Below are 57,671 nucleotides of genomic sequence, written 5' to 3'. Positions count from 1 at the left end.
GCGCTTTATCAAATGAGTAACGACGAGTTGCTGGCCTTTGCCCTGCCCCACCTACGTCGCATGTTTCCAAAATTTGAAGAGAGCTGGATCACGCAACACCATGTTTGGCATGCCCGCTGGGCCCAACCCGTGGTTGAAAAACACTATAGCCAACTCATCCCCGCCTGCGAATCACCGCAGCACGGCTTATTTTTAGCCTCAATGGCACAAATCTACCCAGAGGACCGAGGTACCAACTATGCCATCCGCGAGGGACGCAGAATGGGGCGGCATTTAAGCGATTTAATTAATAGCTAAGAAAAAAGCCCCTCGCAAGGGGCTTTCCTAATCGCTTTATCCGCAAATCTCAACCAAACAACTTGCCTTTCAGCATATCTAGCCCAGCTGAAAGCAAATTCCCGCTTCCTTCTGGCACTTCACCATTTGGAGTGAGTTGATTAATAATTTGCGGTAAGTATTCAGAAATTTTGGCTGCGGCATCGCTAGGATTAACACCCAGTTTTTCTGCCACAGAACCAATAGCATCGCCACCTAAAACAGCTTCAATTTGCTCGCTGCTAACCGGTAAGTTATCACCAGTCCCCACCCAAGACTGCACGATATCGGCTAGCCCACCGTTTTGAAATTTTTCAACCAAGCCCGAAATACCGCCTTGTTGCTCCAATAAGCCAGATAAAGACTGAACTAAACCATCTGGTAATTCTTTTCCGCCCAACAACTGCCCAGCTAATTGATCAATAAGTCCCATACGGTGTACTCCAAGCAAAGATGAAGGAAAGACCATTCTGCCCTAAAAGGGCGCTACTGACTTAGACTAGACCAAGATAATTGTTAACCTGAACTACCGCAGGCCCCCAGCTATCGCCCATTATTCTGGCCCATTACATCGATTTTATTTAACAAAAATCAGACAGACACACTACGCCTCGTCAGCTTTTTAACAGTAGCGTTGTCGCGGCATAGCAGAACATGGGACAATTTGCCTATCTGTTTAATTGCACTGGATTTTGCGTCATGGCTCTAATCATTACTGATGAATGTATCAATTGCGACGTTTGCGAACCTGAGTGCCCGAATAGTGCTATCAGCCAAGGCGACGAGATCTATGTAATTGATCCAAACCTCTGCACCGAATGCGTAGGGCACTACGATGAACCACAATGCCAGCAAGTATGCCCTGTTGACTGTATTCCACTTGATCCTGAACACAAGGAAACCAAAGAAGAGCTACATAAAAAGTACCTCATCATCAGTGCTTAAACATCTGTAAGTAGAGAGGCAAAACTGCTCCAGCAAAGCGCTCCCACCATGGTGTAGCATGCTGAAAAACCTTTGTCTCATTACTCGCGAAGCGAGTTACGCTGGCTTTTAATCAACGCTACTTATACTGCGCTACTGACTGGTTTTACCCTGCAAAGCGCTTTTCCTTCGTAACAAATCCAATCCACGAGAATAATAATGAACCATCGCATTCTTTTTGTTGAAGATGATGCAGAACTGGCGGAGCTGGTTGGAAGTTTTTTACGCTCGTTTGAATTTACTGTTGAAGTATTACCCGATGGCAGCGGCCTCATTGAAGCGGTGCGTAATAATCCACCATCGCTGGTCTTGCTCGATATTATGTTGCCAGGCAAAGATGGCCTAACGCTATGCCGTGAAATCCGCGAATTTTGGACTGGCCCAGTGATTTTACTCACTTCGCTTAATAGCGATATGAATCAGATTCTAGGCTTTGAAATCGGCGCGACCGACTACGTGGTTAAAACCACACCGCCCTCGGTGTTGCTGGCCCGAATTCGTGCCCATCTACGCAAAACGGCCAGCGGCACGCCGCTTGTATCCAGCCCAGCACCTGCGGCCGATCGCTCTACGCTAAATTTTGGCCAGCTTTTGGTTGATTTACGCAACCGCACCGCCAGTTATCGCGGCGAAGCGCTAGGCTTATCCACGGGTGATTTTGATTTACTGTGGGCATTAGCCAGCCAAGCCGGCGATATTTTATCGCGCGATCACTTATTAAAAGTATTACGCGGCATTGAGTACGACGGAATGGATCGCAGCATCGATGTGGCGATCTCACGCCTGCGCAAAAAGCTGGATGATGATCCACATGAGCCACGCAAAATAAAAACCATCCGCCATAAAGGTTATTTATTTGCCACGGACATCTGGTGGCAAGAGTAAGCGAGCGTCGGGAATCAAAATTACTGCATAGCTCACAAAAAATCACGAATAGGCCTAGCCAAAAAGCTAAGCTCGCTCTACAAAAACTATAAGTTATCGCGTCTTTAAAGTCTGTTGGCGCTGAATTCACGGCTCAGCGTAATTGTGAATACAGCGTCAACAAACCGTAGTGATTTTTACGGGCAAAAAATAGTTTTACCTCATATCTACCTACTAACAAATAACAGTCTCCCGATCCCCATCCCCAACAAGCGGTCCCCTATGCGCCAACTCTTTCTACGCTTTTATCTTACCGTGGTGGTCTGTTTTTTGGCGTCATCCTTTGTGATTGATGAGCTCTATCAAAATCTATTTGAAAGCAGTAATCAACATTATCTATCGGATATTTTCAAAACCACCATCAGCGTGATCGAGTCCACCCTTGGCGATTTACCCCCTTCAATTTGGCATGATGAAGTTAAGCGCCTTAAAAACAAACTGCCTCTACCAGTAGAAATTGAAACACTCAACGCCTACACGCTCAGCAAAAGTAATCAGCAGGCACTGATCAATGGCGACATTATTTTCCTAGAAAATCAGGACGTTTATTTACACCGCATCCCCCATACCGAGCTGATGGTGGTACTGGGGCCGGTGCCTTATTTGCAGCGGCTGGACAATTTTTCTTGGCCTGACATGGTGGCGCTGTTACTCATGTGTGCAGCGCTTGGATTGCCTACTTGGCTGTGGATGCGCCCGCTTTGGCGAGATTTACAACATATGGCACGGCAAAGCCGCCAACTGGGCGAAGGGGATTTCAGTGTTCGGGTAACCCTTAATGAAAGCTCAACGCTGAATTCGCTCGGCGTCACCTTTAATCGCATGGCCCACGATGTAGAAGAACTCACGGCCAGCCGCAAGGCGCTGATTGATGCGGTGTCACATGATTTGCGCACCCCCTTAGCTAGGCTGCGTTATCGTTTAGAAGCCATAAAAAGCGGAGCGTCTACCAGCGAGCAAATTATTGCCATTGAGCGCGATCTAGGCCAAATCGACGAGTTAATCGAAGAATGGCTCACCATGTCGACTTTAGATAAGCCCCAACTCAATTTAGAAACCCAGCCCATAGAAATTCTGCCGTGGCTACGGCGACAAATCAGCGAGTTTAGTAGCCAAAGCTCCATTACCCCCGAGCTTATCAATCTACTACCAGGCCAAACACCTTATTTGGAAGCAGATAGTCATTACCTAACCCGTGCCTTAGCTAATTTAATGAGCAACTCTCGGCGCTATGGCGGCACTCAAATTGCACTAACGGTGCAATGGGAAAACGGCAGGGCGCAAATACATATTGATGATAATGGCCAAGGGATTCCAGAATCTGAGCGCCAACGCCTGCTGCAACCCTTTGAGCGTTTAGAAGTCAGCCGTAATCGCCAAACCGGCGGCTTTGGGCTTGGCCTCGCCATCGTTTCAATGATTATGCGCGGGCACGGGGGATCGGCAGCAATTAGCGATGCACCATTAGGCGGCGCACGCGTTACCCTGAGTTGGCCAACGCCATTAAAAGATGCGGGTCGCTCCGTGCTATAGGCAACCGTGGTAACTACGCTCATCGCCTACCTTTATCGTAGCCAACGTACATAGCGTTACAGACTGCTACCAAGTGCTTATCGAACTTCGGCAAGGAAGTGTTGATAATCCATCCCATAGCATGACCAACCCAATAAATCATTCAGGATCTAAATCAAATGAACAAGCTTCTTGCCGTATTGCTCGCTACAGTTTTCGTTTCAGCTACTTCATTCGCTGCTGACGCATCGACAGCTTCTACTGTTAAAACAGTTAAAGTTGAAAAGCACGCTAAGAAAGCTGCTCCAGCAGCTTCTACAGTACAAAAAGCTCAATCTAAGAAAGCTGCTGCTTCTGCTGCTTCTACAGTACAAAAAGCTCAATCTAAAAAAGTAGCTGCTTCTGCTGCTTCTACAGTACAAAAAGCTCAAGCTAAAAAAGTAGCTGCTTCTGCTGCTTCTACAGTACAAAAAGCTCAAGCTAAGAAAGCTGCTGCTTCTGCTGCTTCTACAGTACAAAAAGCTCAATCTAAAAAAGTAGCTGCTTCTACTGCTTCTACAGTACAAAAAGCTCAAGCTAAAAAAGTAGCTGCTTCTGCTGCTTCTACAGTACAAAAAGCTCAAGCTAAAAAAGTAGCTGCTTCTGCTGCTTCTACAGTACAAAAAGCTCAAGCTAAGAAAGTAGCTGCTTCTGCTGCTTCTACAGTACAAAAAGCTCAAGCTAAGAAAGCTGCTGCTTCTGCTGCTTCTACAGTACAAAAAGCTCAAGCTAAGAAAGCTGCTGCTTCTGCTGCTTCTACAGTACAAAAAGCTCAAGCTAAAAAGCACGCATCTGCTGCTTCTGCCGCTTCTGCTGCTAAGTAATATCAAACGCTGTATCAAAAACGGGGACCTCGCGGTCCCCGTTTTTGTTGTTTTAAAAGAACGATTTGCATAAGTGAATGAACTAAACGTCATCAACTTATCCTAATCATTCTTCACCCTCTTTTTGTGCATACATTTTGCAGCCCAAAGCCGCAATATTTAGCACGATCAAAACTTATAAATAAGATATGAAATACGCCATCCTTCTTCTTGCCCTCAGCTCCAGCGTTTTTGCCCAAACCAGTAAAGAAAACAAAATTTTGTTTTTTGGCCAGGATGATAGGGTATTTATTGCCGCCCCTTATGCTCCGCCATTTGCAGCGATTGGCCAGCTAGAAACGGTGGCAGCAAGTACCTGTACCGCCACGCTAGTCGCGCCTGATTTAGCCATTACTGCCGCACATTGTTTCTTAATGGATGCAAAAAAGCTGGATGCAGGACGCTGGTTTAAAGCGGGCTTTCATAAAGGTGAGTATCAGGCGCGCTATCAAGTAGTCGGGCAATATTTTCACCCTAGCTTTAAAAAGGGCTTGGTTTATAAAGGGGATGACGTTTACATCCAAGACTCCGCTGCCGCCTACGATATCGCTTGGTTGAAGCTAAAATTAGTTGATGGCAAAGCGCCAGAGCCGCTACCGCTATTTAACGGCAAAAAAGACCAATTAAAAGCTGTTATTGCCAGCGCAAAATCACGAGCAACACAGGCGGGCTTTGCCGAAGACCACGATACAGAGCTAACAGCGCATAAAGACTGCAAAATTACCCGCTTACGCCCAAACAATACGATTTATCATCGCTGCGATACGCTTGCTGGTGACTCAGGCTCGCCAATCTGGCTAAATACGAGCAGCGGCCCGCAGATTATTGCGGTACAAAGCTCTGCACCAGACTGGTTTAATCGTAAAAAAGCCGATAATGTCGGTGTAACAGTCTTGCAACTACCGCCTAAACCCTGATAATTGCAGCTTAAGAGGCCCAAAGGTAGAAAAATGGATATCAAAGCTTATATGCAGCAAGTGGGCCGCCAAGCCCGTGCAGCCAGCAGACTGATGGCAAAAGCGGACACGCAGACCAAAAATCAGGCATTAAATGCAATTGCCGATGCCCTGCTGCGCGACGCGGATACGCTGCTCGCCGCAAATAAGCGCGATATGGATCAAGCACATGAGCTAGAGCCAGCCATGCTGGATCGCCTACTGATCACATCCCAAACAATTGAAAGCATGGCCGATGGCCTGCGTCAGATAGCCAGCCTGCCAGACCCAGTAGGTGAGATGGGTGATTTCAAATTTCGCCCATCCGGCATTCAGCTCGGCAAAATGCGTGTGCCTTTAGGTGTGATTGGCATTATTTACGAAGCCCGCCCCAATGTCACCGCAGACGCAGCTGGCCTTTGTATTAAATCTGGCAACGCCACCATTTTACGTGGCGGCCGCGAAGCCTTTTATTGCAACCAAGCCATTGCACTCTGTGTAAGCGAAGGGCTAAAAATTGCAGGCCTACCCGCCACCGCCGTACAAATTATTGAAACACCCGATCGCGCCGCCGTGGGCGAGCTGATTACCATGAGCGAGTTTGTGGATGTGATTGTGCCGCGTGGCGGCAAAAGCCTGACCGCCAGAATTGCCGCAGACGCCAGAGTACCGGTCATCAAGCACTTGGATGGCATTTGCCACGTTTATATCGACGATGAAGCAGATCCAGTAAAAGCGATTGCCATTAGCGATAACGCAAAAACGCATCGTTACGGTACGTGCAACACCATGGAAACACTGCTAGTGCACGAAACGGTTGCCGAGCTGATATTGCCACCGCTGGCCGATATCTACGCCGCCAAAGGCGTGGAGCTGCGTGGCTGCACCAAAACCCTAGCCGTGCTGCCGCATATTAATGCCGCCACAGAAGAAGACTGGGCCACTGAATACTTGGCCCCAATTCTGGCAATCAAAATTGTCAGCGATTTAGATGAAGCGATTGAGCATATCAATAGCTGGGGCAGCCATCATACCGATGCAATTGTCACCGAAAACTACACAAAATCACGGCAGTTTTTGCGTGAAGTAGATTCGTCCAGCGTGATGATTAATGCCTCTACCCGCTTTGCTGATGGCTTTGAATATGGTTTAGGTGCAGAAATTGGCATCTCTACCGATAAAATCCATGCCCGTGGCCCCGTTGGGCTTAATGGTTTAACCAGCGAAAAATGGATTGTATTTGGCAACGGCGAAATCCGTAGCTAATGCAGGCACTAGGGATTTATGGTGGCACATTTAACCCTGTGCATTTTGGGCATCTGGCACTCGCCCGCTCTCTGCGAGATACCTTTGCCTTAAGCGAAGTACGCTTGATTCCAACTGGCGTACCACCACACCGAACCTCCCCCCAAGCCACGCCCACCCAGCGTTTGGAATGGCTCAACCTTGCTTTAGCCACTGAGCAAAACCTGCTGAGTGACGATAGGGAAGTAAGGGGGAAGGGTGTCAGCTATACCTTTGATACCCTGACAGAGATACAACAGGAACAACCGCATAGCCTATTAGTCTGGCTGATAGGTGGCGATTCATTTGCCCATCTGCCAAGCTGGTATCGATGGCAAGAACTGTTAGAACTAGGGCATATGGTCGTGGCCAACCGCCCCGGATTTAGTCAATTTCCTGAAGTCATAAGCAGTGAATTGGCCAAACGATATGAACCAGCGTCCCCAGAGACCTTGGCTCGGGGTAAAATCAGCGTTTTACCTCTCCCGCTGATGTCGGTCTCTTCCACGCAACTGCGTGAGAAACTTGCACGCGGTGAAGATATAAGCGAACTTAGCCCAATTGCAGCAACCTTGCAGCAGTCGGGCGTTTATTCTAGAAACATCTAGAACTGCCTTACAGTTTTAAATCTATTACTTTGGAAACAGATAACAATGGCAATGAACGAATACACAATGCAGATGCGTGCAATAGCAATGACTGCACTAGAAGACATCAAGGGTAAAGATATTGTTGACCTTGATACCACTGAGCTCACCGATCTATTTGACTGCATGATTGTTTGTACGGGCGACTCAAACCGCCAAGTTCGAGCGCTTGCTAACAATGTTGCCGTTGATTTGAAATCAAAAGGCTATGACATCATGAGCACTGAAGGCCATGAATCAGGCGAATGGGTATTAGTTGATGCAGGCTCATTAGTGGTACACGTGATGTTACCGCCAGTGCGTGATTACTACGACCTAGAACAACTTTGGGGTGGCCAAAAACCAACATTCAGCCCATTGGGTAAGCCTTGGAGTGCAGTGTAATCGCATTTTTCTTGCGGCTGCGATAAGAAAGGGAGGCTCTAACCACCGTTAGAGCGCCTCCTACCATCAAAGCAAGGACTCGCCCTAATGAGTATTTTATTGCTCTGGCGTTACTACCGTGTTGCTCTGCGAACATTCGCAATTGGGCTTGGGATTACGGTTGGCTTGCAAATTTGGCTCAATATTCAGCACAAGCATTACGCACAAACCCAGCTCAATCAGCTCGCTCTCAGCTACGCAGAACGCGTTCAATATCAGTTAGAAGAAGAAAACCACATTCTACAAGGCTTACAAAGCGCCTTCATTGCCAATACCAATCTTACGAATCAAGCCTTCACACAAATTTTAAAGCAACAAAATATTCAAGGGCACTTCCCTAATTTTGTTTCTATTCAGTTTATTCGCGAAATTCAATCTATAAATTTAGAAAGCTATACCCGCTCCCGCCAATTAGAAAATCCTAGTTTTACGGTAAAAACCACCAGCCCTCGCCCTGTATATCAAATTATTGACTTTCTTTATCCAGATGGCCCAAATACGCATGAACAAATTGGCTTGGATATCAGCGACCAAACGCTCAATCTAATTGCAATTGAATATTCTCGTGATCAGGGTAGAGCCGTCACTTCGGCGATTGCCCCCCTAAAAAATGCTGAAAAATCACCGCTAGGCTTTATTATAAATCTACCAATTTATATGCCCAATAAAGGCGCTACAAATCAAATAGAGCGGCGGGCGGCATTTATAGGCTCAATTAATGCAGTTTTATCCATAGAAAATATCATTAATTGGCTAGGCAAAGATCTTAATAAAAATGTTCGAATACAGCTACAAGACACAGGATCGACCTCTGGCCTAATTGAAGCAAAAAAAATATCTATTTTTTATCCCAAGCCAGGTCAATTACAGCCCCAAGCATTTAATGAGCTCAGTGCTCACGCGCTTATTCAATTTCCTGGCCGCCAATGGAGCGTTCGCCTATTTGCTCACCAAAGCGCATTTCCACAACAAAATATATTTAAATATTTAATTTGGGTCTTAGGCCTTATTTTATCTACCGCTTTTGCCGTTTTACTGCAACGCCAGCGTAATAGTCATGAATCTGCATTAGATTTAGCCGAGCAGATCACCCAAGATTTACGTAAACACGAACAACACTTCCAACAAATGGCACAATTAGCGGAGCAATCACGGGATCTCATTATTAGCCGTGATCTGCAAGGTAATATCGTCTATGCCAATCAAGCAGCGCGGATTTATTTTTCTGATCACTCCCCTATTTTATTAGGCCAAAACAAGCCACTTTTACTTTCTGCGGAACTAGCAATCAATTCAATCCCAATTCGGCAAGAATGTCAGCATCGTAATGCGGATGGCGAATTACACTATTTCGAACTCACCCTATTCCCACTTTATAATCAAGAAGGGCTGCATGAAGGCTCGGCCATGTTTGCGCATGATATTAGCCAGCATAAAGAGCTATTAGTCGAGTTGCAAAATAGCCGTGAGCGTTTTACTAGCTTGCTAGAGCTGGCAACAGATTGGTATTGGGAACAGGATACACACTTTCGTTTTACACAAATTTCTGCTGGTTTTTTTAAAACTCACCCCATAGATCGATCATTACTACTTGGCCGCTGCCGCTGGGAAATGGGTGATGATCAATTATCTACAGAAAATTGGCGAGCACACAAAGCTCAATTAGATGCACAGCAAAATTTTTATAATTTTATTTATACCCTAAACGTCAATGAGCACCGGATTATTATCTGCAGCTCGGGGCAAGCCTATTTTAATGAGAAAAATGAATTTTTAGGCTATCGAGGCATAAGCAAGGAGATCGCTAGCAATAATGAGCATGCCGCGCTGCAAGAGCAAATTGCCTCAATATTAAACAGCATGGCCGATGGCGTAATTGCAGTGGCTTTAAATGGAGAGGTGGAATATATGAATCCAGCCGCAATTCATTTACTTAATTGCCGTACTACGGCCGTCCTTGGCAAGCATATTGACCGTATTTATCGTGTGATTTCTTTAGAAGAACACAGCCCATTAGTTTCACTCATCCACCTTACACTCAGTGCCATAGAAACATCCCCTCCTCCAAGAGAGGTCTTACTATTAAGCACACACCGACAATCCATGCCCATTAAAGAATCGGTGATTCATTTAAAAAACAGCAAGGGCACGCTGGTTGGCCTAGCCTTAATCTTTAGGCATTTAAAAACTTAAATAACGCACCACGCCTTAGGCTGGTAAGGTCACACTGACAAGCAGGCCCCCATCGGGATGATTAAATAGCTCCAACACACCACCGTGTGCCTGCACAATATTCTGTGCAATCCCCAAGCCCAGCCCCATGCCCTGCTGATTACTGCTTCTGCCGTGCTCTAAACGCACATAGGGCTGAAACAGGGTAGCGAGTGCCTCAGCAGGCACACCCGGGCCATCATCATGAATACTGATACACACGCCACCTTCTACTTGCCTTGCCGCAATCCTAGCCACCTTGCCATAAAACAAAGCGTTATCTAGTAAATTAACTAAGGCTCGGCGTAAGGCCAAGGGCTTGCCCATCACTTTCAGCCCACAGGCCTGATATTCCACATAGTGGCCAGCCAAAGAGGCATCTCTGACCATGCGCCCAAGCAATTGATCCAAGGCCAGCTCAGTGTGATTTTCATGAATATCCGTGTCTTTAACGCTTTGCAAAGCGCCTTTAACCATCATATCCAGCTCATCCAAATCCTCATGAAAGGCTTGGCTAAGCTCCTCATCGTCGAGTAATTCGGCACGTAATTTAAGCCGAGTAATAGGGGTGCGTAAATCGTGAGAGATAGAGGCAAATAGCCGCTCTCTATCCTCTAAATAACGGGCAATCCGCTCTCGCATAGCGGTAAAAGCCCTTGCTGTACGAATAAACTCTCGGCTGCCCGACTCAGGCAGCGGCGGCGATTCCCCCTTACCAAACGCCACGGCCGCATCGGATAAAGCCGCCAGTGGTAAAGTAATCCAGCGCACCACCAAGATGGACATCAGCAGCACGGTGGCCAGCGTTAAGCCTTGTAGCAGTAATCGATCTAAAGGAAGTGGATTGCCATTATCTAAGAAATAAGGATCGGGCATTAAAGTGGCCAAATACAGCCAGCCACCTGGCTCAATCTCGGCCTGAATCACCAAGATAGGCGCGGGACGAGGCTTAATTAATAAGGTGTGTTGCACCCATTCTTCCGGCAAATCTGCCACCGTGATGCCTTCATCCGATACCACTAGCCCATCCGGCATGGCAAAGCCGATGCGAGTATCGGATAGCCGAGGCAAATCATCGCTCAAGGTTTGGCGCACTTTTTCTAGCACGGTTTTAGACAGTAGCGATTCGGGGATTTCTTGGATGGCAACAGGGGCGCGGTTCACGCCCACAAAAAACCGCGTGCCGCCCATATCGCGTAATTGCTCGATCAAAATAGGGCGGTAATTAGGCGGCAAGCTCTGAAAAAACCGCACCGCACTGGCCGCCGCCGAGCCAATATGCTGCGCCGCCACACTCACCTCCCGCGCGGTCTTGGTTTTAAGCTGATTCGCCCAAAGCCAATTGCCAATCAGCATGGTAGTCAGCACCCCAAGCACCATCACCAAAGACAAACGCCCAAGCAAAGAGGGAGGTAAGAATCTAAAACGCATGCTGTTCCTATGGAGAGAGCCAAACCAAAACCTTGAAACACGCAGTAAAAGGAGAGCTCAGAGCACCACGGAGAAAAACAAAAGAGTCACACTAAAGGAGCTCTCCGTGTAAGTCCGTGTTTCAAGATTTGGGTGGTATTACTGTGCTGCTAGCTGTCACTTCTGCCGAAAACACATAGCCCGCACCTCTCACGGTTTTGATCAGCTCTGGCTGCTTGCCATCGTCGTGCAGTCTTTGCCGCAGTCGGCTAATTTGCACATCCAGCGATCTATCCAAGGGCCCCACATCGCGGCCACGGGTTTGCTCGGCTAAGATATTACGATCCAAAATTTGCCCCGAATGCTCGGCAAAGTATTTAAGCAACTGAAAATCTAAGCCGGTCAGCACCACTAAAGCCCCACTAGGATCAATCAAATTGCGCTCTACGGTATCTAGGCAAAAGCCTAAAAAGTGGTAATAGCGCGGCGTTACCGAGCTATCAATGCCACTACGCCGATGAATCGCCTTAATCCGCGCCAGCAATTCTCTGGGGTTATAGGGCTTGGCAATATAATCATCAGCGCCCAGCTCTAGGCCAACGATCCGATCCGTTTCATCCGAATTAGCGGTCAGCATAATAATCGCCACATTCGATTGCCGCCGCACCGCTTGGCAAAGCGCAAAACCATCGGTATCCGGCAGCATCACATCTAGAATCACCAAGCTCAGCTCGCTCTGATAGCGCTCAAATTCAGCCAGAAAGCTTGCCCCGTCATGCGCCAGATACACTTCGTACTGGTTTTTTTCTAGGTAAGCTTTTAATAAAGTACGGGTTTTTTGATCGTCATCGACCACTAAAATTTTACGGCTCATAGCTGGCCTTTATGGTTGTAATTGACTACTTATGCATTTATTTTCGTGTCTTTAGTGGATAAAAAATCGTGTTATTCTCAGCATTCCTTTTCAGCCTATGGCTCTTTTTCTTCTGCACCTAGGGCTCGTACGATGCCGGCCATGCGGCGCTGGGCTTCGCTGACTGGCATTTGGCTATCGCTAAAAAAACGGTGTACTTGCGCTACAATCGCGTCTTTTAAAGCTTCATCTGATGCCATTCGATGTGTCAGGCTAGGCGCTTGCACCGTGCTGCCTTTAGCAAAGGTTTGCCAAGAGGATCGGGCGCAGCTATCCATTAAGCGAACATTAGCATCGCGCCGCACCGGCACCGACCCTTTGATTCGGTTGTAATTGGCCTGCACCGCTGGGGTAAGCAATAATTGGGCGAGCTTTTCTTGGCCCGCTTGCTTCATATAATTACCCGCAAACATCACCAGCGTATCGATGCTATAGAGGTGCATCTCATTGGTACCGGGTACGGGCACACAGCTAAAGGCCTCATCGGTGAGTTGGCCAGAAGCGTTTAATTCTCCCTTTACCCAATCGCCCATAATCAGCATCGCGGCTTCATCTTTTGCCAGCATCTTTGCCATCTGTGTCCACGTTTTTTCAGTGAGCGGATCAGGCATATAGCGGCGCAAAGCGCGTAGCCGCTCTAAGGCGCGGCCTAAACGCGGGTCAAAAAAAGCATTGGCGCGGCGGCGCACAAATAAATCTCGATAATAAGCAGGGCCGCCCTCGCTTAGCACCAGCGCTTCAAAAAGGGTGGCCACCTGCCAAGGCTCGCTGCTTTGCGCTAATGGAATAAATCCCGCGCGTTTAATTTTTTCTGCGGCGCGCTCAAACTCTGGCCAGCTTTGCGGAGCCGCCAGCCCAAGCTGCTTAAAAATCTTACGATTGTAAAACAAGGTATTAATGCGATGAATACCCAGCGGTGCAGCAATCACATGCCCCCGTAAGCGGATCGAAGCATAGGGAGCAGGCCAGATCGACTTGGCCCAGCCACCTTGCTTTGCCACCTCATCCAGCTCTAATAACAAGCCTAAATCGCCCCACTCGGCAATCGCAGGGCCAATGAGTTGGGCGGCTTGTGGCGCTTTATCTGATAACACACGGCTTTTTAAAACCTTCATGGCCCCAAGACCAGATCCCCCCGGAACGGCGGCGTCTTTCCACTCCCAAGACTCTTTGCTTAATCGCTCCACCAATATATCCGCTGCTCGCCTCTCTGAAACAGAAGTCCACCAATGCAATACCTCTAGGCTTTCTGCATGGGCATTCATAGCCAGCAGTAAGCAGATAGATATCAACATTTTGTAGAATTCAATCACCAGAATCTCTTTCAGGTTAGATGTGCGCAGCGGACTATAACGTAAGCAATCATGCTGATTTGTAAAAAAATGTTGCATGCAATATTGAATTGATCTTACTTAGAAATACAGTAAAGCGAACATCAGGGCGACTTTAATAAGCATGCTCGCAACAAGCTACGTAAAGAAATGTAACGCCCCATCTATCACCAAAAACAAAATATTGTTTTATATCAAATAGTTACAATAAAAACAACAGCCAAAAAATGCCATTTGGTGTCACATTTTCAAGGGTGCTATTGTCATTTCGCCGCGCACAAAGCGTATAAATAACAGCTACTGCGGCCAACCCTGAGGAGAGTCACTACATGAACACATTTGCTCGAAGCGCCATCATGGCCGCATTACTTGCTGCAGGCACTGCCCAAGCAGGCACATTAACCATTGAATCTTGGCGCGTAGATGATAAAGCACTGTGGGAAGAAGTTTTGCTTCCTGCTTTCAATAAAAAATTCCCAGCGATTCAAGTCAAGTTTGCCCCAACCACCCCTACTGAATATGACTCTAGCCTAACAGCGCGTCTGGCCGGTGGCACTGCGGGTGATCTGATTACTTGCCGCCCGTTTGATGTGTCGCTCGCCAATTACAAAAAAGGCAGCTTAGATAAGCTCGACGGCAAGGCAGGCATGGAAAGCTTTCCTGCTTCAGCCAAAGTAGCGTGGCAAACCGATGATGGTAAAGATGCATTTTGCATGCCGATGGCGTCTGTGATTCATGGCTTTTTCTACAATAAAAAGATTTTCAAAGAATTAGGCCTTAACCCACCCAAAACCACCGATGAATTCTTAAAGGTGAACGAAGCTATTAAAAAAGGTGGTAAATACACCCCTATCGCCCTAGGCACGGCAGATCAGTGGGAATCTAATCAAATTGTCTTTACCAGCGTAGGCGCGCCTTACTGGAAGGGCGAAGTAGGCCGCAAGGCACTGATCTCTGGCAAATCTAAATTCACTGATCCGCAATTTGTAGCGGCTTGGGATGCAATGAGCAAATGGGCTCCATACCTATCGAAAGGCGCATCGGCACAAACTTATGCTGACAGCCAAAATCTATTTGCCATGGGTAAAGCCGCCATCTACCCAACCGGCTCATGGGACATCGCTTACTTTAATAAAGAAGCCGGTTTTGAGTTTGGCGCATTCCCACCACCTGTACCTAAGGCTGGCGACAAGTGCGAGATCTCTGACCATACCGATATCGGCATGGGCGTAAACAGCAAGTCTAAGAACAAAGAAGACGCTTATAAATTTTTGTCTTGGCTGGCTTCGCAAGAATTTGCGGATCTTTACACCAATAAAGTAACCGGCTTCTTTAGCCTGTCTAACCACCTGATCACGGTGAAAGACCCAGTGGCTAAGCAAATGCTGGAATGGCGTAAGAGCTGCGGCTCAACCATTCGCCTCAACGCACAAGTACTCAACCGTGGCGAGCCTTCGATGGAAAACCAGCTGTGGAACGTAAACAGCCAAGTATTGAACGGCAAACTCGCACCAAAAGAAGCCGCAGCCCAAGTGCAAGCTGGCTTTGCTAAATGGTACAAACCACAACAGAAATAATGCTGTAGGGGCACGGCATGCCGTGCCCACGCAATACCCGCAGAGCCACAATATTTTTGTTCTTCCTCTTCACACTCGACTGTGAATCTTGGTCGGCGGCGACATCGCTGCCGACATTTTTTTGGAGACACGTCATGCGGCGTCATTTTCCCTGGCATATCGTGGTGTTCCTTACCCCCGCAGTGCTGATCTATTCCGTATTTAGCGCCCTACCCCTGCTCGATACCTTACGCCTCGGCTTTTTCACCACCAGTGAAACCGGCCAGCAAAGCTTTGCTGGCCTAGCCAACTATTACACCATTTTGTTTGATCCAGAATGGTCACACGCGTTTTGGAACGCGATGTGGAATAACTGTAAATTCTTTTTACTGCACCTACTCATCCAAAACCCGATTGGCTTATTGCTGGCCACGCTGCTCAGTCTAAAAAGCTTAAAAGGCGCAAAAACCTACCGCACGCTGATTTTCTTACCCACCCTACTATCTGTAGTGATTATTGGTTTTATCTGGCAACTGATTCTTTCGCCGCTGTGGGGAGTGGGTGAAAAACTGATGGGCTTCGCTGGCTTAGCGGATTACTTTGCGCCATTTTTAGGTAATGAAGGATCGGCGCTAATTACGCTAGCCATGATCTCAGTCTGGCAGTTTGTTGGCATTCCAATGATGCTGATTTATGCCGCGCTGCTTGCCGTGCCTGAAGATATCGTCGAAGCCGCCCACGTTGAAGGCGCAAGCAGCTTACGTATTTTCTGGGAAATCAAGCTGCCGCTCATTCTGCCCACGCTAGGGCTTGTCACCATTCTGACCTTTGTTGGCAACTTTAATGCGTTTGATCTGATTTACTCTGTGAAAGGCGCGATTGCTGGCCCCAACTACAGCACGGATATCTTGGGCACGCTGTTTTACCGCACCTTTTTTGGCTACCAAAGCCAGATTGGCAGCCCCACCATGGGCGCAGCCGTCGCCACCATGATGTTCTTAGTGATTCTGAGCGGCGTAGGCGCTTATTTCTTCTTGGTACAACGCAAACTGCAAAGGTTTGAGTTGTAAGTTTTTATATAAAAAAAATGCCTAAAAATTCTGTGCATACAGAGTCGTAGGGTGGACACGATTTTGTGCCCACGCGTGGGGTAGAAGTCGCTAGCGCTCTGGGTGAATGCTGGCTGCCGCGTGGGCCACGATGAAACTGTGCCCCCCTACGATCTACGATCCTACGATGCTTTGTTAGCTATTAAAGTGAGAACACGATGAAAAAACTCAAAACTGGGGGCCTGGTGGTGCAGCTGACTTTGCTCTGCTACACGCTACTGGCGCTGTTTCCTATCCTACTGATCCTGATTAACTCGGTAAAAAGCCGCTCGGCCATTTTTGATGACCCGCTGGCGCTGCCCAATAGCGACACCTTCTCCCTGATCGGCTTTCAAAAGGTTTTAGCCAAGTCTGATTTCTTGCTTTATTTTGGCAACAGCTTGTCGGTAACGCTGATTTCGCTGGCGCTGATTTTGCTGTTTGGCGCGATGGCCGCATGGGCCTTATCTGAATACAAGTTTCGCGGCAACCGCCTGCTGGCGCTGTTTCTGGCCATCGGCATTATGGTGCCAATCCGCCTTGGCACCGTTTCAATCTTAGAGCTGATCGTAAAGCTAGATCTAATCAACACCCTCACCGCGCTGGTGCTGGTTTACACCGCCCAAGGCCTGCCACTGGCGGTGATGATTCTCAGCGAATTTATTGCTCAAGTACCCAAAGAGCTAAAAGAAGCGGCGCGCTGCGATGGCGTGGGGGAGTTCAAAATTTTCTTCCAGATTATCCTGCCACTGATTCGCCCTGCAGTGGCCACCGTGGCGGTGTTTACCATGATCCCAGTCTGGAATGACCTCTGGTTTCCGCTGATTTTAGCCCCAGGCGATTCCAGCAAAACCGTCACGCTGGGCGTGCAGCAGTTTATTGGACAGTACGTCACCGATTGGAATTCGGTACTAGCAGCACTAAGCCTAGCAGTGATTCCAGTGCTGATTATGTATGTGATTTTCTCAAGACAACTGATCCGCGGCCTGACTTCCGGTGCGGTTAAATAAACTTTGGCTATAAAACCCAAATCTTGAACCACAGAGAACACAGAGGACGCGGAGTTTCACAGAGAAAACCCTCTCTTATTCCGGCCCTTCATGGAGCATGTAATGGCAACTGTAAAACTCAATCACTTAAGCAAATCTTACGACAAAAAAACCCAGATTCTGACCGATATTAATCTGGATATTAAACACGGTGAATTTGTAGTTTTAGTTGGCCCTTCAGGCTGTGGCAAATCCACCCTGCTACGCATGCTCTCCGGCCTAGAAAGCATCAGTGGCGGCGAGATGCTGATCGACGATAAAGTGGTTAATAATCTACCGCCCGCCGAGCGTGGCATTGCCATGGTTTTCCAAAGCTACGCGCTGTATCCACATATGAATGTGTATAAAAACATGGCGTTTGGCCTGCGTGTGGCCGGTGAAGACAAAGCCGCTATTGAAAAGCGCATCCACCACGCCGCCGGTATTTTAAAAATTGACCATCTGCTAGAGCGCCTACCGCGTGAGCTATCCGGCGGGCAGCGCCAGCGCGTGGCAATTGGCCGAGCGATTGTGCGTGAGCCTAAGCTATTTTTATTTGATGAGCCGCTTTCTAATCTGGATGCGTCACTCAGGGTACAAACCCGTTTAGAAATCGCCAAACTGCATCGCAGCCTAAATGCCACTATTGTTTACGTCACCCACGATCAGGTCGAAGCAATGACGCTGGGGGATAAAATTGTGGTGATGAGCGATTGCAAAATCCAGCAAGCTGGTACCCCGCTCGAGCTATACCAACAGCCGGCCAATTTGTTTGTGGCCACTTTTATTGGCTCGCCCAAAATGAATCTGATCGATGGCATGGTGCTGCAGGCATCCAGCCAAAATGTAGAAATCGAGCTGGCAACAGGCGATAAAATCATTGCCGAAGTAAATGGCAGCAGCGCCAAGCCCGGAGACTTGGTTAAAGTGGGCATTCGCGCCGAGCATCTCGCCGAAGATGCTCGCCACAATGAGCGCTTTAGTGGCACGGTGAGTATTGTTGAGCACTTAGGCGAGGCCAATTACGTGTATATCACCCTAGCAAATGGGCAAGATATTGTGGTGCGTGGGGATGGGGATAGAGAAGTAAATCTGGGCGATACACTAGAAGTATCCGCGCCTGCGGCTGCCTTCCATGTCTTTAATCAAGATGGCCTTGCCCTGCCACGGCTCAAGCCCGGCAATATGAGTACGTCTAAAACCAAATAAGATTGAGAGGGCACGGCATGCCGTGCCCTCTCAATCAGCAGGGTCCTGCAACAAATCCAAAGGCAACAAGCCTTCCGCCACTACCTCATCCAAAGCCGACACCACCTGCGGATCAAACTGGGTGCCAGAGCGCTCGCGAATATAAGCCATTGTTTCTTCTAAAGGCCAAGGCTCTTTGTACGGGCGCTTATGCAGCAAAGCATCAAACACATCCACCAAAGCAACAATGCGGGCCGAAAGCGGAATCTCGTAATCCTTAGCGCCCAAGGGGTAGCCATTGCCATCGAAATGCTCATGATGCCCTGCCGCTATTTCCGCACCTAAAGATAAATAAGTTGTACCCTCAACCAGCGCCACCGTTCTAGCTAAAATTTGTGCCCCCATCGGTGCGTGCTGATTCATGATTTCGCGCTCTTCTGGGGTCAAGCGGCCAGGCTTAAACAAAATATGATCTGGCGTTCCCACCTTGCCCACATCATGCAAAATACTTGCCATACCCACCATTTCCATAAACGCATTATCCATTTCATCAGGAAAAGCATTTTTGGCTTTTAAACGCCCAGCAATTGCATCGGTCAGCCTTTGCACCCGCAATACGTGGTCCCCAGTGGTTTGATCTCGAAACTCGCCTAAATCGGCCAAAGCCATCACCGTGGCCTCTTGAGAACGGCGTAATTGCTGGTAAAGATAAAGATTATCCATTGCCGCAGAAATACGTTCACAGAAAATATCTAATAGATTTCTGTCCACCATCTCTAATGGCCAAGGCGGAGAAAAATGCACTACAAAATCATAACTATTACGGCCTGCAATATATAAAATTTCATAGGGATAATTAGATTGGCTGCATTTAGTTTTTAATGCTGTATTTAAGGCCAATAATAAATGGCTATCCTCAGGCAACATATCACCATCTAATAGCGAGCTAAATGGGCCCGTAGCTGCCAGAATCTCTAAGCACTGCTGATCGCTTTTAGACTGGGCACATAGCATGCCATGTTCGCCTAAATTTAGAATTGCACCAATTTGCTTTAACACACCAGAGGCAAATTCTTTTAATGAATGCAATTGATAAAGATTGGTTGCCCCTTCCAATATCTTTGCTAAGCCTTGGCTGCTTTTTTCTAGGGCATGCAGGCTTTCAAAGCTACGTAAAGAAGCAATGACCGTGGTAAATATTTTATTAGCAACGAGTTCAGTTTTAGTTTTGTAATCATTAATATCGTATTCAAGCACCACCTGCTGCTCTGGCGCATGCCCAGGCTGCCCGGTGCGCAAAACAATACGCACTAATTGATTGCCTAGCTCATCACGAATACGCTTAACTAAACGCAGACCAGCGTCATCGGTTTCCATCACTACATCTAATATAGTTAAAGCAATATCTGTATTAGAGCCCAATACCTCAAAACCTTGCTGCCCAGAATAAGCATGCAAAATTTCTAGGCCACGGCCTTTATATGTAATGTTTTTTAATGCCAAGACCGTAGCCCGATGAACATCAGGCTCATCGTCCACAATCAGCAGTTTCCAAGGCTGACGTACAATTAGCCCTGAGGCTAACGACTCGTCCTCGTCATCCTCTAACATCCAATCTTCATTTTGATCTAGTGCCATTAATGTATCCCTAGTTCAAACAAATGCTTCACAGCGGCACCCTGCCAGTAACATGCTATTTTTCATTTAAGAATAGAGTGCTTAGCAAGCATTGCCAAGCCTTGATCGTGCTTATCAATCCATTCTGTGAAATAAACCCCTCTATAAATAGCTTTTGTAGCAAAGCTATCCTTGCAAATTAGCTTTCTCATCGAGCTACAAACAAAATATTATCGAATCTCATCATCGGTATTTATCACGGCCATAGACATTTAGTATTCTAAATTGCTTTGCTTAAGTAGCTGATCGCCAGCGGCTAATTGAGATTACAATAGAGGCTAAATTCATACCGAGTATCCATTATGGCCGTTCACCACCTAATCTCATCCCGTTTTGCCGCTGCGCTAGCCCAAGTTGGCGCACCGGATGCCACTCCAAATATTCAAATGGCATCAAAGCCTGAATTTGGCGACTATCAAGCCAATGGCATTATGGGGGCGGCCAAAGCACTTAAAATGAATCCACGCCAGCTGGCAGAGCAAGTTGTGGCCTGTGTTGATCTGGCAGGCATTGCCGATAAGCTTGAAATTGCTGGCCCTGGCTTTATTAATATTACTTTAAGTAATGAGTACTTAAGCAAGACACTAGCTGAGCAACACACAGATGCAAAATTAGGCGCCGGTGTCGCCCTAGCTGAAACCGTTGTCATCGATTACTCCTCACCAAATCTAGCCAAAGAAATGCACGTGGGCCATTTGCGCTCCAGTATTATTGGCGATTCGCTAACCCGTATTTACGGCTATCTGGGCCATAAAGTAATCCGCCAGAATCATGTAGGCGATTGGGGCACGCAATTTGGCATGCTGACCGCCTATATGCTGGAAAACAAAAATCAAAATACAGAATTAGAACTGGGCGATTTAGAAGGCTTCTACCGCGCTGCCAAAGTACGCTTTGATGCTGACCCAGCTTTTGCTGATTTATCCCGCGAATATGTCGTGAAACTGCAATCGGGCGACGCTGAAGTGCGTGAGCTATGGCAACGCTTCCTGAATATCTCAATGAAGCATTGCGAAGATGTTTACCAAAAGCTAGGTCTATTACTGACCCGTGATGATGTGAAAGGCGAATCCTCTTATAACGATGATTTACCCGTCGTGATCGATGATCTGCGTGCCCAAGGTTTACTCACCGAAAGCCAAGGCGCACAAGTGGTATTTCTTGAAGAATTCCGTAATAAAGACGGTGATGCGGCCGCCTTTATTGTACAAAAGCAAGGCGGTGGTTTTCTTTATTCCACATCCGATTTAGCCACAGCCCGCTATCGCACTGGTGTACTGGGTGCAAGCCGCATTCTGTATGTAGTTGATGCCCGTCAGGGGCTGCACTTCCAGCAGTTGTTTACCCTTGCTCGCAAAGCAGGCTTTGTGCCTGCTGACACGCACCTAGAACACGTCGCCTTTGGCACGATGATGGGCGATGATGGCAAACCATTCAAAACCCGCAGTGGCGAGCTGATCAAGCTGGTGGATTTACTCTCAGAAGCGGAAAGCCGCGCCTTTGATTTAGTCAGCAGTAAAAATCCAAATATGGATGAGGCGACCCGCAAGCATATCGCCCATGCAGTAGGTATTGCTGCGGTAAAATACTCAGATCTATCCAAGCATCGCACTAGCGATTATGTATTCGACTGGGATAGCATGCTTAGCTTTGAAGGCAATACCGCGCCGTATCTGCAATACGCCTACACCCGTATCGCCAGCATCTTCCGTCAGGCGGGTGAAGTGCCTGCCAACGCAAAAATCGAGCTCATCGAGCCAGCCGAACACGCACTCGCACTCATCCTAGTGCAGTTCCCAGATACACTGCAGCAAGCGGCAAACGACACTTGCCCGCACGTTTTATGCAGCTATCTCTACACCCTTGCCACCCGCTTCTCGCGCTTTTACGACGCCTGCCCAGTGCTAAAAGCCGAAGGCGATATCCGTAGCAGCCGCTTGGCACTCTGCCAGGCCGCCGCAAAAACCATGCAAACGGGTCTGGACTTATTGGGAATTGAAGTGCTGCAGGAGATGTAATCTTACGTATCTGCTCCCAAAAATAAAAAACGCCACTTTATATTAAAGTGGCGTTTTTTATTCAGACCATATGCATATGCAAGCATGATTGGATAATTCATCATAAAGCATATGTCCTCTAATACTCGGAAATATTTACGACAAAAACCATAACATAAACCATAAAAGTTAATGCTATTATTTGCCCCCATTTATATGGGAATTAAAAAGGAATAAGTAGTTTTACTTACTCCTTGAATTATCTCTTTAATATTCTTTTGTAGAAAAAAATGAAAAAAAATATTCTTGCTTCCTTAATTTTATCCACTCTAATTGCATCGCCAGCATTTGCTGAAGGTTTTTACATTGGAGCTGATGTAGGTAGCAGTAACATGTCCGTAGATGTTAACAATAACTCTCTAGACAAAAACAACACCGCTTGGGGTATTAATGGCGGGTATAAGTTCTCTCCATATCTAGCCGCTGAATTAGGCTACCGTGATTTTGGCAAAGCTGAAGAAAACTACTACGGGCTTGCTAATGCATCTGTTAAAGCAAATGCAGTACAAGCATCTGTACTGGCTTCTTACCCATTCAACGATGCATTTAGCGTATTTGGTCGTCTAGGTGTTGCAAGTATCAAAGTAACAGCAGAAATAAACGCTGATGTGCTCGCTTACTCAAAATCTAATGAAAAAACTGAAACTAAAGCATTGTTTGGTATTGGTGCACAATATGCATTCAATAAAAACTTTAGCTTGCGTGCAGAATACAATCAATATGCAAAAATTGAAAATTTGAAACTATCAACATTCACTGTTGGTGCAAACTACAGCTTCTAAAAATAAATTAATTTATTTTTAGAAATAAAAAAGCGCATTCCAATATGGAATGCGCTTTTTTTATAACCCGCTTAATAGATGCTGATTAACCGCGGCTATTTACGATCAACAAGTGGTAACCGAATTGGGTTTTTACTGGGCCTTGAACTTCGTTCAGTGGAGCAGAAAACACCACTTTATCGAATTCTGGAACCATCATGCCTGGGCCAAACGAGCCCAGATCACCGCCTTGTGCAGAAGAAGGGCAGCTAGAGTGCTTTTTAGCCACGGCCGCAAAATCAGCACCTGCCAAGATTTCCTGCTTCAGTTCTTCACATTTGGCTTCGCTGCTTACTAAAAGGTGGCTTGCTGTGGCTTGTACCATTTCTAAAACTCCAAAGTATGATGCTAAAAATGCATCATTAAAAAACGCAATATGTGCGCATGCTATAGGGCCACAGATGATGCCTTTGCTACAAATTTCAAGTAAACGCGGCAAAAAAAACAACATTCACAGCCTAGCCTTAAGACAAACGGTCATGTTCCCCATCTAGCGCACTACAAACTGCCTTAAAATGGTGCCGTTCTGCATCCAAAACGATATGCCCTCATGAATAGCAACAAAATCCGTTTTTTTCGCCAGCGCATTCCCTCTTTCGAGTGTATTCCAGGCTGCCATGACTGCTGTGGGCCTGTTACCACCTCTAGCGAGGAAATGGCGAGGCTGCCACGCAAAAGTGCCGCAGAACAGGAAAAAGCACTGGAAAATCTGAGCTGCCCGCATCTTGGCGAGCAAGGCTGTACGGTTTATATGGAGCGCCCACTGATTTGCCGGCTATTTGGCACCACGCCAGCGCTTGCCTGCCCACACGGCAAACGGCCACAGTTGATGATTGATGAGAAAATTGAGCAGCAAATTCATCAGTTTTTCAAAGAAACACGCCAAGTTTTAGTGTAAATAGTTAGTATCAAAACACTGCTATTTCATATGGATTTAAACAATGCAAATCATGACTACACCGCGTTTAAACTTAAATAAAATTAGCCTTGAAGATGCGCCTTTTTATTTAGAGCTGATTAATAATCCATCTTGGCATCAGTATATTGGAGACCGAGGAATTCGGACATTAGAACAAGCCAAACAATTTTTGCTGGCAGGCCCCATTAAAATGCAAGAGCAATATGGCTATAGTTCTTATATTGTCCGTTTAAATAGCACGGCTGAGGCAATCGGCATTTGCGGCTTTTTTAAACGCGATTATTTAGCTGACGCCGATCTTGGCTATGCCTTATTACCGCAATTCGCAGGCCTTGGATATGCGCAAGAGGCAGCAAGCGCCGCGCTAACCTACGCCAAACAAACACTTGGCCTAACTAAACTCTTTGCCATCACCGACGAAGATAATCAGCGCTCAATTAAGCTATTGCAGAGTATTGGCTTTAAATTTGTAGAGACCTATTCCAAGGGAAAAGTATCTAGCGTATTTACCCTTGATTTATAAATAAATAGAGCGCAGTGGCATGAGTAAAACATTGACTACAAAAAAATAAAATATAGGGATGCTGTTTGCTGCGCCCCTAAGAAGGATATCCCTTAACATTAACAAACTAAGGTACGCGGAAAAAAATGAAGCTAGAGACCTAATCAGGGAAAATATTGTAAAAAAACGGGCCAAGTGGCCCGTTTTTTTATAAAGCTAAAATCAATTAAGCAATGATTGCTTTGGCCTTAGCCACTACATTTTCTACCGTAAAGCCAAAGTGCTTGAACAACAAGCCAGCCGGAGCGGATTCACCGAAAGTATCCATGCCCACAACATCGCCTTCTAGGCCAACGTATTTGCGCCAGAAATCAGATGTGCCAGCTTCAATCGCTAAACGGGCTACTCCGCGTGGTAATACTGCGGCTTTATAAGCAGCATCTTGCGCATCAAATACATTGGTCGATGGCATAGAAACCACGCGAGCAGCAATACCCTCTGCGGCCAAGGCTTCAGCAGCTTTTACTGCCAGCTCAACTTCAGAACCAGTAGCAATCAGCACCACAGCAGGGTTTGCCACGTCTTTGAGTACATAGCCGCCTTTCTTGATATTGGCGATGGTGGCTTCATCACGCGCCATAAACATTAAGTTTTGACGGCTGAAGATCAGGGATGAAGGCGTTGATTTTTGTTCGATTGCATGAGCCCAAGCCACCATCGATTCTACGGTGTCGCATGGACGCCATACATGGTGGTTTGGAATGCAGCGCAGGGTTTGCAGTTGCTCTACCGGCTGATGCGTTGGGCCATCTTCGCCCAAACCAATCGAATCATGGGTGTAAACGAAGAGGTTATTGGTCTTCATTAAGGACGCCATGCGCAGCGCGTTCAGCGCGTATTCGCAGAACATCAGGAAGGTTGCGCCGTAAGGGCGGAAACCACCGTGCAGCACCACACCATTCATAATGGCGCTCATCCCAAATTCACGCACGCCGTAGCTGATATGGTTACCAATCAGCTCATTGCCTTCACGCTTCAGTGAAACGCAGCCTTTCCAGTTGGTCAGGTTAGAGCCAGTTAAATCAGCCGAGCCGCCAAGGAGTTCTGGCACTTGTGGCGCATAGGCATTCAGCGCGTTTTGTGATGCTTTACGTGAGGCGATTGTTTCTGCCTTGGTGTTGGCATCGTTAATCGCAGCTTTCACCACATCTTGCCAATTCGCTGGCAATTCATTGCTCATACGGCGTTTGAATTCTGCTGCTTCCGCTGGGTAAGCTGCTGCGTACTTAGCAAACAGGGCATCCCAATCGGACTCTAAACGAGCGCCAGATTCTTTTTTATCCCAGCCTGCGTATACATCGGCAGGGATTTCAAACGGGCCGTGGTTCCAGCCAATGGCTGCGCGCGTTGCGGCAATCTCAGCATCGCCAAGTGGCGCGCCGTGACAATCGTGGCTGGCGGCTTTATTTGGCGAGCCTTTACCAATAATCGTTTTGCAGCAGATCAGCGTTGGCTTGTCTGTGACCGCTTTAGCAGCAACGATAGCTGCATCCAGCGCGTCTACATCGTGGCCGTCTACCGATAGCACATGCCAGTTGTAAGATTCAAAGCGCTTAGGGGTATCGTCGGTAAACCAGCCCTCTACATGGCCGTCAATAGAAATACCGTTATCGTCCCAAAATGCAATCAGCTTACCGAGGCCCCATGTGCCAGCCAGAGCGCAAGCTTCGTGACTAATGCCTTCCATCAGGCAACCATCGCCAAGGAACACATAGGTGTGGTGATCAACGATATCTAGGCCCGGCTTATTAAAATCGCGCGCCAATAGTTTTTCTGCCAGCGCAAAACCTACTGCATTGGTAATACCTTGGCCCAGCGGGCCGGTCGTGGTTTCTACGCCAGGGGTGTAATGCAGCTCTGGGTGGCCAGGCGTTTTAGAGTGAAACTGACGGAATGCTTTAAGATCATCCATCGATACATCGTAGCCAGTCAGATGCAGCAAGGCATATTGCAGCATAGAGCCGTGGCCGTTAGATAAGATAAAACGGTCGCGATCAGCCCAATGTGGGTTCACTGGATTAAAGCGCATGTGGTTGCCCCACAGCGACAAGCCAATTTCCGCCATACCCATCGGCATGCCTGGATGGCCGGAGTTCGCCTTTTGAACTGCATCCATTGCTAAAGCGCGGATTGCATTTGCTAAATCGTTACGCGTTGCCATATCTTTTCCTTGTGTGCATTAAGCCAATCATCATCAAGTCTTTTTAGACGCCGATACCGTAAGGCAAAGGGGCCAAGCCTAAATCGCTGCCCCCATTATCACTGAGGGACTGTGTTCGCAACAATATCAAAATACCATATCATTTTTAACACGAGATAACGCGGATAGCGTTGAGCTGGCTCAAAGTGTTAAGGCGGGCTTCCGCCCGCCTTAGAATAAATTAAAACCCGTAGTGGTTTTTACTTAACCGCTGTTACGCAGCGCCCCCTATTTTTAGTGCCTTCGGCACGTTGATTTAGGAGCGGGAATCCCCCGCGTGGGACTCCCTTTCTTGAACGGCCAAGAAAGGAAGCAAAACCACAAACTCAAAAACACGAAGGCCCCTCGCTGCAGATAATCGGCTCGGCGAAAAAGGCTGCGCGGGAGCAAGCCTCGCACCCCCTTTTCCGAAACCCCGATCCGCTTATTCTTCGTGTCGCGGCTTCAAGGGGAAATTTAAGCCCCGTGCCATGAGCTGCGATATGAATCCAAATTTTTATGATTCAAAAATCCTTAAATAAAAACCTGGTTTTCTCCGTGAAACTCCGTGTTCTCTGTGGCCTCCGTGGTTCAAGATTTGGGTTTTAAGCCACTATTCCAAAACATAAGTCCCCGGTGCAGCCCCTTGCTGAGGATGGGCGCGGCTGGATAGTTTTGGTTTTACCTGCTCGCCACACTGCGGTTTAAGCCACTCCACCCAGTTAGGCCACCAAGAGCCTGCTACCTTTTTTTGCCGCGCTAAAAAGTCTTCAGCGCTCTCACCCGCTTTCGGCACGCCCTGCCAGTAGCTACGTTTGGATGTGGGGCCTGGCGGGTTAACGATGCCGATAATATGGCCGGATGTAGAGAGGGTAAAGGTAACATCGCCACCGCTGCGATCAGCCAGCGTATAGGTCTGCTTCCAAGGAGCAATATGGTCTTCTTCCGCGCCCACCATAAAGAGTGGCTGCTTAATTTGGCCTAAGTCGATTTTTTGACCGCAGATTTCTAAAGCATCAGGCTGAACCAGTTTATTTTTCCAATATAACTCGCGCAAATAGGTGCGATGCATTTTCATTGGCATACGAGTGGAATCCATATTCCAATATAAAACATCAAATTCACTCGGCGTTTGGCCTAGTAGGTAATTATCCACCCAGTAATTCCAGATTAGGCTATTGGAGCGCAGCATTCTGAATGAGGCAGCCATATCTTTGCCATCCAGATAACCTTTTTTCTCCATCACACTATCAATAAAATCAAGGCCCTCTTCATCCAAAAAGACTTCGATATCACCAGGGTATTCAAAATCAGTTAGCGTGGTGAGTAAGGTTGCGGAAACCACCGGTACTTTGCCCGGCATCTGCCGATTTGCCCACGCCAGATAAGTTGCCACCAGCGTGCCTCCTAAGCAATAGCCAAGCAAATGCACCTGCTCGCTGCCGCTGATTTCTTGCGCTACTTTAATAATTTGCGCCACGCCATCGCTTAAATAATCATCAAAAGCCACATCGCGCATGCTGCCATCGGGATTTTTCCAGCTAGTAATAAATACGGAGAAACCTTGGTCAGTTAGATACTTCACCAAGCTTTTTTTCTCATTAATATCAAGGATGTAATACTTATTAATCCAAGGGGAAACCAGCACCAACGGCACACTGTGCACCGTGTGTGTAGTGGCTTCATAATGCAACACTTCCAGCAAGCGGCCGCGATACACCACCGCTCCCGCCGTGGTGGCTAGGTTTTCACCCACCTTAAACGCGTTCATATCAGTCATACTGATATCACCACGTGCTTTATCTTCCTTAAAGTTTTTAAACCCCGCGACTAGGCTTTCACCGTTGGTACTTAATGCCTTGGCAATGGCCACGGGATTAGTCAGTAAGAAATTGGTTGGCGCTGCGGCATTGAGCACTTGCCGCAGCCAAAATGCACTACGGTTTCTTTCGTGCTCGCCCATGTCAGGCGTGGCGTAGAGCGTATCTTGCAGCCAATGGGTATTGAGCAAATACCACTCTTTAATGCCATCCCAAAAAGGGTTATCGCTCCAGATGGGGTCGGCAAAACGCACGTCTTCTGGATGAGGTGGAAAAACATCGCTATCCGCCTCGCCCCAAAAGCGCCGCGCGGTAAAGGATTGCCATTTAGTGACGTCATTCACGTAACGAAACAGCACATTGGATAGGGCCTGTGGGTTTTGCAACCACGCTTGCTGCGCTTTGCGCGAGCTGGCCATCAGGCCAAAAGGATCGGTCGACTGCCTTAATTTGTGCTGTAAATCGGCATAACGCTGTGATTGTTCTGCAAAAAAATTTAAATCTGACATCGCCGTCCCCTTAAGATCGTTCTTTCAGCTTAGGTTGCGGTGCAGCAGAACTCAATGTGTAAGATCAAAGAGCCTGCTGTTTTTTCAGACGACTCAAGCCCAAACAAAAAACAATAAGACCCAAGCCCAGCCATATAAAGCCAAGCCTAAACTTGCCAATGCCAACGCACCTAAACGTGGCCACCATTGCAGCGTGCGTTGGCTAGCCAAACGCCAAAATAATCTAAGCGACCATAACAAAGCCAGACTTAATAACACTGCTCTGGTGGTAGGTGCCCATGCTGTTGCCACGCCTTCATGCTTAAGTAAATTCACCGTAAGCGCCGACAAGCCTAAAAACACGCCACAAGCCGCAGCAGGGATAAAGGATTGCGTCAGCTTATGCACGCTAAAAGCATCTCGCTTGGGCAAGATCCAATCTGCCAGCTTTAAACACAGGTACAGGCTACTGCCCAAAAACAACATGCTGCCGCCAATATAGGCCACGATCAGGCCACCATCTAGCCAAGAGAAGCTATCGTTCACCTCGGGGTAATGCGTCAGAATCCACCAAGGCGCATTGTCTTGCAGTGGCCAGAAGATCTCGCGATTCACCAGCCACTCGGCCATCATCTGCTTGGCATCCACCAGCCACGGGCTTGCCGTCCACTGAAACGCGCCCACCGCCAGCCCCATCAGGCCAAACAAAATCAGCACGGTTTCCCAGCCGCTACCCTTGGCAACTTGGGTGATTTCGGCTTCGGGAGAGCGCACGCTCAAGGCAATTGCGCCGCGATAATCACTGCAACGCCCGCACATATGGCACTCGGTAGCACCTTGCATATTGCGCATCGGCACGAGCGGCGCGCAGTTAACCGGAATCACTTTCTGCTGCGGTGTTTTCCAAGCGCCCACATCCACCTTGTAATGCCAAGGAGCCAACTTGGCTAACAAGTTAAACACGCCATTCACAGGGCAGAGATAACGGCACCACACCCGCTTGCTGCGCCCATACCAATAACCCACTCCCAGCGCCCCCACCGTTGATCCGCCCAGCACCAACATCGCCGCCAGCGGGTATTGATAAACGCTGAGCAGCTGACCGTAGACGGTGGTACAGGCAAAAGCCACAAAGGGCCAGCCCTGCCAGCGTATCCAGCGAGGGATGGGATGATTGCGCCCGCGCTCGCTGGCCCATTCAGTGAGCATGCCCTCAGGGCAAAACCAGCCACACCAGACACGGCCCATCAGCAGCATGGAGATCAACACAAATGGCCACCAGATCCCCCAAAATGCAAACTGCGCAAAAATCACCAGATGATTAAAAACCCGCGCGCTTTCATCAGGCAAGCTGACCATGGTGGGGATAATCAGCAGAAATAAATAAAAGAACACCACTACCCATTGCAGCTTGCGCAGCCAATGCGCGTGGTCCCTTAAAAAGTTACCGAACTGAGCGGTACGCGAATTCAAAATAGTCATTGCCCTGTACGACTCACGCGGCGCAGCAGCCAAGTGCTTGCAATCCAATAACTACTCCAAATTACCAGCAAAGATAAAGCGGGGTGCGAACGATAGCCTGCAAAATCGGCCAGTAATTTACCCACGCCCATGCTTTCATCTAGCCAAGCCGAGCTATCCCAAAGCGGATCAATCATCGCAGGCAAAACACCCATGCCAATCAAATGCTCTACGCCTGAATTCAACATTGCGCCCGCCAGAAGCAAGAGCAAGATTTCAGTAATCTTAAAAAACCAACGCCAAGAAATATATTTGCCGCCCAATTGCAAAAGCTGGAAGGTTGCCATGGCCGCCACAAAACCACCTAGGCCCGCAAGCGCAAGCGATCCACCATTGCTGCTACCGGCCACGCTGCCGTATAAAAACACCACGGTTTCACTACCTTCACGCGCCACGGCCAGAGCCACTAAAAACAACAAGCCCCACCAGTTTTTTTCTGCCGCATTACTGGCAAGGCCACCTTCTAATTCACGCTTAAGGCTACGACCATTTTTACGCATCCACACCACCATCTGCACGATCAGCGCGGCAGCCACGAGCGGCATTGCGGCCTGAAAATACTCCTGAGCCGTATCATCTAGCCAGCTAGAAACGCCTAATAGCGTCAGCGCCAGCAAGCCCGACAGCACCAAACCGAGGCCCACACCACCCCAGAGATAAGCCATACCACGTTGGCCAGCCACCGGATTGGCGCGCAGCCAAGCATATAAAATCCCCACCACCAGCAACGCCTCAACGCTTTCACGCCAGACAATAAATGCGACTTGTTCCATAGTCTTTAACCTTTAAAAATTCTTCAAACTCACTTTGTAACCCGCAACGATAACGATGACTTTAACTCTGTAACTTAAGGCTTAAGTTTTACTGCCAAGAACACCTTACACTTCACTAAAGTTACGTAGTTCTTGTCTTTTTAGTGCCTTCGGCACGTTAATTTAGGTGCGGGAGTCCCCCGCGTGGGACTCCCTTTCTTGAACGGCCAAGAAAGGAAGCAAAGAAGGCCGCCCCGACCAGCACGAAGGCCCCTCGCTGCGGATAATCACCTCGGCGAAAAAGGCTGCTCGCTCGCTGCCTCGCTACCCCTTTTCCGAAACCCCGAGCCGCTTATTCCTCGCTTCGGCGTGCTTCAAGGGGATTTTTAAGCCCCGTGCCACATATAGCGTAATAAACCCAGAACACTGTATTTTGAAATTCTCAAAAACTCACATCAAATAGCTTTTAAAAAGCATGCATTTCTCTGTGAGCCTCCGTGTTCTCTGTGTGCTCCGTGGTTCAATATTTGGGTTTTACCCACTTACTTCACCACAATCACACCCCGCGCCTGCGGGTGGAAATCATCAAAGAAGATATATTCGCCAGCCGATACGCCCTGAATCACCACAAAGGATTCCACGCCGGGAGCGAGGACTTTTTCTTTACGCAGTGGCAGGCTTTCAAACTCAGCTGGCGACTTACCCTTGTTCACTAAAATCAGCTTGAATTTGGTTTTTGCTGGTGCTTCGATACGCGTTGGCGTGACCTTGCCATCGTTCAACTCCACCCTAAAAGTCAGCAAATCTTCGGCATACGCCGTTAGCGTAAATGCACTCAATAACAGCGCCACAATAAAACGCATATGAAACTCCAGTAAGCACAAAGCCCCCAAATGGGGGCAAAGTCATCAATAGGCTGCGGCAAAACGCTTACCGCACAAGCTTAGTAACCGCCCTTTTTACCTGTACCCGCGTAAGTAAACTCATAGTTCAGATCGAAAGCCTTAAACCAAGGTGCTACGCCCGTTTCCTTATCCACATGGCGGCCAAAGTGTGCATGTGGGTTTTCTGATGGCGGCAAAATGGTGTATTTAAGCTTGTACTTGCCCGGGCCTTCCAGCTTGATATTGTCGCCGTAATGCGGGCCATCGCTGGCCACCATGGCCATAAAATCGCCCTTGATCACATTCTTGCTACCGACTTTTTGCAGCTCATATTTAATCAGCAGATACGGCACCCACTCGCCTTCGCCAAAACCATTTGGGTTGCCTTTAGCGGCGTGGATATCGGCTTCAAGATGGATATCCGAAGCTTCTGCCTTACGCATCATGCCATCTGGATCCATTTTGACTGGCTGCAGGTAAACCGCCGCCAACTCCATGCCATTTTTAATTGTCGGTTTACCAATTGGATATTCTGCGGCATAGGCTTGGGCAGAGAGGGCCAACGCAATCGCGGGAACCAGATATTTCATAAACACACCTTTAAGCGAAGGAAGCAAACACTGATGGCCATGCAGTACGCATGGCGAATAAGAATTGCTATCAATCTTATTCCCATCGTCATGACTTTAAAAAGGTTCTATTTACTAATTACCAGAAACAGGCTTATTTTTTTGATCTATGTCAAAAAAACAACCTCCAAGTGCACACAACACACTTAGAGGCTACTCCTACAGCGCCGCGTGGGCGCTTGGCCACTATAAAGATCGGCCAAGCACATCCGCCTGAGCCAGCCTCTCCACCGTCCCCACATCAAGCCACAAGCCAGAAAAACACTCGCCAGTAAGCTGACGTTTTTCCATAGCCAACAAAAATGACGGCAATAATGCAGCAGGACTTCCGGCAAGGATCTCTGAGAAAAATGCAGGCCGATACAGCGCAACACCCGCAAAAGTCATCGCCTGATCACCTTCTAAGCAGGGCTGCACCTCTCCTGCCGCATTAATCGTGAGGTCTCGCCCCGTTGGGTATTCGGCTTTTTTCACCATCACCAAATGACCTGAATGTTCATTCAACTCGCTTACCAATTGGGGTAATCGGGCAAAGTCATAATCAGTAAAAATATCGCCATTAATCACCACAAACGGCTCATCGCCCAAGAGCGGCAACGCTTTAGCAATGCCGCCAGCGGTTTCCAGCGCAGTTTCTTCAGCGGAATACTGAATCCGCACCCCAAACGCCGCACCATCACCAAGACGCTGTTCAATCATCGCCCCAAGCCAAGCATGATTGATCACCACCTCGGTAATGCCTGCTGCGGCAAGGCGGCGTAAATGCCAAACAATCAGCGGCTGGCCGCCCACCTCTAATAAGGGCTTAGGGCAGTGATCGGTAAGCGGGCGCATCCGCTCACCACGCCCTGCGGCAAGAATCATCGCTTTCATCAGAAAGTAAACCCTGTGGCCACCGGCTCGCCGTGCAGATTAAGCAGCAAACGTCCCAGCGGGGTTAACTCGCTATAGCGCAAGCAAACTTTGCGCACATATTCAAATACACGGGGGATATCGGCCTGATATTGCTCTTTGCCATCACGCGCTTTCAGCCGAGCAAACAGGCCCAAAATTTTAAGGTGGCGCTGCAAGCCTTGCCATTCAAAGGCACGGTAAAAATCGCCAAAGTCTTCATGCACTGGCAAGCCAGCGGCACGTGCTTGCTCCCAGTAGCGGATAGCTAAATCGAGCACAAAGCTCTCATCCCAAGCGAGATAAGCGTCTTTTAGCAGTGAAACTAAATCGTAAGTGATCGGGCCAAGTACCGCATCCTGAAAATCGATCAGGCGCAGTGTATCGTCTTGCACCATTAAATTTCTGGAATGAAAATCGCGGTGCATAAATAAGGTGGGCTGGCTTAGATTATTCGCCACAATCAGCGCGCAGCTTCGCTCCCAAACCGCCAAATCTTTACCTTCCAGCACCACGCCATACTGATGGCCAAAATACCATTCGCGGCAAATGTCCATTTCACGTTGCATAAACGCACCATCAAATGGGGCCAATTCGGAGATCGGAGTCTTGACCTGCATTTTCACCAGCAATGCAATCGCTTGGCGGTAATAATTGGCCGCGTTATCTGCATCAATCAGGCTGGCAAGCGTTTGAGTGCCCAAGTCTTCTAGCAATACCCAGCCTTGCGCTAAGTTTTGCGCCAGCACCGCAGGCACCGGCAAGCCAGCGTTGGCAAGGCGTTGCTGCTGCTGCAAGAAAGGCTGGCAGTCAAAAACATCAGGCAAGGCATCCATAATAATCAGGCTGCGATCGCTAAAAACAGCGCGCCAATAACAGCGAACACTGGCGTCAACGGCGGCTGTTTCTAAGGAAAGTGGTGCCTCACCAAGGGTTTCGGTCAACCAGCAATGAAGTGAATCTGTTCTAGTCATAGTCGTAAGTGCCAGCAATGCAGTAGAATCTGCGGATTCTATCAGCTCCTGATGGCCGCATGTCCGCGCCCCACATACCATTTCATTTTCGTCTTACCGTTCTCGCCGCTGCACTCTATTGTGCAATGGCGCATTCGGCCGAGCCTATGCCTATTGAAGTCGAGGCCGACAACGTCGTCGGCACAGCCCAAGGGCAGACTGAGGCCAAAGGCAATGTTCAACTCCACCGAGGCGATCTTGATGTAAACGCTGAATGGGCTAAATTCGATCAAAAGACCAATCGCATCACTGCGGGCGATCAAGTCGAAATGACACGCCAAGGGGACGTGCTAAAAGGTAATCAGCTGGATTACTTGCTAGATACCAAATATGGCTCGCTGACCCAGCCTGATTACGCGATGGCGCAAGGCTTGGGCCGTGGCGATGCCGTAAAATTATTATTTGAAGGCGACGATAAATATCGCCTATCAGATGGCCGTTTTACCACTTGCCAACCTGGTGACAATGCGTGGTTTTTACATGCGAATGAGCTAGAGCTGGATTACACCACCAATAAGGGCATCGCCCATAGTGCGTGGTTGGAATTCAAAGGCGCGCCGATTATGTATATGCCGTGGATGAATTTTCCACTCAATAGCAATCGGCAGACTGGCTTTTTAGCGCCCTCATTTAGCACCAATAACCGTAATGGCTTTGAGTTTTCCACGCCGTTTTACTGGAATATCGCCCCTAATTACGATTTCACGCTAACGCCGCGCTATATGTCGCGCCGCGGGATAATGCTGGGCGGCGAGTTTCGCTATCTGCAGCCCGATTACGCTGGCACGCTTAAAGTCGAGGGGCTGAGCAGTGATGCAGTCTCGGGCTCTGATCGCAGTAGTATTGTATTTCAGCACCAACAAACGCTGACAGAACGCCTGTCGCTAAGTTTAAATGTACAAAAAGTATCGGATAACGATTACTTTAACGATTTTGGTGACCGCTTAAGTGTGGCCTCCCAAACCAACCTACCACGTGAAGCCGTGCTCAGTTATCGCGGTGACAACTGGCAGGCTTTTGGTCGCTGGCAGCGCTTCCAAACCATCCAAAGCACTACAAATCCAGTGGATGAGCCTTACGCTCGAGTGCCACAACTAGGGTTTTCGGCCAATCCGGAGTGGATTCCTGGCCTACAGCTCAGTATTGCCGGGGAAGCCACCGAGTTTAATCACTCGACCAAAATCAATGGCACCCGCGTTTGGGCCAAGCCTGAAGTAAGCATGCCGTTTAATAACTCCTATGGGTTTATTAAACCCAAACTGAGCGTGCACGCATCCAGCTATCAATTACGTGCCAATGCCGCTAATCAGGTCGACAGCACAGAAAACCGCGTTGTCCCGATTTTTAGCGTTGATAGCGGCCTTTACTTTGAAAAAGAAAGCCAGCTATGGGGCGAGGACTACACGCAAACCTTAGAGCCACGTGCTTACTATGCCTACGTGCCTTATAGAGACCAATCTAAGCTCCCTAACTTTGATTCGGCCATTACTGATTTTTCATTTGCCCAAATGTTTTCGGAAAATCAGTTTTCGGGCAATGATCGTATCAACGACGCGAATCAACTGACTTTAGCGGTTTCATCTCGGCTCTATGAATCATCCACAGGGATTGAGCGCGTTCGAGCCACCATCGGCCAGCGTTTTTACTTTACCGAGCAAAGAGTCACCTTGGATGCGCCAGGCCGGCCTGATGAGACCACCACTTCAGATTTATTACTCTCTGTAAGCGGCCAAGTATGGCGTGATTTTATGCTGGGCTACAGCCTGCAATACAATGCCAAAGACAATCGCACCATTCGCTCCGATGTTAACCTTGGCTGGAGCCCAGGGGCTTTCCGCGCTTTAAATATGCGCTATGTGATCAACAGTAATAGCAATATTGAGCAACTGGATTTCTCTGGCCAATGGCCACTTGGGGGGGGATGGTATGCCATTGGCCGTGCCAACTATTCCCTACGTGACAACAAGGCTTTGGAAACTCTAGGTGGTGTTGAATATAATGCGGGCTGCTGGGCCTTACGCTTTGCGGCCCAACGCTACATTACCAATGACGGCACATTCAATACCAACTTCTTTGCCCTACTCGAATTGGGCGGGCTAGGTGGTTTAGGCAGCAATCCAATCGATGTGCTTCGCCAAACTATTCCTGGTTACACCGATACCTACAGCAAGGTCTACTGATTATATGAAGCTGCGCCACGTTTCCCGCGCCTTAGCGCTCGTTGCCCTGATCGGCACCGCCCATATTGCCTCGGCATCCATTCAAACCATTGACCGCATTGTTGCCGTAGTCAATAAAAGTGCGATTACCCAGCAAGAATTGGATGCGCGGATTAGCAGCATTCAAAAAAACATGGCCAGCCAGCAAATCACACCACCATCACCTAGCGTGCTGAAACAGCAGGTTTTAGATCGGATGATTCTGGAGCTGGTGCAAGTTCAATACGCCGACCAAATCGGCATTCGTATTGATGATAGCCAACTAGAACGTGCGATTGGCCGTATGGCTGAGCAAAACAAAATGTCCTTGCCGCAGTTTCGTGAAACGCTGGCCAAGCAAGGCACGAGCTGGAAATCATTTCGTGAAGATATTCGCCGCGAAATCACCCTTAGCCGCTTAAGAGAGCGCGAAATCGATAACCGTATTGTTATTGGCGATAGCGAAATCGACGAATACCTCAAGCTTAATCACGGCAAAGAGCAACAAGAGTTTCGCTTAGCGCATATTTTGATTCCGCTGCCAGAAAACGCTAGCCCAGAGCAAATTGCCGCCAAGCGCACCCGTGCCCTCGCTGCAGTCAAAGAAATTGAATCAGGCAAAGACTTTGCGTCCATCGCGGCGGTTTACTCCAGCGCGCCGGATGCCACCAGTGGCGGTAGCCTAGGCTGGCGCGCGGCAGGCTCACTGCCTCCTGCCTTTACGCAGCTACTAGAAAAACTAAAACCAGGTGAAATCACTGACTTGGTACGCAGCCCAGGCGGCTTTCATATTGTGAAGCTGTTAGAAAAACGCAGCCAAGAACAAAAAACGATTGTTGAGCAAACTCACGCACGCCACATCTTGATTCGCACTAATGAGCTTGTTTCTGAAAATGATGCACGCCAACGCCTCAACCAGCTGGTAGATCGCCTAAAAAATGGTAGCAAGTTTGAAGAACTCGCCCGCCTCTATTCCGATGATGGCAGCGCCAGCAAGGGCGGAGATTTAGGCTGGCTCACCCCAGGCGAAACCGTGCCAGAGTTTGAAAGCGCAATGAACGCACTCAAGCCCAATGAAACCAGCGGTGTGATTCAATCGCCGTTTGGCTTGCATATTATTCAAGTGCTAGAACGCCGCTCTAAAGACATGACCGTAGAGCGTGAGCGTTTCCGTGTACGCAATGAATTAAAACAGCGTAAGAGCGAAGAGCAGTTTGAAGACTGGATCCGCCAGCAACGTGACCGTGCCTTTGTGGATCTTCGTTTAAAGGATGAGTAAGCCCTTATGCATTGCCATTACTAGCGGCGAACCCGCTGGTATTGGCCCAGAAATCTCGGCCATGCTGGCAGCAGGTGCCCCACTTGCTTGCCAGCTAGTGATTCTTTGCGATAAAAACCTGCTGCAACAAAGGGCAGAGCAATGCCAGATCAGCAGCAATTGGCCGGATTACTCGCCAGATAGCAAAGCAGCAGTTTCCGTTTTACATATTCCACTGAGCGCTGAATGCCACGCAGGCCAGCTCAATGCAGGCAATGCCCGTTATGTGCTCGATATTTTGGATAGAGCCAGCGCTGGCTGCCTAAGCGGTGAATTTGCCGCTATGGTGACGGCCCCTATTCACAAAGGGGTGATTAATGAAGGCGCAGCCTTAGGGCGTTTGTTCTACGGCCATACCGAATACCTTGCTGAGCGATGCCACACCCCTCAAGTGGTGATGATGTTGGCCTGTAGCGAAATGCGCGTGGCACTCGCCACCACGCATTTACCGCTTAAAGACGTGGCCGCCGCCATCACCGCCGAATCGCTCAGCACCACACTGCGTATTTTGCATAGCGATCTACAAACTAAATTTGGCATTGCTCAGCCGCGTATTATTGTGGCGGGGCTAAATCCGCACGCGGGTGAATCTGGGCATTTAGGCATGGAAGAGGTAGAAATTATCTCGCCAGTACTGGAAGCGCTCAGGCTGGAGGGTATGACGCTAATCGGGCCATTGCCCGCAGATACCCTATTTAATCGTAATATCCTCGCCTCTGGCGATGCCGTGCTGGCGATGTACCACGATCAAGGCCTACCCGTACTCAAATACGCGAGCTTTGGATCAGGCATCAATATCACCCTTGGCCTACCGATTATTCGTACCTCTGTGGATCACGGCACCGCCCTTGATCTGGCTGGCAAAGGCAGTGCCGATGCAGGTAGCTTACTCGCCGCCACGCAGTTGGCGATCGAGCTGGCAGCAGCCAGCCAAGGCTGATTATTTTATGGGGCGGCTAAAATCGTCCCCTCGTGTTTTTTACTTCGGCGGGCTATCCCACCAAACCCACCAAACTATGCGTTCACGTTTTATGATTTGAGCGCTGCTGGAAATAATGAATGGCTTCTTCGCATATCCCCCGTAAACGTTTCGGGCAAAATTTTTTACAAGACCAAAGCGTGATCAACGACATCATCAACTCCGTCAGCCCCAAAAAAGGCGATGTGCTGGTTGAGATTGGCCCCGGCCTTGCCGCACTCACCAAGCCACTAATGGATCGCACTGATATCCTGCATGTGGTAGAGATCGACCGCGATATCGTGGCACATTTATCCGAAAAGTTTTCCCCAGAAAAACTGGTGATCCACAATGTGGATGCGCTGAACTTTGACTTTGGCGCTTTGGCGGCCCAAATCGCCCCTGATAGCAAAATCCGCCTGATCGGCAATTTGCCTTACAATATTTCCACCCCGCTGCTGTTTCATCTAGCTAGCTTTGGTGAGTCTATTTTTGACATGCACTTTATGCTGCAAAAAGAAGTGGTCGATCGCATGGTGGCTGAGCCTTCCACCTCAGACTACGGCCGCCTCAGCATTATGTTGCAGTACCGTTTTAATATGGAACGCGTATTCGACGTGCCACCAGAAGCCTTTTTCCCACCGCCAAAAGTTGATTCATCCATCGTGCGTATGGTGCCTTGGGCAACGCTACCTAGCGTTGCGACCCATTACGAGCACCTGCAAAAACTGGTGGCGCAAAGCTTTGGTCAACGCCGTAAAACACTGCGTAATAACGTAAAAAGCCTTGTAAGCGATGCCGAGCTAGAAGCCCTAGCGATTCCTCCAGGCTGCCGCCCTGAAAACGTCACGCTTGAGCAATATGTGGCGCTCAGCAATTACCTAGTTGCAGCAGGCCGATAATTTGTCTGACGGGTTTCACCCCATGTGCGCCAACAAAAAAATGATGATATTAATCAGCTAATTAAACATAAAACCACAGAGATCCACAGAAAAAAATAAAGCCCTGTATTGAGCCTTTCTCTGTGTCCTCTGTGCCCTTACTCTCTCTGTGGTTCAAGGTTTGGCGCTATTTCATACACGGTTAAGGTTCTATGTAATTTTAGTTAGCGCATATGGTGTTTCACCCGCCCAAACGTCAGCCTAGGGTTTCCCCGCCTTGCCAACACCACCCAATACTTAACAGAATTAGGCCTCTTGTCATGACCCAATCCAAGCCGATGATCAAATTTAATCATGTAAATAAATGGTATGGCCGTGACCACCACGTGCTAAAAGATATCAGCCTTGAAGTTAAACAAGGCGAGGTTGTCGTGGTTTGCGGCCCATCTGGCTCGGGTAAATCCACCCTCATTCGCACCATCAACCAGCTAGAGCCCGTCAACGACGGTGAAATCTGGATTGGCGACGTGCAAGTCACCAGCCCTAAAACCGACATCAATAAGCTACGTGCCGAAGTGGGATTTGTATTTCAGCACTTTAATCTCTACCCGCATTTATCCGTGCTAGAAAACATCACACTTGCCCCAATTCAAGTAAAAGGCATGAGTAAGGCTGACGCCGAAGCACAGGCGCTCACCCTGCTCGAACGCGTGGGTCTTTCAGATAAAAAACACGCTTACCCATCTAACTTATCGGGTGGGCAGCAGCAGCGGGTGGCCATTGCCCGTGGCCTAGCCATGAACCCAAAAGTCATGTTGTTTGACGAGCCTACCTCTGCACTCGATCCAGAAATGATCGGTGAAGTGTTGCAGGTGATGAAAACTTTGGCCGAATCCGGTATGACGATGATGGTGGTTACGCACGAAATGGGCTTTGCCCGCGAAGTGGCAGACCGCGTATTATTCCTCGATCAAGGTGTGGTTTTAGAAGATGCTCATCCAGAAACCTTCTTTACCAACCCACAGCACGACAGGGCTAAGCAATTTCTACGTCAGATTCTAGCACCTATGCAGCAGTAATATTTGTAAGCGATAATAAAAACGGCCCCTTGTGGGCCGTTTTGTTTGAAACACTAAGGAGTATCCCCAAAGTCTTATTTTTTCAGTCAGTCTATACTGAAACAAATACAGATCCCCCGCTATTTTAGGAGAACACCCGATGAAGAAATTGTTGCTTGTTTTGGCTGTATCCACTCTTTTTACCGCAACAGCGCAAGCTGAGGAATTAAACGGTACATTAAAAAAGATTAAAGAAACTAAAACTTTGGTGCTAGGCCATCGCGATTCATCCATTCCCTTCTCCTATCTAGACAATAGCCAACGCCCAATTGGGTACTCGGTTGAAGTTGCAAATCACATTGCAGAAGCCATCAAGAAAAAACTCAATATGCCCTTTATTGAAGTTCGCTATAACCTAGTGACTTCACAAACACGTATTCCATTAGTACAAAATGGTACGGTTGATTTGGAATGCGGCTCTACTACCAATAATGTAGAGCGCCAAAAGCAAGTCGCATTCTCTAACGGTATTTTTGAAATTGGCACGCGTTTACTCACCAATAAAAAATCTGGCGTTAAAGACTTTGCCGATTTAGCGGGTAAAAACGTGGTGACCACCGCAGGTACTACTTCAGAACGTCTAATTAAAAAGATGAATGAAGAAAAGAAAATGAATATGAATATCATCAGTGCTAAGGATCACGGTGAATCCTTCCTGATGCTGGAATCCAATCGTGCAGTGGCCTTTATGATGGACGATGCGTTGTTGGCTGGTGAAATTGCTAAAGCTAAATCACCTGCAGATTGGGCCATTGTTGGCACACCACAATCCAGTGAGATTTACGGCTGCATGCTGCGTAAAGATGATCCACAGTTTAAAAAACTGGTTGATGAATCCATCGTTGATCTTTATAAGAGCGGCCGCATCAAAGCCGTTTATGCACGCTGGTTTACCCAACCAATTCCGCCAAAAAACTTAAATCTTAATTTCCCAATGAGCGAAGATCTAAAAAAATTGATCGCTAGCCCAACAGATAAATCCGCAGAACAGATGTAAAAGGCCGATTTTATTAAGCCAAAAACATCAGGGAGGCTTTAGGGCCTCCCTGATTCCTTCGGAGACAGCGTATGAATTACAACTGGGATTGGGGCGTTTTTTTTAAGCCCACCGGTATCGGTAGTGAAGTTTATTTAGATTGGTTTATTTCTGGTCTTGGCTGGACACTTGCACTGGCTTTATCCGCGTGGATTATTGCGCTGATTTTAGGCACGATAATGGGCGTGGCACGCACGCTGCCAAATCGCTGGGTTTCTGGTATTGCCAGCGCCTATGTAGAGCTATTCCGTAATATTCCACTGCTCGTGCAATTGTTTATTTGGTATTTCTTAGTACCAGATTTTCTACCTGAATCACTGCAAATTTGGTTTAAACAAGATATCAAACCCTCCACATCCGCCTTTATCAGCGTGGTTGTTTGTTTAGGCTTATTTACCTCGGCACGGGTTTGTGAGCAGGTTCGCACCGGCATTCAAGCACTACCTAAAGGGCAAGTTAATGCAGGATATGCACTGGGTTTAAATATCGCTCAGACTTATCGCCACGTCTTATTGCCGCAAGCATTTCGTATTATTATTCCGCCACTCACATCAGAGTTTTTAAACGTATTTAAAAACTCATCCGTTGCCTCCTTAATTGGGCTGATGGAATTACTGGCACAAACCAAACAAACAGCTGAATTTACCGCTAATTTGTTTGAAGCCTTTACCCTTGCCACCATTATTTATTTCACGCTCAATATGAGCTTGATGGTATTTATGCGCTGGGTAGAAAAGAAAACCAGCGTGCCTGGCCTCATGTCGCTGGGAGGGAAATAAAATGGATTTATCTAATATCGTTCCAGCCCTGCCAGGCCTTATTGAAGGCATGATACTCACGCTAGAGCTGCTGTTTTTTGCAGTATTAGGTGGCGTAGCCTTAGGTACTTTATTGGCATTGGCACGTATGTCGAGTAATCCAGTTTTATCCAAACTGGCTGGGTTTTATGTCAATTATTTCCGCTCCATCCCACTGCTCTTGGTCATCACTTGGTTTTACTTTATGGTGCCCTTTATTATTGGCTGGGTTACCGGAAGACCTACCCCCATTGGTGCGTTTACCTCCTGCTTAATCGCCTTTATGATGTTTGAAGCCGCTTATTACTGCGAAATTGTGCGGGCAGGTATTCAAGCTATATCAAAGGGCCAAGCCAACGCAGCCTACGCCTTAGGGATGAATTACAGCCAAGCAATGCGCTTAATTATTTTGCCGCAAGCATTTAGAAAAATGATGCCCCTGCTGCTAATGCAAAGCATTATCTTGTTTCAAGATACATCCTTGGTTTATGCCGTAGGCCTGATGGATTTCCTCAATACCGCCCGCTCTAAAGGCGATATTGTTGGCCAGCCGCATGAATTTTTACTACTTGCTGGTGCGGTTTACTTCCTGATTAGCTTTAGTGCATCCATGATTGTGAAGCGTTTGCAGAAAAAACTTGCAGTATGATTACCGGTAAAACGGTAGCGTTACCCATACACTCGCTGGCGCCATGCTTCAGCACCGTTTGCAAAAGAGGTTAGCAGTATGATTTCAATTCAGAACGTCAATAAATGGTACGGTAGCTTTCAAGTACTGACCGACTGCAGCACCGAAGTAAAAAAAGGGGAAGTGATTGTTGTTTGCGGGCCATCTGGCTCAGGCAAATCTACGCTCATTAAGTGTGTTAATGGCTTAGAGCCCTTTCAGTCAGGCAAGATTTTGATCGGCGACACCTCGGTGGGCGATCCTAAAACTGATTTGCCTAAATTGCGCTCTAAAGTGGGCATGGTGTTCCAAAACTTTGAGCTATTTCCTCACCTATCCATCACCGACAACCTCTGCCTTGCCCAGCAACGCGTACTAGGCCGCAGCATGGATGAAGCGATGGAAAAAGGTCTAAAACTACTCGATCGCGTAGGCCTAAAAGCCCAAGCTAACAAATATCCAGGGCAGCTTTCGGGTGGACAGCAGCAGCGCGTTGCTATCGCCCGCGCCCTCGCCATGGACCCCATCGCCATGCTGTTTGACGAGCCCACTTCAGCGCTTGATCCAGAAATGGTTAATGAAGTGCTGGATGTAATGGTTGAGCTGGCTCACGAAGGCATGACCATGATGTGCGTGACCCACGAAATGGGTTTTGCCCGTAAAGTGGCCACCCGCGTGATCTTTATGGACCAAGGCCATATTGTGGAAGACGCCAGCAAAGACGAGTTCTTTAACCAAACCCGCTCCGAGCGTGCTCAGCAGTTTTTATCGAAAATTTTGCAGCACTAAACGACAAAACACTCATCAACGCCACGCTCTTTTCGTGGCGTTTTTTTTGGCTAATGCCCAGCCATATTCCAAATACTTACCAAAACTAAAATGAATATGTTTTAAAGCCGAAAGGCAAGGAATGACAAGGAGGTATACAATCCCGCCTTTATAAGGTGCTCAACACGAGTGAAACGGGAAACAGGTTTAAATCCTGTGCTGCCCCTGCAACGGTAAGCAAGTCAAAACGCATCAATGCCACTTTCTTATTAATAGAAAGGAAGGCGATGCGTTTGCTCTATAGAGCAACTTGCCAGCCCGGAGACCGGCCTTAAACCTTTGCCACCGGCAAAGGCAACCAACGCGCGGCAGGGTGCACGAAGCGGGTGAGATTCATCGCGCTTATCTGCCATGCATCATCTCCTGCTCCCCCTGCTGCTATCACGCCACACAGCGGGTGTGGCAATCAGGAGAGAGAAATGTTATTCCGTATCACCCCATTTGTACTAACTACCCTTGCAGCAAGCCTCTGTGTTCATGCTGAAACAATTCAGCTACCAGCCGTTGTCACCACTGCCGCTCGCCTGCCGCAAACGACCAAAGAAGTCATCGGCGATGTGACTGTTATCGATCAAAAAGCCATTCAAACCGCAGGTACTATTAGCCTACCAGAGCTACTGGCACGCCAGCCTGGCGTACAGATATCAAGCAATGGTGGAGCAGGTAAAGCAACCAGCATTTATTTACGCGGCAATAGCGCCCAACACACCTTGGTACTGATTGATGGTGTGAGAATTGGCTCTGCCACATTAGGCACAGCAGCACTGCAACATATTCCACTTAGCCAGATCGATCGGATTGAAGTACTACGCGGGCCCGCTGCCAGCCTCTATGGTTCGGATGCCATCGGTGGTGTGATTCAAATTTTTACCAAAGAGGGTAAAAAGGGCTTCCATCCACAAGTTGAACTTGGCTATGGCAGCAATAACACCATCAGTGCCAGCGCTGGCATTTCAGGGGGAAATGACGATACTCGCTATGCACTCAATCTGGCTCACTTCAAAACAGATGGCATCAGCTCAATCAGCAATCCTAAAAATCCTGGCTATTTTGATGATAAAGATGGCTACGAAAACAACAGCGTTTCTTTATCGCTAAAGCACCGTATTAATGAAGATCACGAGTTGGGAGCCAATCTTTTACAAGCTTGGGGTAAAAATCAGCTGGATGGTTATGTCAGTGATTCAAACTACGTTGCACGCGCACAAAGCTATAATTATCGTGATGAAACCCAGAACGGCAGCGCCAGCATCTGGAGCAAAAATAAGCTAACAGCTCACTGGAATAGCCTCTTAAACTTAGCTTACAGCATCGATGATAATAAGAACTTTACCCCACGCGCATTCAACGACTACCACGATAAAGTCAGTCAGATCAAAACAGCACAGACTCAGTTGTCATGGATGAATGACTTTGAGACCCAAGCGGGCACTTGGCAGCTAGGGGCTGAAACTTTAGAGCAAAAAGTCAGCGGCGATCAGCAATACGATAAAGACCATCGCCGCATTAACAGCCTGCAAGCTGGCTACTTAGGCCACCTCGATATTTTATCGGTGCAATTAAACGTACGCAGCGATGACAACTCTTTGCTAGGCCGTAAAAACACCGGTAGCGCAGCCTTTGCTTTAGAGTTAACTGATGCTTGGCAAGTCGGTACAACATTTGGTACCGCATTTAAAGCGCCAACATTTAATGATTTATATTGGCCAAACTTAGGCAACCCCAATCTGTTGCCTGAAGAATCAATCAATAAAGAAATATTTGTTCGCTTTAATGGTAAAGAAATCAGTTCATCTTTAACTGTTTATAAAAACCGAGTATCAAATCTCATTCAATGGGCTCCAGCACCAACCGCTGCAGACCCTTACAGATGGCTTCCATCCAATGTGGCTCAGGCCGAGCTGCAAGGCGTAACGCTTGCCGCAGACTGGCAAGCTAATGGCATGCTGGCTGGTTTTAGCTACGACTACCTGAATGCAAGCGATGAATCCAACGGGGCAAACAGGGGCAATGAACTAGCCCGCCGTGCTAAATACTCCGGCACGGCTTACGCTGGACTCACCCTTAATGCATGGACGCTGCGTGCCGAAATCCAAGCACAGAGCAAGCGTTTTGACGACCCAGCCAATAAGAAACAACTGGCAGGCTATGCGCTGACCAATCTCTCCGCTAACTGGCAAGTCAATAAAGAATGGTCTTTGCAAGCGCGTGTGAACAATGTATTTGATACCGAATACGAGCAAGTAAAAGACTATGGCACACAAGGTATTAACGCCATGCTCAACTTACGTGGGCAATATTGAGCACCGAGCTTATCTTAGGCGGGGCGCGTAGCGGCAAAAGCAGTTATGCGCTGGCAAAAGCACTGGCCCACGACGGCCCGGTGTTTTGGCTGGCCACCGCTCAGGCTTTTGACGAGGAAATGCAGGAACGCATCCTGCGGCACAAGGCCGAGCGCCCCGCACATTGGCAAACGCTAGAAGCGCCATTGCAGCTGGCTGCGGCACTCACACAAAGCCAAGATCAATTTTGTGTGATCGATTGCCTCACGCTCTGGTTATCCAACTGGCTTTGTCTGGAGGATATGGCGGGCTGGGCAACAGAAAAACAGGCCTTTATCGCCGCCGCTGCCGCACACCAAGGCACGCTGTTATTGGTCAGCAATGAAGTGGGATTTGGCATTGTGCCTGATAATCCCTTGGCCCGATTATTTAGGGACGAGGCTGGCCGCTTGCATCAGGATATCGCCACGCAGGCCGCAAATGTCACGCTGATTGTCGCCGGAATACCTATGCCGGTGAAGCGTGGCGGATGCTAAGCACAACTCACTGGCTCAGCGCCTTCGCCCTTGGCCTGCTGTTAGAGCTTTGCTTGGGCGAGCCTAAGCGCTTGCACCCACTAGTGGGCTTTGGCTGGCTAGCAGCCAAGCTGGAGCGGTGCTTTAATCTGGCTGGCCGCTTGCAGGTAAGCAACAGCCCCCCCTCCCCCCAGAAAACCGTCATCCCCGAATGTTTTTATCGGGGATCCAGAACCACCGCTGGATTCCCGCCTTCGTGGGAATGACGAAGTTTTGGCAAGCCTTAAATATGTGTCGAGGCGCGCTGGCGTGGCTTTTACTCATAGGCACATCACTCGCCACCTTTGCCTTACTAAAGCATTTTATAGGCTGGTGGGCCGACGCCTTGGCGCTGTGGTTTGCCCTTGGCGCACGCAGCCTGTTTGAACACGTTCAAGCCATCGCCCGCCCCTTAAGCCAAGGAGATTTAGCCGCTGCCCGCAGCGCCGTTAGCCGGATTGTTAGCCGTGACTGCCGCCAGCTCGATGAAACCGGCGTCGCCAAAGCAGGCTTAGAATCCACGCTAGAAAACGGTGCCGATGCCATTTTTGCCACGCTGTTTTTCTTTGCGCTATTGGGTGGCTATGGCGCTTTGCTGCACCGCTTTGCCAATACCCTTGATGCGATGTGGGGCTATAAAACCCCGCGCTTACTTCACTTTGGCCGCATCGCAGCAAGGGCCGATGATCTGCTCAACTTGATCCCTGCCCGCCTCACTGCACTCAGCTACGCCCTGCTCGGCCATAGCCGCAGCGCGTTTTTCTGCTGGCAAAGCCAAGCGCCACTCTGGGATAGCCCCAATGCTGGCCCCGTCATAGCCAGCGGTGCTGGAGCCTTGCAAGTTTCTTTAGGCGGCGATGCGACGTATCACGGCGAAATCCATTCCCGCCCACAACTGGGCTGCGGCCCTCTGCCAACAGCCTACGATTTGCAGCGTGGCATTGCGCTATTACAGAAAACACTGGCCCTGTGGATTGCTCTTTTATTAGGAGGTGCGTTGTGGATGCTGTAAATCAGCCCCTGCACGGCGGCGATCTGCAACGCGCCGTCGCCCTATATGGTGGAGATTTAACCGACTGGATCGACTGCTCCAGCGGCATCGCTCCTTGGGCTTATCCCCTGCCAGCCGTCCCCGATGATGTTTGGCAACGCCTGCCCGATCAGGATGACGCGCTACTAAAAGCGGCCCAAAACTATTACGGCTGCGATCAATTGCTACCGCTGGCTGGCAGCCAAGTAGCCATTGCCCTGCTACCTAAATTACGTGCGCCCTGCCGCATCGCCATTATCAGCCCAGCCTATGCTGAGCATCATTGGCAGTGGCAGCAGGCTGGGCATCAGGTCAGCGCAATCAGTAGTGAGCAAGTGGATAAATGCTTAGAGAACAGCAGCATTGATGTGCTTATCGTGGTCAATCCAAACAATCCCAGCGGCGAGCAAATCAGCGCGACCACTTTGCTGGCTTGGCATGCCAGCCTTGCCAAGCGTGGCGGATGGCTGGTGGTGGATGAGGCCTTTGCCGATTGCTGCCCCGAAAATACCCTGCTACCCCAAGCCGGATTATCAGGGCTGATTATTCTGCGCTCCATAGGTAAATTCTTTGGCCTAGCGGGGATTCGTCTGGGCTTTATCGCCTGCGAAAAGCCGCTTTTAGCAGAAATAAAACAAGCACTCGGCCCTTGGCATATCAGCGGCCCCGCCCAATGGGCAGGGCAAATCGCTTTAAGTGATAAAGCGTGGCAAGCCGCTCAGCAACAGCGTTTGCTGGCAAATCAGGAGTGGATGATCGCCATACTCAGCGAAGCAGGTTTAGCCCCTAGCGGCAGCCTACCACTGCTGCACTGGTGCCCAACACCCAATGCCAAAGCGCTACATAGCCAACTCGCCAAACACAAAATATGGTGTCGCCTGTTCCAGCAAAACAATCACCAAGGCCTGCGCTTTGGCCCGGTGGCAGAACATCAGCAAGCACTGTTTAAAACTCGGCTATGGGCGGCGCTAAGCAATCCAACGATGGTTTTGTAGGGCGGGTGGAACCCGCGTATTTTTCAGCATCACTCGCGAGTTTCACCCGCCCTACGAAAAACATTTTGCTTAAATAGATGAAACTGGAATACTTTCCCGCCGCAACGCACACGGTACGCGAAAAAAGGATTTAAACATGAACACACCCACAAAAATCGCCTGTCTTTCCAGCGAAACCGTGGATGTTTTATACGCACTCGGCCAGCAGCATCGCATCGCTGGCATTAGCGCTTTTTCGCGCCATCCTGAGGGCGTGACCAAGCAGCATCCGATTATTTGTGGCTTCTCTAGCGCCAAAGTCGAGAAAATCCTCGCGGTAAAGCCTGATCTGGTGCTGGCTTATTCCAGCCTGCAAGGCGAGATGGTGAAAGAATGCGTATTGGCCGGTTTGGAAGTGCACTTTTTCAACCAGAAAAGCCTGGCAGGTATCTTTAATATGATCGCCACGCTGGGCCGCTTGCTCGATTGCCAGCCAGCCGCCACGGCGCTCATTGCCGATTTACAAACCCAAATCGACGCCGCCCGCGCCCAAGCGGCCAGCTTCAAATCGCGGCCTAAAGTCTATTTTGAAGAATGGCACGACCCGCTCTACACCGGCATCCGCTGGGTTTCTGAGCTAATCGAGATTGCCGGTGGCGACGATATTTTTAGCGAGCTATCCCACGCAACGCGCGCCAAAGATCGCACCGTTAGCCCAGAGCAAATTATTGCCGCTCAGCCTGATATCATCATCGGCAGCTGGTGCGGCCAGCCCTTTGATGCTGACGCAGTGCGCGCAAGACCAAACTGGCAGACCATATCCGCCATTGCCAACAATCAGCTATTCGAAATAGCCAGCCACGACCTGCTCGTCCCCGGCATCGCCGCGATTCGGGATGACTTAGGGCAAATCCAAAAAATTATTGCGGATTGGCAGTTGCATATAAAACCCAAGTCTTGAAACACGGAGCTCACAGAGAACACGGAGTTTCACGGAGAAAACCGAATATCAATCAAAAATCACCAGAAAATTAAGTAATCCTTTAAGACTTTAGCAGTACTAAGTAATTTGCTTTTTGAGTAGCACACTAAGAAAAAACGTAAGTTCTACGCTCTTCGCACGGGGCTTTTACCTCACCCTGAGACCAGCCGATCGAGGAACAAGCGGCATGGGGAAGTCGTCAATTCGTGTTTGAGCGAAGCGAGTTGAATTGACGCCATGCCGATTGTCCGCAGAGAGGGAACCCCGCGCAGCGGGGCGCAGACGCCGGGGCGGCCTTCTTTTGGTTCTTTTCTTGGCCGTTAAGAAAAGAACGCCCCCGCGGTGGCTACCGCACCAAAACACCGTGCCGCAGGCACTATTTAAATAATATTTTTAAGTTAGCGAATGACCGGAGAGCCATCACCATGACCATCAACACCGAACGTAATGCCCGCCACGCCGCCCGTATGGCGCGTAAAAAAGCCGTTATCGACGCGCATATCGCGGAGGCCAATATCGACACCGGCATCATGATTCTGCTCACTGGCAATGGCAAAGGTAAATCGTCTTCCGCCTTTGGCATGGTGGCGCGCGCCATTGGCCACGGGCTGAAAGTAGGCGTAGTGCAGTTTATTAAAAACCGCACCGATACCGGTGAAGAAGCCCTGCTCGGCAAGCATTGCGAATGGCATGTGATGGGCGATGGCTTTACCTGGGAAACACAGAATTTTGAAGCCGATAAGCAAAAGTCCGAAGCCGCATGGGTAATGGCCGCCAAAATGCTCAATGACGAGAGCTATGATGTGGTGGTACTGGACGAGCTGACTTACTGCCTCAGCTACAAATATCTAGATAAAGACATCATCATTAAAGACCTCGAATCCCGCCCAGAAATGCAGCACGTCGTGGTCACTGGCCGCGCCGCCGTGCAAGAGCTACACGATATTGCCGACACGGTTACCGTGCTTAACGATGAAAAGCACGCCTATAAAGCCGGTATCAGAGCGCAAAAGGGTTTGGAATGGTAACAGCCGCCACCCTGCTGATCGCCGCCCCTTCTTCGGGCAGCGGCAAAACCACGATTACTGCGGCCTTAGCTTGGCATCATCGCCGCTTGGGCCGCAGGGTGCGGGTATTTAAGTGTGGGCCAGATTTTCTAGACCCAATGCTGCTTGCCTACGCCAGCGGCGCACCAGTCAACAATCTGGATTTGTGGATGGTGGGCGAGGATTTATGCCGCCAAATGCTAGCGGATGCCGCGCAAGAAGCTGACATTATTCTAATCGAAGCGGTGATGGGTTTATTTGATGGCGAGCCTTCTGCCGCAGATTTAGCCATGCGGCTAGGCCTGCCAGTGCTGGCGATTATCGACGCCAGCGCTATGGCACAAACCTTTGGCGCACTGGCTTTTGGGCTGGCGCACTATAAAAGCGATCTGCCGTTTTATGGCGTGCTGGCGAATAAAGTTGCAGGCGATCGCCACGCACAAATGCTGCAAGAATCAGCAAGGCCCGAGCATTGGCAAGGCTGGCTGGGCAAGCATGAAGCCCTGCCCGAGCGCCATTTGGGCCTTGTGCTGCCGAATGAAATCCCCGATCTGGATCAAAAACTCGATGCGCTGGCCGATGCCTTAGCTAGCCAGCCGATTGCGGCGTTGCCGCCAGTCATAGATTACAGCGCCTCTGCACACCCAGCATTAGCGCCACTACTGGCAGGCAAACGCATCGCCATCGCGCGCGACGCAGCGTTTTGCTTTATCTACCCAGCCAATTTAACTTGCCTGAGCGAAATGGGTGCAGAGCTGGTGTTTTTCTCGCCGCTCGCCCATGAAGCCCTGCCGGATGCCGACGCGCTCTACCTGCCAGGCGGTTATCCGGAGCTACACGCCACAACACTCGCGGCTCATCCCAGCATTGCCGCCGATTTACGCCACTGGCTCGCCGCAGATAAGCCGGTGTTTGCCGAATGCGGCGGTATGCTGACGCTTTGCTCATCGTTAACACTCGCAGATGGTACTTCACATAAAATGTGGGGAATTTTAGACGCTGCAGCCACTATGCAAAAACGCCTTTCAGCGCTGGGTATGCAGGCTTTTGACTTAGGCGCGGGCGAGCTACGCGGCCACACTTTTCACTACTCAACATTACAAAGCACGCTACAGCCATTACGCCATGCTACGCCTTGCCGTTTAGGCAGCCAAGGTGAAGCAATCTATCGCCAAGGCAGCCTCACCGCCAGCTATGTGCATGCATGGATGATGAGCAATCCCACTGCCAGTGCGGCTCTTTTTGGACATTCTTTATGAAAACCATCGCCCTTGCCGCCAGCCTACTGCTGGCCTTTAATGCGGCGGCCAGCGTCAGCGTAAAAGACGATCGTGGCCAAGAAATCACCTTAGCCAAGCCAGCCCAGCGCATCATCAGCCTCGCCCCGCATGCCACCGAAGACTTGTTTGCCATTGGCGCAGGTAAGTTAATTGTTGGCGCGGTAAATTACAGCGACTACCCGCCAGAAGCGAATAAAATTGAGCGTATCGGCGGCTATAACGGCTTTGATCTGGAACGTATCCGCGCCCTTAAACCCGACCTGATCGTGGCATGGCAAAGTGGCAACCCCGCCAAACAGCTGGCGCAAATCGAAACACTAGGCCTGCCGGTTTTTTATACTTTTTCTAAAAAACTCGGCGATGTGCCAACGGTGCTAGAGCGTTTAGGCGTACTCACAGCCAAAGAGCCTGAAGCGCAGCTGGCGGCAAAAAAATACCGCGACAGCCTAGCTAGCTTAGAGAAAAAATACGCAGGCAAAAAACCAGTGCGCGTGTTCTATCAGGTATGGGACAGGCCGCTAATGACCATCAATCATGAGCAAATTATCTCTGATGCTATGCGCCTGTGTGGCGGAGTGAATGTGTTTGCCAACTTACCCGCCCTCGTTCCCACCATCGACGACGAAGCCGTACTCGCCGCCAATCCGGAATCCATTATCACCAGTGGCGAGCCAGGTGTGAAAGATAACTGGTTAAGCCGCTGGAAACGCTGGCCTAATCTGCAAGCCAGTAAAAACAAACAATTTCACGTCCTACCCAAAGACCTACTCAGCCGCATGGGCCCAAGGCTGGTAGAAGGCACCGCCAAACTTTGCGAAGCGATTGATAAAGCGCGTTAACACCTAAGCCAAACCCAAACCTTGAAACACGGAGTTAAGGAGAACACAGAGTTACACGGAGAAAAACAAAAACTCTAATAGTGGATCACAATAAAAAGTGCGTAATCCAGCGCTAATGAGAAGGTCTAAAACCTAACATTTATGATCTTCTCCGTGAAACTCTGTGTCCTCTGTGCCCTCCGTGTTTCAAGATTTGGGTTTTATTATTCTCAGCAATTTAAGATTTGGTTTTTTAGGTAAAGTAATTATAAATATGAAGCATTCCCGCCTTACCCCCGCCAGGCTCACCCTTACACTACTTGTGCTAAGCGGCCTGCTGCTGATTACCGTTATTCTGAGTCTCTGCTTCGGCAGCACCAGCTATCGCCCATGGCAATTACTGGGTACTGGGCCCGATGCCGCACTAGCCCGTGATGTGGTGCTCGAGCTGCGCCTGCCACGCACCTTGGCGGCCATTGCCGTTGGCGGTTTACTGGCCTTGGCCGGTGCATTACAACAAGTTTTACTCAGAAATCCTCTTGCTGATCCTTACATCCTAGGCACCTCAGGCGGGGCAAGCGTCGGGGCTTTACTGGCGCTACTGCTGGGCGCAGGTGTGGCCGCCGTCAACCTGGCTGCAGGCTGTGGTGCTTTACTCAGTATTACGCTGGTGTTTATCTTGGCGCGCAAAGATCACTCCAGCAGTCAGGCACGATTACTTCTCACTGGAGTAGCGATTGCCTCTTTTTGTGGCGCACTTTCCAGCTTATTACTCAGCCTTGCTCCCGATGGTCTCTTACGCGGCATGGTGTTCTGGATGCTGGGCGATCTGGCCGGAGCGCGCTGGCAACTGGCATTAGCGCTGCTGTTGGCGCTGCTTTTACTGGTTTGGCCACTGGCACGGCAGCTGAATGTGCTCAGCCAAGGGGCGCAAACCGCGCATGCGCTCGGGGCCAATACGCGTAAATTGCAATGGCTACTCTACTTTGTGGCCGCTGCTGCAACGGCCATCGCGGTAACCACGGCAGGCATGATCGGCTTTATTGGCCTGATCGTTCCACACGCCTTGCGGCTGGTTTTAGGCCACGATCAACGCCTACTCTTACCTGCCGTAGCCCTCACCGGCGGCACGGTTTTACTTGCTGCAGATATCGCTTCACGCATTATCCTTGCTCCCCAACAACTCCCTGTTGGAGTGATCACCGCGCTAGCCGGTGTGCCGGTATTTTTATGGCTATTACAACATCGAGGAGTCGCACGATGAGCCATTTATCACTGCACTCCTTAGCCATTCAGCAGGGCGAGCGCCTGCTTTGCCAAGATTTAAACCTTGAAATTAACAAGGGCGAAAGCTGGCTTATTTTGGGAGAAAATGGCTGTGGCAAAAGCACCTTACTCGCCACATTAGCGGCATGGCTCAAGCCCACAGCAGGCAAGATCCAACTCAATCAGCGGCCATTAAAAGAATGGGCTGGCCACGAGCGGGCCAAAGAAATTGCATGGCTTAGCCAGCAGGATGACTGCCCTTTTCCTATCTCCGTCATCGAAAAAGTACTCAGCGGCCGCCATCCTCATCTAGGCGCGTGGGATTGGGAAAGCCAAGATGATCTGCGCCTTGCTGATGAGCAATTAGCGCGGCTAGATCTAAGTGATCTAAAACACCGCGATCTAGCCACGCTATCAGGCGGTGAGCGCCGCCGAGCCAGCCTTGCGGCGACGCTCGCTCAGCAAGCCCCGTTAATTTTGCTCGACGAGCCCTTATCCCAGCTCGATCTACGCCACCAGCAACAAGCCCTTGCAGTACTGCGCGAAGAAAACCAAGCAGGCAGAACCCTGCTGATGGTCAGCCACGATCCCAACCACGCCCACCAATGGGCAAGCCATGTACTGCTGATGTTTGGTGATGGGCAATGGCAGGCAGGGCCGACTTCAGAAATCATGAATAACAAGAACCTCAGCGCGCTCTACCGCACCGAAATCCGCAGCGCCAGCATCGAAGGGCAAGAGTGGTTTATCCCGCTGCCCCGCTGAGCCACAAACCCAAAACCCAAATCTTGAACCACGGAGTTTCATAGAGAAAAACTGAGCGGCTAAAAAATAATGCCCCCAAATGCCACGCTCGTCATTCCCGAATGTTTTTATCGGAAATCCAGCCGCACTAACGGATTCCTACCCAAGGCATGTGGCGATGACTTCATTTCAGCAAGGGGCGTTTAATAATGACCAAGTCATTAATCTTTGCCCCAAGCAAGTTTTCTCAGTGTTCTGTATTCGATCTCCCCGTTCTCTGTGTCTACAGATCTTAGCTTTGAATCTTTCTAACTACCAATCTTGCACAAGGCAAAACCATGCCCACTCTTATGATTCAAGGTTGCACCTCTGATGCAGGCAAGACCACCATCGTTGCCGCGCTCTGCCGCATTCTGCTGCGCCGTGGCATCAAAGTGGCTCCATTCAAGCCACAAAATATGGCGCTCAATAGCGCAGTCACCGCGGACAGCGGCGAAATTGGTCGCGCCCAAGCCATGCAAGCCGTTGCTGCAGGCATTGCCGCGCATACCGATTTCAACCCCGTATTACTTAAGCCTTCCAGCGATTGCCGAGCGCAGGTCATCATCCAAGGCAAAAGCATAGGCAATCTGGATGCAGTGGATTATCACGCCTATAAGCAAACGGCAAAAAAAGCCGTATTTGAATCATGGGGGCGCTTACAAAATCAATACGAATGGGTGATCGTCGAAGGGGCTGGTAGCCCCGCCGAAATTAATCTGCGGGAGGGTGATATCGCCAATATGGGCTTTGCTGAAGAAGCAGACTGCCCTGTCTGGCTGGTTGCCGATATCGATCGGGGTGGCGTATTCGCTCACTTTGTCGGCACCCTGTCTTGCCTGTCTGTCAGCGAGCAAGCAAGGGTCACGGGCTTTATCATTAATCGCTTTCGTGGTGATATCAAATTATTACAAGGCGGTATAGACTGGCTTGAGCAAACCACCGGCAAACCGGTGCTAGCCGTCGTACCCTATCTGCACGGCTTAGATATCGCAGCAGAAGACGCCGTGCCCCGCACTGCGGGTAATGGCGGCGACTTTAAAATCGTTATCGCCACCCTGCCGCATATTTCCAACCACACCGATTTCGATCCGCTGCGCCGTATTCAAGGGGTAGATTGCAGCTACGCCACGCCCAATCAGCCCTTGCCAGCCGCCGATCTACTGATCATCCCCGGCAGCAAAAACACCCGTGGCGATCTGGAATGGCTACGCTCCCAAGGCTGGGATAAGCAAATCGAAAAGCATCTACGCTTTGGCGGGAAAGTCATCGGCATCTGCGGCGGCTACCAAATGCTAGGCCAAAGCATCGCAGATCCACTTGGGCTAGAAGGCAAGGCGGGTGATTCTAAAGGGCTGGGCTGGTTACCCATTGCCACATCGCTAGAGCAAGACAAACAGCTGCGTAATTTATCAGGGCATTTAAGCGCTAATGGCGAAGAAGTAACAGGCTACGAAATCCATCACGGCGAAACCCAAATCCTTGATGGAAACGCCACCCCGCTCATAAAATACGCCAATGAACACGATGGCATCATCACCGAGCAAGTACTTGGCTGCTATCTGCACGGCTTATTTGATTCCAGCGAAGCATTAAAATCATTACTGGCTTGGGCTGGCCACCAAGTTGCAGAAGTTGTCGATCACCAGCAGCTATTAGAACAAGAAATAGACCGCCTGAGCGACGCACTAGACCAAGCCATAGATTGGGAAAAAGCCAAACAAGCGGGCCTAAATATCTCTTGATGACATAGCTTTTGTAGGTTGGGTTAGCAGTCTGCGTGCGAGGTTTACCTCGCTCAGCGATAATCGCGTAACCCGACATGCGAACCACTGATGCTTAATCGCTTGGCTCCGGCCCACCCGCATTTCTTGCGCGCAAAGCAAAACCCCCGCCTCTTTCGAGTACGGGGGTTCTGTTTACTACATAAGGTGTCTGGCGATGACCTACTTTCACACAGGTAATCTGCACTATCATCGGCGCTAAGGTGT

The 57,671-nt window shown here is 49.1% G+C and carries 53 protein-coding genes and 1 riboswitch (1 of these 54 running past the window's edge); of the genes, 39 read left to right on the top strand and 14 right to left on the bottom strand.

What is annotated here, in order from left to right; translation table 11 throughout:
• Positions 1-297 carry the 3' portion of an NAD(P)/FAD-dependent oxidoreductase gene (locus tag R6242_RS03015; RefSeq protein WP_318423531.1) on the top strand. The gene continues 1,029 nt to the left of window position 1, outside the view, so the window shows 297 of its 1,326 coding nt (coding positions 1,030-1,326); the start codon falls outside the window, past its left edge; it ends in the stop codon at positions 295-297.
• A gap of 49 nt (positions 298-346) precedes the next feature.
• On the opposite strand, the gene R6242_RS03010 is transcribed toward R6242_RS03015, so the two are convergent.
• The gene (locus tag R6242_RS03010; protein ID WP_412099484.1) at positions 347-748 is read right to left on the bottom strand and encodes a YidB family protein; all 402 of its coding nucleotides are present in this window, start codon (positions 746-748) and stop codon (positions 347-349) included.
• A gap of 266 nt (positions 749-1,014) precedes the next feature.
• Between R6242_RS03010 and R6242_RS03005 the strand changes: the two genes are divergently transcribed.
• The 9 genes from R6242_RS03005 to R6242_RS02965 all read left to right on the top strand — a co-directional run bounded on the left by R6242_RS03005 (position 1,015) and on the right by R6242_RS02965 (position 10,119).
• Positions 1,015-1,260, top strand: a complete 246-nt coding sequence (locus R6242_RS03005; RefSeq protein WP_293935090.1) for a YfhL family 4Fe-4S dicluster ferredoxin — start codon at positions 1,015-1,017, stop codon at positions 1,258-1,260.
• A gap of 198 nt (positions 1,261-1,458) precedes the next feature.
• The gene (locus R6242_RS03000) at positions 1,459-2,184 is read left to right on the top strand and encodes a winged helix-turn-helix domain-containing protein (RefSeq protein WP_293935088.1); all 726 of its coding nucleotides are present in this window, start codon (positions 1,459-1,461) and stop codon (positions 2,182-2,184) included.
• A gap of 261 nt (positions 2,185-2,445) precedes the next feature.
• Complete coding sequence (locus R6242_RS02995) at positions 2,446-3,756, top strand: ATP-binding protein (protein WP_293935086.1); 1,311 nt, start codon at positions 2,446-2,448, stop codon at positions 3,754-3,756.
• A gap of 158 nt (positions 3,757-3,914) precedes the next feature.
• Complete coding sequence (locus R6242_RS02990; RefSeq protein WP_318423520.1) at positions 3,915-4,598, top strand: hypothetical protein; 684 nt, start codon at positions 3,915-3,917, stop codon at positions 4,596-4,598.
• A gap of 188 nt (positions 4,599-4,786) precedes the next feature.
• Entirely contained in the window at positions 4,787-5,554 is a 768-nt protein-coding gene (locus R6242_RS02985) for a trypsin-like serine peptidase (RefSeq protein ID WP_293935081.1), read from the top strand.
• Positions 5,555-5,587: 33 nt separating this feature from the next.
• Positions 5,588-6,838 (top strand): glutamate-5-semialdehyde dehydrogenase, encoded by a 1,251-nt coding sequence (locus R6242_RS02980; protein ID WP_318423516.1) that lies wholly within the window; start codon positions 5,588-5,590, stop codon positions 6,836-6,838.
• On the top strand, positions 6,838-7,464 hold the full coding sequence (nadD, locus tag R6242_RS02975; protein WP_318423514.1) for a nicotinate-nucleotide adenylyltransferase: 627 nt from the start codon (positions 6,838-6,840) through the stop codon (positions 7,462-7,464). The genes R6242_RS02980 and nadD overlap by 1 nt, the downstream gene beginning before the upstream one ends.
• A gap of 51 nt (positions 7,465-7,515) precedes the next feature.
• Positions 7,516-7,887 carry a ribosome silencing factor gene (rsfS, locus tag R6242_RS02970; RefSeq protein WP_318423512.1) on the top strand — a complete coding sequence of 124 codons (372 nt, stop codon included), beginning with the start codon at positions 7,516-7,518 and terminating at the stop codon, positions 7,885-7,887.
• An 87-nt stretch (positions 7,888-7,974) separates the two neighbouring features.
• The gene (locus R6242_RS02965; RefSeq protein WP_318423511.1) at positions 7,975-10,119 is read left to right on the top strand and encodes a CHASE domain-containing protein; all 2,145 of its coding nucleotides are present in this window, start codon (positions 7,975-7,977) and stop codon (positions 10,117-10,119) included.
• 15 nt (positions 10,120-10,134) lie between these two features.
• On the opposite strand, the gene R6242_RS02960 is transcribed toward R6242_RS02965, so the two are convergent.
• The 3 genes from R6242_RS02960 to R6242_RS02950 form a co-directional block, all read right to left on the bottom strand.
• Positions 10,135-11,568 (bottom strand): ATP-binding protein, encoded by a 1,434-nt coding sequence (locus R6242_RS02960; protein ID WP_293935067.1) that lies wholly within the window; start codon positions 11,566-11,568, stop codon positions 10,135-10,137.
• A 121-nt stretch (positions 11,569-11,689) separates the two neighbouring features.
• Positions 11,690-12,421, bottom strand: coding sequence for a response regulator transcription factor (locus R6242_RS02955; RefSeq protein ID WP_318423508.1), 732 nt, complete (start codon positions 12,419-12,421; stop codon positions 11,690-11,692).
• Positions 12,422-12,516: 95 nt separating this feature from the next.
• Complete coding sequence (locus R6242_RS02950) at positions 12,517-13,755, bottom strand: ABC transporter substrate-binding protein (RefSeq protein WP_318423506.1); 1,239 nt, start codon at positions 13,753-13,755, stop codon at positions 12,517-12,519.
• 365 nt (positions 13,756-14,120) lie between these two features.
• Here R6242_RS02950 and R6242_RS02945 point away from each other — a divergent pair, with 365 nt between their 5' ends.
• From R6242_RS02945 to R6242_RS02930, 4 genes are all read left to right on the top strand, one after another.
• Entirely contained in the window at positions 14,121-15,368 is a 1,248-nt protein-coding gene (locus tag R6242_RS02945; RefSeq protein ID WP_293935059.1) for an ABC transporter substrate-binding protein, read from the top strand.
• Between the two features lie 134 nt (positions 15,369-15,502).
• Positions 15,503-16,417 (top strand): sugar ABC transporter permease, encoded by a 915-nt coding sequence (locus tag R6242_RS02940; RefSeq protein WP_318423503.1) that lies wholly within the window; start codon positions 15,503-15,505, stop codon positions 16,415-16,417.
• A 197-nt stretch (positions 16,418-16,614) separates the two neighbouring features.
• The gene (locus tag R6242_RS02935; protein WP_318423501.1) at positions 16,615-17,445 is read left to right on the top strand and encodes a carbohydrate ABC transporter permease; all 831 of its coding nucleotides are present in this window, start codon (positions 16,615-16,617) and stop codon (positions 17,443-17,445) included.
• A 102-nt stretch (positions 17,446-17,547) separates the two neighbouring features.
• A complete protein-coding gene (locus tag R6242_RS02930; RefSeq protein ID WP_318423499.1) occupies positions 17,548-18,672 on the top strand; it encodes a sn-glycerol-3-phosphate ABC transporter ATP-binding protein UgpC in 1,125 nt (374 codons plus the stop codon).
• A 30-nt stretch (positions 18,673-18,702) separates the two neighbouring features.
• On the opposite strand, the gene R6242_RS02925 is transcribed toward R6242_RS02930, so the two are convergent.
• Positions 18,703-20,289: a DUF3369 domain-containing protein gene (locus R6242_RS02925; RefSeq protein ID WP_318423497.1), complete on the bottom strand. Its 1,587-nt coding sequence runs from the start codon at positions 20,287-20,289 to the stop codon at positions 18,703-18,705.
• A gap of 341 nt (positions 20,290-20,630) precedes the next feature.
• On the opposite strand from R6242_RS02925, the gene argS reads away from it, so the two are divergent.
• Both argS and R6242_RS02915 read left to right on the top strand, forming a co-directional pair.
• Positions 20,631-22,346 carry an arginine--tRNA ligase gene (argS, locus tag R6242_RS02920; protein ID WP_318423495.1) on the top strand — a complete coding sequence of 572 codons (1,716 nt, stop codon included), beginning with the start codon at positions 20,631-20,633 and terminating at the stop codon, positions 22,344-22,346.
• Positions 22,347-22,615: 269 nt separating this feature from the next.
• A complete protein-coding gene (locus R6242_RS02915; protein WP_318423494.1) occupies positions 22,616-23,167 on the top strand; it encodes a porin in 552 nt (183 codons plus the stop codon).
• Between the two features lie 85 nt (positions 23,168-23,252).
• On the opposite strand, the gene R6242_RS02910 is transcribed toward R6242_RS02915, so the two are convergent.
• Entirely contained in the window at positions 23,253-23,531 is a 279-nt protein-coding gene (locus R6242_RS02910) for a peptidylprolyl isomerase (RefSeq protein ID WP_046350621.1), read from the bottom strand.
• A gap of 225 nt (positions 23,532-23,756) precedes the next feature.
• On the opposite strand from R6242_RS02910, the gene R6242_RS02905 reads away from it, so the two are divergent.
• Together R6242_RS02905 and R6242_RS02900 are read left to right on the top strand one after the other, a co-directional pair.
• Complete coding sequence (locus R6242_RS02905; RefSeq protein ID WP_318423490.1) at positions 23,757-24,104, top strand: YkgJ family cysteine cluster protein; 348 nt, start codon at positions 23,757-23,759, stop codon at positions 24,102-24,104.
• A gap of 43 nt (positions 24,105-24,147) precedes the next feature.
• Positions 24,148-24,648: a GNAT family N-acetyltransferase gene (locus tag R6242_RS02900; protein WP_318423488.1), complete on the top strand. Its 501-nt coding sequence runs from the start codon at positions 24,148-24,150 to the stop codon at positions 24,646-24,648.
• A gap of 205 nt (positions 24,649-24,853) precedes the next feature.
• On the opposite strand, the gene tkt is transcribed toward R6242_RS02900, so the two are convergent.
• The 8 genes from tkt to R6242_RS02860 form a co-directional block, all read right to left on the bottom strand.
• On the bottom strand, positions 24,854-26,848 hold the full coding sequence (tkt, locus tag R6242_RS02895; RefSeq protein WP_318423486.1) for a transketolase: 1,995 nt from the start codon (positions 26,846-26,848) through the stop codon (positions 24,854-24,856).
• A gap of 631 nt (positions 26,849-27,479) precedes the next feature.
• Positions 27,480-29,195 carry a PHA/PHB synthase family protein gene (locus tag R6242_RS02890; RefSeq protein ID WP_318423484.1) on the bottom strand — a complete coding sequence of 572 codons (1,716 nt, stop codon included), beginning with the start codon at positions 29,193-29,195 and terminating at the stop codon, positions 27,480-27,482.
• A 93-nt stretch (positions 29,196-29,288) separates the two neighbouring features.
• On the bottom strand, positions 29,289-30,656 hold the full coding sequence (locus tag R6242_RS02885) for a 4Fe-4S binding protein (protein ID WP_318423482.1): 1,368 nt from the start codon (positions 30,654-30,656) through the stop codon (positions 29,289-29,291).
• Positions 30,653-31,468, bottom strand: a complete 816-nt coding sequence (locus R6242_RS02880; RefSeq protein WP_318423480.1) for an FTR1 family iron permease — start codon at positions 31,466-31,468, stop codon at positions 30,653-30,655. Before R6242_RS02880 ends, R6242_RS02885 begins: the two co-directional genes overlap by 4 nt.
• A 521-nt stretch (positions 31,469-31,989) precedes the next feature.
• Entirely contained in the window at positions 31,990-32,310 is a 321-nt protein-coding gene (locus R6242_RS02875; protein ID WP_318423479.1) for a cupredoxin domain-containing protein, read from the bottom strand.
• Between the two features lie 80 nt (positions 32,311-32,390).
• On the bottom strand, positions 32,391-32,921 hold the full coding sequence (locus R6242_RS02870; RefSeq protein WP_318423477.1) for an iron transporter: 531 nt from the start codon (positions 32,919-32,921) through the stop codon (positions 32,391-32,393).
• Between the two features lie 225 nt (positions 32,922-33,146).
• Positions 33,147-33,833, bottom strand: coding sequence for an N-acetylmuramate alpha-1-phosphate uridylyltransferase MurU (gene murU / locus R6242_RS02865; protein WP_318423475.1), 687 nt, complete (start codon positions 33,831-33,833; stop codon positions 33,147-33,149).
• On the bottom strand, positions 33,833-34,825 hold the full coding sequence (locus R6242_RS02860; protein ID WP_318423473.1) for an aminoglycoside phosphotransferase family protein: 993 nt from the start codon (positions 34,823-34,825) through the stop codon (positions 33,833-33,835). Before R6242_RS02860 ends, murU begins: the two co-directional genes overlap by 1 nt.
• A gap of 59 nt (positions 34,826-34,884) precedes the next feature.
• Between R6242_RS02860 and R6242_RS02855 the strand changes: the two genes are divergently transcribed.
• The 21 genes from R6242_RS02855 (at position 34,885) to R6242_RS02755 (ending at position 57,425) form a co-directional block, all read left to right on the top strand.
• On the top strand, positions 34,885-37,044 hold the full coding sequence (locus R6242_RS02855; protein ID WP_318423471.1) for an LPS-assembly protein LptD: 2,160 nt from the start codon (positions 34,885-34,887) through the stop codon (positions 37,042-37,044).
• Between the two features lie 4 nt (positions 37,045-37,048).
• Positions 37,049-38,341, top strand: a complete 1,293-nt coding sequence (locus R6242_RS02850) for a peptidylprolyl isomerase (protein ID WP_318423470.1) — start codon at positions 37,049-37,051, stop codon at positions 38,339-38,341.
• A complete protein-coding gene (gene pdxA / locus R6242_RS02845) occupies positions 38,334-39,320 on the top strand; it encodes a 4-hydroxythreonine-4-phosphate dehydrogenase PdxA (protein WP_318423468.1) in 987 nt (328 codons plus the stop codon). The genes R6242_RS02850 and pdxA overlap by 8 nt, the downstream gene beginning before the upstream one ends.
• A 119-nt stretch (positions 39,321-39,439) precedes the next feature.
• Positions 39,440-40,240: a 16S rRNA (adenine(1518)-N(6)/adenine(1519)-N(6))-dimethyltransferase RsmA gene (gene rsmA, locus R6242_RS02840; protein ID WP_318423467.1), complete on the top strand. Its 801-nt coding sequence runs from the start codon at positions 39,440-39,442 to the stop codon at positions 40,238-40,240.
• Positions 40,241-40,557: 317 nt separating this feature from the next.
• On the top strand, positions 40,558-41,298 hold the full coding sequence (locus R6242_RS02835) for an amino acid ABC transporter ATP-binding protein (RefSeq protein ID WP_293937986.1): 741 nt from the start codon (positions 40,558-40,560) through the stop codon (positions 41,296-41,298).
• 139 nt (positions 41,299-41,437) lie between these two features.
• Positions 41,438-42,334 (top strand): glutamate/aspartate ABC transporter substrate-binding protein, encoded by an 897-nt coding sequence (locus R6242_RS02830; protein WP_318423465.1) that lies wholly within the window; start codon positions 41,438-41,440, stop codon positions 42,332-42,334.
• Positions 42,335-42,405: 71 nt separating this feature from the next.
• Positions 42,406-43,152: an amino acid ABC transporter permease gene (locus tag R6242_RS02825; RefSeq protein ID WP_318423463.1), complete on the top strand. Its 747-nt coding sequence runs from the start codon at positions 42,406-42,408 to the stop codon at positions 43,150-43,152.
• 1 nt (position 43,153) lies between these two features.
• Entirely contained in the window at positions 43,154-43,819 is a 666-nt protein-coding gene (locus R6242_RS02820; RefSeq protein ID WP_293937957.1) for an amino acid ABC transporter permease, read from the top strand.
• A 78-nt stretch (positions 43,820-43,897) separates the two neighbouring features.
• Positions 43,898-44,626: an amino acid ABC transporter ATP-binding protein gene (locus R6242_RS02815; protein ID WP_293937956.1), complete on the top strand. Its 729-nt coding sequence runs from the start codon at positions 43,898-43,900 to the stop codon at positions 44,624-44,626.
• Positions 44,627-44,762: 136 nt separating this feature from the next.
• Positions 44,763-44,954, top strand: a riboswitch (cobalamin riboswitch).
• A gap of 130 nt (positions 44,955-45,084) precedes the next feature.
• Positions 45,085-46,968, top strand: coding sequence for a TonB-dependent receptor domain-containing protein (locus R6242_RS02810; protein WP_318423460.1), 1,884 nt, complete (start codon positions 45,085-45,087; stop codon positions 46,966-46,968).
• Positions 46,965-47,483, top strand: coding sequence for a bifunctional adenosylcobinamide kinase/adenosylcobinamide-phosphate guanylyltransferase (cobU, locus tag R6242_RS02805; protein ID WP_318423458.1), 519 nt, complete (start codon positions 46,965-46,967; stop codon positions 47,481-47,483). Before R6242_RS02810 ends, cobU begins: the two co-directional genes overlap by 4 nt.
• Positions 47,477-47,728, top strand: coding sequence for a hypothetical protein (locus R6242_RS02800; RefSeq protein ID WP_318423456.1), 252 nt, complete (start codon positions 47,477-47,479; stop codon positions 47,726-47,728). The genes cobU and R6242_RS02800 overlap by 7 nt, the downstream gene beginning before the upstream one ends.
• On the top strand, positions 47,725-48,513 hold the full coding sequence (locus R6242_RS02795) for a CobD/CbiB family cobalamin biosynthesis protein (protein ID WP_318423455.1): 789 nt from the start codon (positions 47,725-47,727) through the stop codon (positions 48,511-48,513). The genes R6242_RS02800 and R6242_RS02795 overlap by 4 nt, the downstream gene beginning before the upstream one ends.
• On the top strand, positions 48,501-49,526 hold the full coding sequence (gene cobD, locus R6242_RS02790) for a threonine-phosphate decarboxylase CobD (protein WP_318423453.1): 1,026 nt from the start codon (positions 48,501-48,503) through the stop codon (positions 49,524-49,526). Before R6242_RS02795 ends, cobD begins: the two co-directional genes overlap by 13 nt.
• A gap of 136 nt (positions 49,527-49,662) precedes the next feature.
• On the top strand, positions 49,663-50,466 hold the full coding sequence (locus tag R6242_RS02785) for a cobalamin-binding protein (RefSeq protein ID WP_318423452.1): 804 nt from the start codon (positions 49,663-49,665) through the stop codon (positions 50,464-50,466).
• A 446-nt stretch (positions 50,467-50,912) separates the two neighbouring features.
• Entirely contained in the window at positions 50,913-51,515 is a 603-nt protein-coding gene (gene cobO / locus R6242_RS02780) for a cob(I)yrinic acid a,c-diamide adenosyltransferase (RefSeq protein WP_318423451.1), read from the top strand.
• On the top strand, positions 51,509-52,792 hold the full coding sequence (locus R6242_RS02775; protein ID WP_318423450.1) for a cobyrinate a,c-diamide synthase: 1,284 nt from the start codon (positions 51,509-51,511) through the stop codon (positions 52,790-52,792). Before cobO ends, R6242_RS02775 begins: the two co-directional genes overlap by 7 nt.
• The gene (locus tag R6242_RS02770; protein ID WP_318423448.1) at positions 52,789-53,652 is read left to right on the top strand and encodes a cobalamin-binding protein; all 864 of its coding nucleotides are present in this window, start codon (positions 52,789-52,791) and stop codon (positions 53,650-53,652) included. Before R6242_RS02775 ends, R6242_RS02770 begins: the two co-directional genes overlap by 4 nt.
• A 253-nt stretch (positions 53,653-53,905) precedes the next feature.
• Positions 53,906-54,895 carry an iron ABC transporter permease gene (locus R6242_RS02765; RefSeq protein WP_318423445.1) on the top strand — a complete coding sequence of 330 codons (990 nt, stop codon included), beginning with the start codon at positions 53,906-53,908 and terminating at the stop codon, positions 54,893-54,895.
• Complete coding sequence (locus R6242_RS02760; protein ID WP_318423444.1) at positions 54,892-55,662, top strand: ABC transporter ATP-binding protein; 771 nt, start codon at positions 54,892-54,894, stop codon at positions 55,660-55,662. The genes R6242_RS02765 and R6242_RS02760 overlap by 4 nt, the downstream gene beginning before the upstream one ends.
• Positions 55,663-55,979: 317 nt before the next feature.
• Positions 55,980-57,425, top strand: a complete 1,446-nt coding sequence (locus tag R6242_RS02755; protein ID WP_318423442.1) for a cobyric acid synthase — start codon at positions 55,980-55,982, stop codon at positions 57,423-57,425.
• Positions 57,426-57,671 lie beyond the last annotated feature (246 nt).

This window comes from Iodobacter sp. CM08 (assembly GCF_033446605.1).
Taxonomy (GTDB): Bacteria; Pseudomonadota; Gammaproteobacteria; order Burkholderiales; family Chitinibacteraceae; genus Iodobacter.
This window is presented reverse-complemented; position numbering and strand designations above follow the sequence as displayed.

What these genes read in the sequence shown, in the direction of transcription:
- R6242_RS03010 (WP_412099484.1), bottom strand. Translation starts at nt 748, where the DNA reads ATGGGACTTATTGATCAATTAGCTGGGCAGTTGTTGGGCGGAAAAGAA.
- R6242_RS03005 (WP_293935090.1), top strand. Translation starts at nt 1,015, where the DNA reads ATGGCTCTAATCATTACTGATGAATGTATCAATTGCGACGTTTGCGAA.
- R6242_RS03000 (WP_293935088.1), top strand. Translation starts at nt 1,459, where the DNA reads ATGAACCATCGCATTCTTTTTGTTGAAGATGATGCAGAACTGGCGGAG.
- R6242_RS02995 (WP_293935086.1), top strand. Translation starts at nt 2,446, where the DNA reads ATGCGCCAACTCTTTCTACGCTTTTATCTTACCGTGGTGGTCTGTTTT.
- R6242_RS02990 (WP_318423520.1), top strand. Translation starts at nt 3,915, where the DNA reads ATGAACAAGCTTCTTGCCGTATTGCTCGCTACAGTTTTCGTTTCAGCT.
- R6242_RS02985 (WP_293935081.1), top strand. Translation starts at nt 4,787, where the DNA reads ATGAAATACGCCATCCTTCTTCTTGCCCTCAGCTCCAGCGTTTTTGCC.
- R6242_RS02980 (WP_318423516.1), top strand. Translation starts at nt 5,588, where the DNA reads ATGGATATCAAAGCTTATATGCAGCAAGTGGGCCGCCAAGCCCGTGCA.
- nadD (WP_318423514.1), top strand. Translation starts at nt 6,838, where the DNA reads ATGCAGGCACTAGGGATTTATGGTGGCACATTTAACCCTGTGCATTTT.
- rsfS (WP_318423512.1), top strand. Translation starts at nt 7,516, where the DNA reads ATGAACGAATACACAATGCAGATGCGTGCAATAGCAATGACTGCACTA.
- R6242_RS02965 (WP_318423511.1), top strand. Translation starts at nt 7,975, where the DNA reads ATGAGTATTTTATTGCTCTGGCGTTACTACCGTGTTGCTCTGCGAACA.
- R6242_RS02960 (WP_293935067.1), bottom strand. Translation starts at nt 11,568, where the DNA reads ATGCGTTTTAGATTCTTACCTCCCTCTTTGCTTGGGCGTTTGTCTTTG.
- R6242_RS02955 (WP_318423508.1), bottom strand. Translation starts at nt 12,421, where the DNA reads ATGAGCCGTAAAATTTTAGTGGTCGATGACGATCAAAAAACCCGTACT.
- R6242_RS02950 (WP_318423506.1), bottom strand. Translation starts at nt 13,755, where the DNA reads ATGTTGATATCTATCTGCTTACTGCTGGCTATGAATGCCCATGCAGAA.
- R6242_RS02945 (WP_293935059.1), top strand. Translation starts at nt 14,121, where the DNA reads ATGAACACATTTGCTCGAAGCGCCATCATGGCCGCATTACTTGCTGCA.
- R6242_RS02940 (WP_318423503.1), top strand. Translation starts at nt 15,503, where the DNA reads ATGCGGCGTCATTTTCCCTGGCATATCGTGGTGTTCCTTACCCCCGCA.
- R6242_RS02935 (WP_318423501.1), top strand. Translation starts at nt 16,615, where the DNA reads ATGAAAAAACTCAAAACTGGGGGCCTGGTGGTGCAGCTGACTTTGCTC.
- R6242_RS02930 (WP_318423499.1), top strand. Translation starts at nt 17,548, where the DNA reads ATGGCAACTGTAAAACTCAATCACTTAAGCAAATCTTACGACAAAAAA.
- R6242_RS02925 (WP_318423497.1), bottom strand. Translation starts at nt 20,289, where the DNA reads ATGGCACTAGATCAAAATGAAGATTGGATGTTAGAGGATGACGAGGAC.
- argS (WP_318423495.1), top strand. Translation starts at nt 20,631, where the DNA reads ATGGCCGTTCACCACCTAATCTCATCCCGTTTTGCCGCTGCGCTAGCC.
- R6242_RS02915 (WP_318423494.1), top strand. Translation starts at nt 22,616, where the DNA reads ATGAAAAAAAATATTCTTGCTTCCTTAATTTTATCCACTCTAATTGCA.
- R6242_RS02910 (WP_046350621.1), bottom strand. Translation starts at nt 23,531, where the DNA reads ATGGTACAAGCCACAGCAAGCCACCTTTTAGTAAGCAGCGAAGCCAAA.
- R6242_RS02905 (WP_318423490.1), top strand. Translation starts at nt 23,757, where the DNA reads ATGAATAGCAACAAAATCCGTTTTTTTCGCCAGCGCATTCCCTCTTTC.
- R6242_RS02900 (WP_318423488.1), top strand. Translation starts at nt 24,148, where the DNA reads ATGCAAATCATGACTACACCGCGTTTAAACTTAAATAAAATTAGCCTT.
- tkt (WP_318423486.1), bottom strand. Translation starts at nt 26,848, where the DNA reads ATGGCAACGCGTAACGATTTAGCAAATGCAATCCGCGCTTTAGCAATG.
- R6242_RS02890 (WP_318423484.1), bottom strand. Translation starts at nt 29,195, where the DNA reads ATGTCAGATTTAAATTTTTTTGCAGAACAATCACAGCGTTATGCCGAT.
- R6242_RS02885 (WP_318423482.1), bottom strand. Translation starts at nt 30,656, where the DNA reads ATGACTATTTTGAATTCGCGTACCGCTCAGTTCGGTAACTTTTTAAGG.
- R6242_RS02880 (WP_318423480.1), bottom strand. Translation starts at nt 31,468, where the DNA reads ATGGAACAAGTCGCATTTATTGTCTGGCGTGAAAGCGTTGAGGCGTTG.
- R6242_RS02875 (WP_318423479.1), bottom strand. Translation starts at nt 32,310, where the DNA reads ATGCGTTTTATTGTGGCGCTGTTATTGAGTGCATTTACGCTAACGGCG.
- R6242_RS02870 (WP_318423477.1), bottom strand. Translation starts at nt 32,921, where the DNA reads ATGAAATATCTGGTTCCCGCGATTGCGTTGGCCCTCTCTGCCCAAGCC.
- murU (WP_318423475.1), bottom strand. Translation starts at nt 33,833, where the DNA reads ATGAAAGCGATGATTCTTGCCGCAGGGCGTGGTGAGCGGATGCGCCCG.
- R6242_RS02860 (WP_318423473.1), bottom strand. Translation starts at nt 34,825, where the DNA reads ATGACTAGAACAGATTCACTTCATTGCTGGTTGACCGAAACCCTTGGT.
- R6242_RS02855 (WP_318423471.1), top strand. Translation starts at nt 34,885, where the DNA reads ATGTCCGCGCCCCACATACCATTTCATTTTCGTCTTACCGTTCTCGCC.
- R6242_RS02850 (WP_318423470.1), top strand. Translation starts at nt 37,049, where the DNA reads ATGAAGCTGCGCCACGTTTCCCGCGCCTTAGCGCTCGTTGCCCTGATC.
- pdxA (WP_318423468.1), top strand. Translation starts at nt 38,334, where the DNA reads ATGAGTAAGCCCTTATGCATTGCCATTACTAGCGGCGAACCCGCTGGT.
- rsmA (WP_318423467.1), top strand. Translation starts at nt 39,440, where the DNA reads ATGGCTTCTTCGCATATCCCCCGTAAACGTTTCGGGCAAAATTTTTTA.
- R6242_RS02835 (WP_293937986.1), top strand. Translation starts at nt 40,558, where the DNA reads ATGATCAAATTTAATCATGTAAATAAATGGTATGGCCGTGACCACCAC.
- R6242_RS02830 (WP_318423465.1), top strand. Translation starts at nt 41,438, where the DNA reads ATGAAGAAATTGTTGCTTGTTTTGGCTGTATCCACTCTTTTTACCGCA.
- R6242_RS02825 (WP_318423463.1), top strand. Translation starts at nt 42,406, where the DNA reads ATGAATTACAACTGGGATTGGGGCGTTTTTTTTAAGCCCACCGGTATC.
- R6242_RS02820 (WP_293937957.1), top strand. Translation starts at nt 43,154, where the DNA reads ATGGATTTATCTAATATCGTTCCAGCCCTGCCAGGCCTTATTGAAGGC.
- R6242_RS02815 (WP_293937956.1), top strand. Translation starts at nt 43,898, where the DNA reads ATGATTTCAATTCAGAACGTCAATAAATGGTACGGTAGCTTTCAAGTA.
- R6242_RS02810 (WP_318423460.1), top strand. Translation starts at nt 45,085, where the DNA reads ATGTTATTCCGTATCACCCCATTTGTACTAACTACCCTTGCAGCAAGC.
- R6242_RS02800 (WP_318423456.1), top strand. Translation starts at nt 47,477, where the DNA reads ATGCTAAGCACAACTCACTGGCTCAGCGCCTTCGCCCTTGGCCTGCTG.
- R6242_RS02795 (WP_318423455.1), top strand. Translation starts at nt 47,725, where the DNA reads ATGACGAAGTTTTGGCAAGCCTTAAATATGTGTCGAGGCGCGCTGGCG.
- R6242_RS02785 (WP_318423452.1), top strand. Translation starts at nt 49,663, where the DNA reads ATGAACACACCCACAAAAATCGCCTGTCTTTCCAGCGAAACCGTGGAT.
- cobO (WP_318423451.1), top strand. Translation starts at nt 50,913, where the DNA reads ATGACCATCAACACCGAACGTAATGCCCGCCACGCCGCCCGTATGGCG.
- R6242_RS02775 (WP_318423450.1), top strand. Translation starts at nt 51,509, where the DNA reads ATGGTAACAGCCGCCACCCTGCTGATCGCCGCCCCTTCTTCGGGCAGC.
- R6242_RS02770 (WP_318423448.1), top strand. Translation starts at nt 52,789, where the DNA reads ATGAAAACCATCGCCCTTGCCGCCAGCCTACTGCTGGCCTTTAATGCG.
- R6242_RS02765 (WP_318423445.1), top strand. Translation starts at nt 53,906, where the DNA reads ATGAAGCATTCCCGCCTTACCCCCGCCAGGCTCACCCTTACACTACTT.
- R6242_RS02760 (WP_318423444.1), top strand. Translation starts at nt 54,892, where the DNA reads ATGAGCCATTTATCACTGCACTCCTTAGCCATTCAGCAGGGCGAGCGC.
- R6242_RS02755 (WP_318423442.1), top strand. Translation starts at nt 55,980, where the DNA reads ATGCCCACTCTTATGATTCAAGGTTGCACCTCTGATGCAGGCAAGACC.